This is a genomic window from Teredinibacter sp. KSP-S5-2, from assembly GCF_032773895.1.
Taxonomy (GTDB): domain Bacteria; phylum Pseudomonadota; class Gammaproteobacteria; order Pseudomonadales; family Cellvibrionaceae.
In genome coordinates this window covers 427672-485342 of the sequence record NZ_CP120416.1, presented here as the reverse complement: position 1 = coordinate 485342, position 57671 = coordinate 427672, and the positions used below count along the sequence as shown (strand labels likewise).

At 43.0% G+C, this 57671-nt stretch carries 60 protein-coding genes and 1 tRNA gene (2 of these 61 only partly in view); 24 read left to right on the top strand and 37 right to left on the bottom strand.

The features are described 5' to 3' along the window. A protein-coding gene (locus tag P5V12_RS02290; protein WP_316955614.1) for a family 14 glycosylhydrolase crosses the window boundary here: on the top strand, positions 1-1278 show its 3' portion. Its footprint begins 153 nt before the window's first position; the window shows 1278 of its 1431 coding nt (coding positions 154-1431); its start codon lies off the left edge, out of view; it ends in the stop codon at positions 1276-1278. A 29-nt stretch (positions 1279-1307) separates the two neighbouring features. Beyond that, positions 1308-1937, top strand: a complete 630-nt coding sequence (locus P5V12_RS02285) for a DJ-1/PfpI family protein (protein ID WP_316955613.1) — start codon at positions 1308-1310, stop codon at positions 1935-1937. Positions 1938-2022: 85 nt separating this feature from the next. Here the strand turns inward: P5V12_RS02285 and P5V12_RS02280 are convergent, their stop codons facing one another. From P5V12_RS02280 to P5V12_RS02190, 19 genes are all read right to left on the bottom strand, one after another. Further along, positions 2023-2460: a hypothetical protein gene (locus tag P5V12_RS02280; RefSeq protein WP_316955612.1), complete on the bottom strand. Its 438-nt coding sequence runs from the start codon at positions 2458-2460 to the stop codon at positions 2023-2025. A gap of 41 nt (positions 2461-2501) precedes the next feature. Next, on the bottom strand, positions 2502-2960 hold the full coding sequence (locus P5V12_RS02275; RefSeq protein ID WP_316955611.1) for a hypothetical protein: 459 nt from the start codon (positions 2958-2960) through the stop codon (positions 2502-2504). A gap of 62 nt (positions 2961-3022) precedes the next feature. Beyond that, positions 3023-3421: a hypothetical protein gene (locus P5V12_RS02270; protein ID WP_316955610.1), complete on the bottom strand. Its 399-nt coding sequence runs from the start codon at positions 3419-3421 to the stop codon at positions 3023-3025. Positions 3422-3474: 53 nt separating this feature from the next. Further along, positions 3475-3948, bottom strand: coding sequence for a hypothetical protein (locus P5V12_RS02265; protein WP_316955609.1), 474 nt, complete (start codon positions 3946-3948; stop codon positions 3475-3477). Positions 3949-4340: 392 nt separating this feature from the next. Beyond that, positions 4341-4658 (bottom strand): VOC family protein, encoded by a 318-nt coding sequence (locus P5V12_RS02260; RefSeq protein WP_316955608.1) that lies wholly within the window; start codon positions 4656-4658, stop codon positions 4341-4343. Positions 4659-4754: 96 nt separating this feature from the next. Next, on the bottom strand, positions 4755-5069 hold the full coding sequence (locus P5V12_RS02255; protein ID WP_316955607.1) for a hypothetical protein: 315 nt from the start codon (positions 5067-5069) through the stop codon (positions 4755-4757). Positions 5070-5183: 114 nt separating this feature from the next. Next, a complete protein-coding gene (locus tag P5V12_RS02250; protein ID WP_316955606.1) occupies positions 5184-5660 on the bottom strand; it encodes a GNAT family N-acetyltransferase in 477 nt (158 codons plus the stop codon). Between the two features lie 71 nt (positions 5661-5731). After that, a complete protein-coding gene (locus P5V12_RS02245) occupies positions 5732-6220 on the bottom strand; it encodes a hypothetical protein (protein ID WP_316955605.1) in 489 nt (162 codons plus the stop codon). Between the two features lie 611 nt (positions 6221-6831). Next, positions 6832-7227, bottom strand: coding sequence for a VOC family protein (locus P5V12_RS02240; protein WP_316955604.1), 396 nt, complete (start codon positions 7225-7227; stop codon positions 6832-6834). Between the two features lie 93 nt (positions 7228-7320). Then, a complete protein-coding gene (locus P5V12_RS02235) occupies positions 7321-7701 on the bottom strand; it encodes a hypothetical protein (RefSeq protein ID WP_316955603.1) in 381 nt (126 codons plus the stop codon). A 277-nt stretch (positions 7702-7978) separates the two neighbouring features. Further along, a complete protein-coding gene (locus P5V12_RS02230; RefSeq protein WP_316955602.1) occupies positions 7979-8896 on the bottom strand; it encodes a TIR domain-containing protein in 918 nt (305 codons plus the stop codon). Positions 8897-9231: 335 nt separating this feature from the next. Further along, positions 9232-9657, bottom strand: coding sequence for a hypothetical protein (locus P5V12_RS02225; RefSeq protein ID WP_316955601.1), 426 nt, complete (start codon positions 9655-9657; stop codon positions 9232-9234). 106 nt (positions 9658-9763) lie between these two features. Then, the gene (locus tag P5V12_RS02220; protein ID WP_316955600.1) at positions 9764-10045 is read right to left on the bottom strand and encodes a hypothetical protein; all 282 of its coding nucleotides are present in this window, start codon (positions 10043-10045) and stop codon (positions 9764-9766) included. Positions 10046-10250: 205 nt separating this feature from the next. Then, on the bottom strand, positions 10251-10541 hold the full coding sequence (locus P5V12_RS02215) for a hypothetical protein (protein ID WP_316955599.1): 291 nt from the start codon (positions 10539-10541) through the stop codon (positions 10251-10253). A gap of 58 nt (positions 10542-10599) precedes the next feature. Continuing rightward, positions 10600-11199, bottom strand: a complete 600-nt coding sequence (locus P5V12_RS02210; RefSeq protein ID WP_316955598.1) for a hypothetical protein — start codon at positions 11197-11199, stop codon at positions 10600-10602. Continuing rightward, positions 11172-11522: a hypothetical protein gene (locus P5V12_RS02205; RefSeq protein ID WP_316955597.1), complete on the bottom strand. Its 351-nt coding sequence runs from the start codon at positions 11520-11522 to the stop codon at positions 11172-11174. Before P5V12_RS02205 ends, P5V12_RS02210 begins: the two co-directional genes overlap by 28 nt. Before the next feature lie 283 nt (positions 11523-11805). Further along, on the bottom strand, positions 11806-12183 hold the full coding sequence (locus P5V12_RS02200; RefSeq protein ID WP_316955596.1) for a hypothetical protein: 378 nt from the start codon (positions 12181-12183) through the stop codon (positions 11806-11808). Positions 12184-12312: 129 nt separating this feature from the next. Then, on the bottom strand, positions 12313-12786 hold the full coding sequence (locus P5V12_RS02195) for a hypothetical protein (protein WP_316955595.1): 474 nt from the start codon (positions 12784-12786) through the stop codon (positions 12313-12315). Positions 12787-12872: 86 nt separating this feature from the next. After that, positions 12873-13151, bottom strand: coding sequence for a DUF4242 domain-containing protein (locus tag P5V12_RS02190; RefSeq protein WP_316955594.1), 279 nt, complete (start codon positions 13149-13151; stop codon positions 12873-12875). A 377-nt stretch (positions 13152-13528) separates the two neighbouring features. Between P5V12_RS02190 and P5V12_RS02185 the strand changes: the two genes are divergently transcribed. Further along, complete coding sequence (locus P5V12_RS02185; protein WP_316955593.1) at positions 13529-14002, top strand: Hsp20 family protein; 474 nt, start codon at positions 13529-13531, stop codon at positions 14000-14002. Positions 14003-14120: 118 nt separating this feature from the next. Beyond that, positions 14121-14711 (top strand): Hsp20/alpha crystallin family protein, encoded by a 591-nt coding sequence (locus tag P5V12_RS02180; protein WP_316955592.1) that lies wholly within the window; start codon positions 14121-14123, stop codon positions 14709-14711. Positions 14712-14780: 69 nt separating this feature from the next. Here the strand turns inward: P5V12_RS02180 and P5V12_RS02175 are convergent, their stop codons facing one another. Continuing rightward, on the bottom strand, positions 14781-16229 hold the full coding sequence (locus P5V12_RS02175; protein WP_410483319.1) for a DEAD/DEAH box helicase: 1449 nt from the start codon (positions 16227-16229) through the stop codon (positions 14781-14783). Positions 16230-16459: 230 nt separating this feature from the next. Here P5V12_RS02175 and P5V12_RS02170 point away from each other — a divergent pair, with 230 nt between their 5' ends. Further along, positions 16460-17755, top strand: coding sequence for a hypothetical protein (locus P5V12_RS02170; protein WP_316955590.1), 1296 nt, complete (start codon positions 16460-16462; stop codon positions 17753-17755). A 44-nt stretch (positions 17756-17799) separates the two neighbouring features. Here P5V12_RS02170 and P5V12_RS02165 read toward each other — a convergent pair whose 3' ends face one another. The 4 genes from P5V12_RS02165 to P5V12_RS02150 form a co-directional block, all read right to left on the bottom strand. Then, entirely contained in the window at positions 17800-18042 is a 243-nt protein-coding gene (locus P5V12_RS02165; RefSeq protein ID WP_316955589.1) for a potassium channel family protein, read from the bottom strand. A 371-nt stretch (positions 18043-18413) separates the two neighbouring features. Continuing rightward, complete coding sequence (locus tag P5V12_RS02160) at positions 18414-19142, bottom strand: hypothetical protein (protein WP_316955588.1); 729 nt, start codon at positions 19140-19142, stop codon at positions 18414-18416. Continuing rightward, complete coding sequence (gene nrfD, locus P5V12_RS02155; protein WP_316955587.1) at positions 19139-20341, bottom strand: NrfD/PsrC family molybdoenzyme membrane anchor subunit; 1203 nt, start codon at positions 20339-20341, stop codon at positions 19139-19141. Before nrfD ends, P5V12_RS02160 begins: the two co-directional genes overlap by 4 nt. Before the next feature lie 54 nt (positions 20342-20395). Continuing rightward, positions 20396-21451, bottom strand: coding sequence for a 4Fe-4S dicluster domain-containing protein (locus P5V12_RS02150; protein WP_316955586.1), 1056 nt, complete (start codon positions 21449-21451; stop codon positions 20396-20398). 219 nt (positions 21452-21670) lie between these two features. Between P5V12_RS02150 and P5V12_RS02145 the strand changes: the two genes are divergently transcribed. Next, the gene (locus tag P5V12_RS02145; RefSeq protein ID WP_316955585.1) at positions 21671-22012 is read left to right on the top strand and encodes a hypothetical protein; all 342 of its coding nucleotides are present in this window, start codon (positions 21671-21673) and stop codon (positions 22010-22012) included. Between the two features lie 51 nt (positions 22013-22063). Here the strand turns inward: P5V12_RS02145 and P5V12_RS02140 are convergent, their stop codons facing one another. After that, a complete protein-coding gene (locus tag P5V12_RS02140) occupies positions 22064-22420 on the bottom strand; it encodes a hypothetical protein (RefSeq protein ID WP_316955584.1) in 357 nt (118 codons plus the stop codon). 750 nt (positions 22421-23170) lie between these two features. On the opposite strand from P5V12_RS02140, the gene P5V12_RS02135 reads away from it, so the two are divergent. Next, positions 23171-24415 carry a PAS domain-containing methyl-accepting chemotaxis protein gene (locus tag P5V12_RS02135; RefSeq protein ID WP_316955583.1) on the top strand — a complete coding sequence of 415 codons (1245 nt, stop codon included), beginning with the start codon at positions 23171-23173 and terminating at the stop codon, positions 24413-24415. 352 nt (positions 24416-24767) lie between these two features. On the opposite strand, the gene P5V12_RS02130 is transcribed toward P5V12_RS02135, so the two are convergent. From P5V12_RS02130 to P5V12_RS02115, 4 genes are all read right to left on the bottom strand, one after another. Next, on the bottom strand, positions 24768-25175 hold the full coding sequence (locus tag P5V12_RS02130; protein WP_316955582.1) for a hypothetical protein: 408 nt from the start codon (positions 25173-25175) through the stop codon (positions 24768-24770). 446 nt (positions 25176-25621) lie between these two features. Continuing rightward, entirely contained in the window at positions 25622-26188 is a 567-nt protein-coding gene (locus tag P5V12_RS02125) for a hypothetical protein (protein WP_316955581.1), read from the bottom strand. A 572-nt stretch (positions 26189-26760) separates the two neighbouring features. Beyond that, complete coding sequence (locus P5V12_RS02120) at positions 26761-28038, bottom strand: HD domain-containing phosphohydrolase (RefSeq protein WP_316955580.1); 1278 nt, start codon at positions 28036-28038, stop codon at positions 26761-26763. Between the two features lie 409 nt (positions 28039-28447). After that, positions 28448-28535: transfer RNA gene (locus tag P5V12_RS02115), tRNA-Ser, on the bottom strand. A 315-nt stretch (positions 28536-28850) separates the two neighbouring features. Between P5V12_RS02115 and P5V12_RS02110 the strand changes: the two genes are divergently transcribed. Together P5V12_RS02110 and P5V12_RS02105 are read left to right on the top strand one after the other, a co-directional pair. After that, entirely contained in the window at positions 28851-30137 is a 1287-nt protein-coding gene (locus P5V12_RS02110) for a hypothetical protein (RefSeq protein WP_316955579.1), read from the top strand. A 157-nt stretch (positions 30138-30294) separates the two neighbouring features. Further along, positions 30295-31692 (top strand): adenylate/guanylate cyclase domain-containing protein, encoded by a 1398-nt coding sequence (locus tag P5V12_RS02105; protein ID WP_316955578.1) that lies wholly within the window; start codon positions 30295-30297, stop codon positions 31690-31692. Between the two features lie 86 nt (positions 31693-31778). Here the strand turns inward: P5V12_RS02105 and queF are convergent, their stop codons facing one another. From queF to P5V12_RS02090, 3 genes are read right to left on the bottom strand one after another with little or no spacing between them, the layout of a single operon-like run. Next, positions 31779-32597, bottom strand: coding sequence for an NADPH-dependent 7-cyano-7-deazaguanine reductase QueF (gene queF / locus P5V12_RS02100; protein WP_316955577.1), 819 nt, complete (start codon positions 32595-32597; stop codon positions 31779-31781). Positions 32598-32614: 17 nt separating this feature from the next. Continuing rightward, positions 32615-33388: an ABC transporter permease gene (locus P5V12_RS02095; RefSeq protein WP_316955576.1), complete on the bottom strand. Its 774-nt coding sequence runs from the start codon at positions 33386-33388 to the stop codon at positions 32615-32617. After that, entirely contained in the window at positions 33385-34308 is a 924-nt protein-coding gene (locus tag P5V12_RS02090) for an ABC transporter ATP-binding protein (RefSeq protein WP_316955575.1), read from the bottom strand. The genes P5V12_RS02095 and P5V12_RS02090 overlap by 4 nt, the downstream gene beginning before the upstream one ends. Before the next feature lie 39 nt (positions 34309-34347). Between P5V12_RS02090 and P5V12_RS02085 the strand changes: the two genes are divergently transcribed. From P5V12_RS02085 to P5V12_RS02055, 7 genes are all read left to right on the top strand, one after another. After that, positions 34348-34734 carry a PA2817 family protein gene (locus P5V12_RS02085; protein WP_316955574.1) on the top strand — a complete coding sequence of 129 codons (387 nt, stop codon included), beginning with the start codon at positions 34348-34350 and terminating at the stop codon, positions 34732-34734. A gap of 641 nt (positions 34735-35375) precedes the next feature. Continuing rightward, entirely contained in the window at positions 35376-36704 is a 1329-nt protein-coding gene (locus P5V12_RS02080) for a hypothetical protein (RefSeq protein ID WP_316955573.1), read from the top strand. A gap of 11 nt (positions 36705-36715) precedes the next feature. After that, positions 36716-38776: a LodA/GoxA family CTQ-dependent oxidase gene (locus P5V12_RS02075; protein ID WP_316955572.1), complete on the top strand. Its 2061-nt coding sequence runs from the start codon at positions 36716-36718 to the stop codon at positions 38774-38776. A gap of 104 nt (positions 38777-38880) precedes the next feature. Further along, complete coding sequence (locus tag P5V12_RS02070; protein ID WP_316955571.1) at positions 38881-40065, top strand: NAD(P)/FAD-dependent oxidoreductase; 1185 nt, start codon at positions 38881-38883, stop codon at positions 40063-40065. 24 nt (positions 40066-40089) lie between these two features. Next, entirely contained in the window at positions 40090-41754 is a 1665-nt protein-coding gene (locus P5V12_RS02065; RefSeq protein WP_316955570.1) for an ATP-binding protein, read from the top strand. A 2-nt stretch (positions 41755-41756) separates the two neighbouring features. Continuing rightward, positions 41757-42440: a response regulator transcription factor gene (locus P5V12_RS02060; RefSeq protein ID WP_316955569.1), complete on the top strand. Its 684-nt coding sequence runs from the start codon at positions 41757-41759 to the stop codon at positions 42438-42440. A 180-nt stretch (positions 42441-42620) separates the two neighbouring features. Further along, positions 42621-43571: a hypothetical protein gene (locus P5V12_RS02055; protein ID WP_316955568.1), complete on the top strand. Its 951-nt coding sequence runs from the start codon at positions 42621-42623 to the stop codon at positions 43569-43571. 68 nt (positions 43572-43639) lie between these two features. Here P5V12_RS02055 and P5V12_RS02050 read toward each other — a convergent pair whose 3' ends face one another. Beyond that, a complete protein-coding gene (locus tag P5V12_RS02050; RefSeq protein ID WP_316955567.1) occupies positions 43640-44491 on the bottom strand; it encodes an NAD(P)H-binding protein in 852 nt (283 codons plus the stop codon). Between the two features lie 141 nt (positions 44492-44632). Between P5V12_RS02050 and P5V12_RS02045 the strand changes: the two genes are divergently transcribed. Further along, positions 44633-45583 (top strand): AraC family transcriptional regulator, encoded by a 951-nt coding sequence (locus P5V12_RS02045; protein WP_316955566.1) that lies wholly within the window; start codon positions 44633-44635, stop codon positions 45581-45583. Positions 45584-45594: 11 nt separating this feature from the next. Here P5V12_RS02045 and P5V12_RS02040 read toward each other — a convergent pair whose 3' ends face one another. Together P5V12_RS02040 and P5V12_RS02035 are read right to left on the bottom strand one after the other, a co-directional pair. Continuing rightward, positions 45595-46749, bottom strand: coding sequence for an acyltransferase (locus tag P5V12_RS02040; RefSeq protein ID WP_316955565.1), 1155 nt, complete (start codon positions 46747-46749; stop codon positions 45595-45597). Between the two features lie 176 nt (positions 46750-46925). Beyond that, entirely contained in the window at positions 46926-47447 is a 522-nt protein-coding gene (locus P5V12_RS02035; RefSeq protein ID WP_316955564.1) for a cysteine hydrolase family protein, read from the bottom strand. A gap of 97 nt (positions 47448-47544) precedes the next feature. Here P5V12_RS02035 and P5V12_RS02030 point away from each other — a divergent pair, with 97 nt between their 5' ends. The 4 genes from P5V12_RS02030 to P5V12_RS02015 all read left to right on the top strand — a co-directional run bounded on the left by P5V12_RS02030 (position 47545) and on the right by P5V12_RS02015 (position 54311). After that, positions 47545-48507 (top strand): GlxA family transcriptional regulator, encoded by a 963-nt coding sequence (locus P5V12_RS02030; protein ID WP_316955563.1) that lies wholly within the window; start codon positions 47545-47547, stop codon positions 48505-48507. A 695-nt stretch (positions 48508-49202) separates the two neighbouring features. Continuing rightward, complete coding sequence (locus P5V12_RS02025; protein WP_316955562.1) at positions 49203-51365, top strand: PAS domain S-box protein; 2163 nt, start codon at positions 49203-49205, stop codon at positions 51363-51365. After that, the gene (locus P5V12_RS02020) at positions 51355-51819 is read left to right on the top strand and encodes a response regulator (RefSeq protein ID WP_316955561.1); all 465 of its coding nucleotides are present in this window, start codon (positions 51355-51357) and stop codon (positions 51817-51819) included. The genes P5V12_RS02025 and P5V12_RS02020 overlap by 11 nt, the downstream gene beginning before the upstream one ends. Then, positions 51816-54311, top strand: a complete 2496-nt coding sequence (locus P5V12_RS02015; protein ID WP_316955560.1) for an EAL domain-containing protein — start codon at positions 51816-51818, stop codon at positions 54309-54311. Before P5V12_RS02020 ends, P5V12_RS02015 begins: the two co-directional genes overlap by 4 nt. Positions 54312-54329: 18 nt before the next feature. On the opposite strand, the gene P5V12_RS02010 is transcribed toward P5V12_RS02015, so the two are convergent. Continuing rightward, positions 54330-54872, bottom strand: coding sequence for a hypothetical protein (locus P5V12_RS02010; RefSeq protein ID WP_316955559.1), 543 nt, complete (start codon positions 54870-54872; stop codon positions 54330-54332). A 273-nt stretch (positions 54873-55145) separates the two neighbouring features. Between P5V12_RS02010 and P5V12_RS02005 the strand changes: the two genes are divergently transcribed. Next, the gene (locus P5V12_RS02005; RefSeq protein ID WP_316955558.1) at positions 55146-56315 is read left to right on the top strand and encodes an IPT/TIG domain-containing protein; all 1170 of its coding nucleotides are present in this window, start codon (positions 55146-55148) and stop codon (positions 56313-56315) included. A 58-nt stretch (positions 56316-56373) separates the two neighbouring features. Here the strand turns inward: P5V12_RS02005 and P5V12_RS02000 are convergent, their stop codons facing one another. Continuing rightward, positions 56374-56778: a GFA family protein gene (locus P5V12_RS02000; protein WP_316955557.1), complete on the bottom strand. Its 405-nt coding sequence runs from the start codon at positions 56776-56778 to the stop codon at positions 56374-56376. Positions 56779-57000: 222 nt separating this feature from the next. Between P5V12_RS02000 and P5V12_RS01995 the strand changes: the two genes are divergently transcribed. Both P5V12_RS01995 and P5V12_RS01990 read left to right on the top strand, forming a co-directional pair. Further along, positions 57001-57390 carry a rhodanese-like domain-containing protein gene (locus P5V12_RS01995; RefSeq protein WP_316955556.1) on the top strand — a complete coding sequence of 130 codons (390 nt, stop codon included), beginning with the start codon at positions 57001-57003 and terminating at the stop codon, positions 57388-57390. A 168-nt stretch (positions 57391-57558) separates the two neighbouring features. Beyond that, positions 57559-57671, top strand: partial view of a GNAT family N-acetyltransferase gene (locus P5V12_RS01990; protein ID WP_316955555.1) — the 5' end (the start) only. It continues 382 nt past the right edge of the window; the window shows 113 of its 495 coding nt (coding positions 1-113); it begins with the start codon at positions 57559-57561; the stop codon falls past the right edge of the window.

The following is a 57671-nucleotide window of genomic DNA, read 5'->3' as shown; positions in this document are numbered from 1 at the left end:
TGGGATGCCTTTAAAGCACAATTAACCCAGGCAAAAAATATCGGTGTCACATCCGTCAGCACAGACGTCTGGTGGGGCAAAGTAGAAGGTGCCGCCGATCAGAACTTTGACTGGGGCTATTACGATAGAGTCAGTACCGAAATTATCAACGCGGGATTAAAGTGGGTTCCGATTCTTTCTTTCCATAAATGTGGCGGTAATGTAGGCGACACATGCGACATCCCTATTCCACCCTGGATTTGGCAAAAACTCTCACCCAACAACCCCGACGGCCTAAAATATAAAAGCGAAAAAAATAATTTCTCGGATGAAGTTATTGCCCTTTGGTCCGACGGCAAAGCCCGATCGCAATATTTAGAATTTATCCAGGCCTTTTCTCAACGTTATGCCGATAAAGCATCACACATTACCGAAATCAATATCAGCGCCGGCCCGGCAGGTGAACTACGCTACCCATCGTATAACGCGCATGACAACTGGGTGTATCCCGGTCGCGGCTATTTACAATCCTACAGCAACAATGCAATTGAGGACTTTCAACAATACGCCCGACAAAAATACACAACGCTGGATAATGTGAATCAAGCTTGGGGAAGTGCGCTAACCGATTGGCAACAAATACGACCACCCACTGACGACGGTGGCGCTGACGGCTTTTTTAATCGACAGGATTATTTAACAAGCCAATATGGCCTGGACTTAATCGCCTGGTACAACCAAGCCTTGATCGACCACGGTCAGTTTATGCTGGAACTGGCAAATAGTGCACTAAGCGACGCGTACCGCAACGTTACTCTCGGGATCAAAATTCCCGGAGTACACTGGCTTATTGGTTCACCATCTTTACCACGCGTGGCAGAAGTGACTGCGGGCCTTATTCCCACCAATATCGATATCAATTCCGACAATAGCGCGCATGGTTACGCCAACATCATGGCCATGATAAATAACGTCATCCAAGTCACCCAAAGAAATATTGTGCTGCATTTTACCTGCCTGGAAATGAGTAACGACAACGTTGCACCACAATATTCACTGGCACAAGACCTGGTGTTTTGGGTCGGTAACGGCGCAGGCGCGCGCAATATCGAAATTATGGGAGAAAATGCATTAAGTGGCGGCGTGACCAATGATAGTGGTTGGAACAATATTGATAACGCAATCCGCTGGAGCGCATACAAAGGCTTAACCGTATTACGTATTACCGATTTATCCAACAACAATAATTTGGGTTTTAATCGCTATCAAAAGTTGATTGCCGACCCAAGCCTGAAATAAACACCTATTAATCAGTACGAGGCACACCTATGAACCAGTCACTCGCAGGAAAAAAAGTCGCCCTATTATTGGAAACCGAATACATCTACGATGAACTGGTGTATTACAAACAACAGGTTGAAGCCTTAGGCGGCGAGTTGCATGTAATGTCTTACTTATGGGGCGAGCCCAGCAAAACCTTTGTTAATGATTGCGATCGGGCGGATTTACCCATTACACAAATGTATGCCACAGAAGTGGATCGTTGTGTAACACAACACAATGCTAATGATTACGATATTGTACTGTGCGCAGCAAATTACGTTGCAGTGCGTTTACGGGAAATTCCACCTATGGGGTCAGTAGCATCTCCCGCTCTGGTGAATACCGCGCCTGCCGTTCAGTTCTTTGCCGACGCCATGGCTAACCCGAATATTGTCAAAGGTGCGCTGTGCCATGCGCTTTGGATCTTGACCCCCAATCCGCAGTTGCTTAAAGATCGTAATGTGATTTGTCATACCGTGGTGATGGCAGACATTATTAATGCCGGGGCGAATTACATCGACACCGGAGAGCATGTTGTGGTGGATAAAGATTTGGTCACCGGTCGGTCGTTTGCGGATGTAGAGCAGTATTGGTCAGCCATTGTCGATGTTGCAGGAAAAATTAATAAGACTTAATTAGCCGTTCAATATGCTTTCAAAAAGCGTCAATTCAGGGAAGAATTGGCGGAACAATACAACCTATGTTAAGCGTTCAGCCAATCTATGGAGATGAATTATTGTCGGAATCAGAATTACGTTGCATGTTAGCCTTCTCTAGTACACTATTCAGTTTATTAGAAATGTATCTAGCCTCTTCTGACAACTTGATTAGCGTTTCTCTTTCCAAATGCAGGTAGCGATTTTCAGCCTCTAGGTCAATTTTAGCTTCCTTCGCCAGGGAGTTTTTTTCTTCTAGAGACTCGAATACTTGTCTAGCGACGAAATACTCTAGCCCTATTTCGTTGAGGTTTATCGCAGCAATCACCTCGAGCCTACCCTCTTCCACCAGTTTTTTTATAAGATTTTGCGCCACAGGATCACCATCGAACGCTTCAACATATCTCTTCGCATCATTTCTGAGCTTACCCTCGACGGTATCAATATCGTAAGAAACCGATTCAACAGAAACTAATAAAATTAGAAAAATAATAATTCTCATAATTTAAATAACTCGCAATGAAAAGCCCTATCATTTAGATGCTAAGAGTATTTTTTGTACGCGCGATATCCAATATATTGCATGGGGATATAAGCAAAGATAAGAAGCCAAACCACCATTGTAGGACCAGACATAAAACCCACCCACGTAACAATAGAGAATGGAACAAGCCCGATTGTAGAAAGTATCTTAAGATTCATGGCTTGTGTATTTTCGGATGTGCGGCTTGCGACCCAACCAGAAGCAACGCTTAATATTACGGCAGCAATTGTGCTCAAAGCCTCATAAACAGATAGGAAACTAAAAAACGGAGATACCGCCCACTTTTGAATGAAGCTAATTATAAATAAGACAAGCGCCCAGATCAGCGTAGGTGCAGCAAATGCCCGGCCTAATGCTGCAGGGCTTTGAGGCACTTTCCCTTTAAATGCAAAAAAGTAATAGCTATAAACGATATATACTGCTCCAAGAGCAAATACTAAATTAACTATAAATTCCATTCTTGGATCTCAATTTAAATTGATGCTTAACAACTCAAACACCGACGTGGTGATTTTCTTTACTAAGGCTTTGCCCTTTTTCTATACCCCTGTTTAAAAATTGCAATCCCGCTGGCAATACCCATAATTGCCATATACAGCTCATCACTCTCCTCTAAAGAAATAAACAATATCAATAGACCCATGGACAGCCAGAATAATCCCACTGCCATCATAGCTATAGAAGATGGCTTAGTTGACTTACCAAAAATTGCTCTAACCAGGGACCATAATCCAAGCAAGAAAAGCACATAAAAAAAGGAAAACTGCCAAAAACCACTTTCACCCTTTATAAACAGAGCAATACCAAAATATGAGATAGCACCAGTTAATGCACATATAATCAGGCCAAGAACTATAGTAGCTATACGCTCCCTTTTCGTCGGAAGCCTATCAATGTTCCAATTGAAGCGTAATCTCATAGCAGCCTTAATATCTCAAACTGTGGAGCAAAGTATTCAGCAGCCTTGATTTGTTATGTTCCATCTTCAACAAACTTTTCTGTCATAACTCTCAAAGACGTCATGCTATACTCTCCGTCTTGCACTACCACACCTGCACGCAACTCCACAATAGCATTGCTGTATTTTACTTTATATCCAAAGTAAAATATTTCATCAATTGTATTATAGCCTTCTACAGTCCCACCTTTAATTAGCTGAGCTCCAACAATTTCTGGTTCGCCGATATATCTTTTTTTGTATTTCTCCAAAACGAGAACCATATCTTCCTGAGTGATTTTTTCAAAGGCCTTTTCGTGAAATAATTCTATCAGGGCACTATTTGGCTTTGCATAAAGGCTGCTGATAAAAGTCAGAGCCACAGCATTTGCTTTGTCTTGGTTATTTAGAGCAGCCCCAGATCTAAAAGCAAGAAAGATTAGAACCCCTAATATAACAAGTACACCACCACCCAAAGTTAACATTAAATACTTAATTGCTTTCTTCATACCTGTTCCCGAACATTCTCTTCTCTATCAATGCATTACTGATCTGTGCTTGACGCTGCCCCTCGAAATGAACCTCTGGAGCAAATTGATAGGCGGACGCGCCCACCTATTCCTGCCAACCAATTCATAATTCAAAATTAATTCCTACTCAATTTATAGCGCTGCGTGGACAACTGTCTGCCACAAACATTGAGTACCAACCCGATACATGGTCGGCCCCCGCAACGAGCGAGGTCGTGTATTGCGACAATAGCAGACGAGCGTAACAGGTCGATACCCAGGGGATACAAAACTAATTATTTGTTGTTCTCGTTATTTTACTAAAGAAAATCTTACAAAATAACATGTACCGCACTCAGCTTTCTCATTTTGAACACATCGTTATAGCTTTACTAGCTAAGCTCGACTTTACGCCCGTCTGGATCAGTTATTACATAGATAGCAGAACCAGCATACACATAAGTACTTGCTACTATTACTTGCTCTAATACAGACTCTAAATTATCTACCTTAAAACCTAGACGAATATTTTCCTGCAGAGCTTCCCCTTTGTTTGGATAAAGCTCTAAAATCATACCATCAATTTCACACGAATAATGTCTAGGCCCATCACCATGCTTTTCTTCAATGAAAGATAAGCCAAGCTTTGAGTAGAAGTCTCTACTTAATTCAATATTCGTGCATCGTAAGACTAGCAATGAAATATTCACTTTTTCTCCATTGAACTATAACGGCCAACGCCCAAGTCACCCCGTGGAGGCGAACTTTTGGTGTAATTTTTTCGCTACAGTCGATTCAATGGTTTATCACTTGAGTCGATCCAAATTCTTTGATGTCAACCCCCACCAATATTCACCAGGCTTTTCGTTGTCTGGAAACTGAAGTGCGCCTGCTGCGATGAGATGCTTCTTTAGCTCTTCATCGGTATAAGCATTGCCAAAATATTGCTTAATAGCTCCGAACGACCTTAATTTCCAATCTTCCTTGTATGACAGCAAGTATCTTAGAGTCGTTTCCACATTCTCCTGCTCCTGACGGTTGCTTTCGTTAACATAGATTGTCGCGCCAGAAGCGATAACCCCGATAAATACAGGAACTAAAACGGATTCAACTAACTTCATTATATCAATACTCCATTTTGTTTTGTCGGACCAACGATCAGCGAACCTGTGGTGAGCTGGCAACACTAAAGTGGTACTAGTTCAACGAGTGTTTGGCATCCGGTTTAATGCGAATTATAAGGCTATTGGCATCGACATACGGTGAGAACTATTTATAAACCCGAGCTTTTCGTAGAAAGCGATAGCAGAGCGATTAAATGAAAACACTTCTAAATTGAGATCACTAGCGCCATATTCTTTTGCTATCTTGTACACACTTTCATACATGGCAGTACCTATACCTCTCCTTTGACACTTTCTGGATACCACAATTGTCGCTATTCGGCACCTTTTCATTGGATTTAAAAAAGGAAGATTTGGCATATCAGACATCTCCGCCGCCACAAAACCCGCTATCTCTTCATTTAAAACAGCAACCAAAACGAAACCACCCTCCTTCTCATGGGAGTTTTTCCAAAACTCCCAATCATCACCTTCTTTTCCAGGATTACAAAAATACTTTGGCTCTTTTTCGAAATGCTGTTTATTAATCTGGTGGGACAATTTACACAGACCGGCTTTATCTGAGTCTTTCAAGTATCTAATTTCCATAAAACTTCCAAATCTCAATGTAGAGCCAACGATTTACCCAAAGGACGACACCAGCCATTTGTTATGAATTTTTACCGAAGTGTTTGCCTTATATGGTTCGACCCGTACCAATATATCGGGCCTTTATAAATTGTTGAGTGCCTAACCACTGGGATTCCATACCCGCAATTAAAGCACACGATGAACTTCTTCGATTTTGGAGAATACATAGAATACCCCCCAGCACCAGCGTTACCTATAATTCCCAATTTTGTATCAATCCCGATATCACCTGTCAATACATAATATCGTCCGGGGTTTTCAACTGACTGATAGATCTTACCACTCAGTTTTTTGTTAGCTTCGACTAGAACAATATCTGTAAGCACGAAATGTAATACGTCGCCCTCATACCCAAGTCGATTTACAAGCTTATTCGACCACTCTATGTCTTTCGGAGACATTACATACTTAGAGTAGTTTATTGACAAATCCAACTCGTATCTAATTTCACTATCAGCTCCATCTCCGGATAGAGCAAAGGATGAAACAACAAGTAAAAATAATGATAAATATCTCATGTATACATAACACCCGTCACAATCGGATTTATGAATAATATTCATTTTAGTTAAAAGCTCCCCAAAAGATAAGCGCCAGAATAAATATCATGTTTCCGATGCAGTAGATTCCGGGCAAACCTCATCCCAAACATGTTCATTTACAGATTTTTTCCCTTCATAGCAAATCTTTGGAAGCGGGACACCTTTGCTAAATATACATTTATGAAACTTCCTAATACTTAACGAAAAACAATAACCCAGTCCGTTCATTTTTTCATCTTTGAAAGGTCCAACGAAAACAAATAAATCAAACTCCTTCAACTTACAAACTATATCCTCGCTTTTAGAATATAGAATTTTACATTTTTCCAAATAGAAGTTTGCATCATTTTCAAGAGTTTTAGGAGAATTTGACGGTTTACTACTAGAGCATCCCAAACAAAGAAATACAACTAAAATCAAATAGATTATTCTCATATCATTCCAGAATATAACGGGCCAACACTCAATGTTATCCCGAAGGGGTGACATCTGGATAAGACTAAAGACATACACGATCGTCCATCTCCCCCAACCACCTCATATCTGAAAAAGGAGAAAGCCCTACCAAGTCCGCACAGGTTGATTTGTTAATCTTTAAAGTATTGCTTAAATTCTTCAGAGGGTTCCCGGTCTGAATAAATGTACACAGAATTACCTATAGGGTCTATAACAGAAAAACCTCGATCTCCCCAAGGATGGTCTTCTAGTGGCATAACCTCAGATAAACCGGCTTCCATCAGACGCCTGTGTTCTGCATCAACATCATCGACGGCAAAGTTTAAGGTTACTCCGGCACCAGAATAAGTAGGCATATCACCTTGAGGCGCCATAAACTGAATACTCACACCTTGTGTTCCAATATCCATGTTGAGATACCAACCGCAATCGAATGTAATCTTTGCACCAAGATACTTTTGATAAAAATCCCTGCAAGCGGAAATATTTTTTGTACAAAAACATGAGGATAATTGATTTATATTCATGATCACTCCCTAGAAATAAACGACTAATTAATAGACTATCGAAGTAACGCGTAGACAGTCCATTTTGAACTGTCTTGCTCTGAGTGACAGTGATTAAGACGCCATCACACTTAGAAGCTCTAACATTTTTTGCTTCCCTTTGTCGGTATTTGTGTAACGGTCTAACGCATCTTTAATATATAGGCATCCACCTTCAGTTACTGCAGAGGCATTAGAAAAATTCTCTATAGCATAAGGCCTAAATTTAGAATCTCTAAGTGCGGATTTAAATTTTGGATACATGTTTTCAAACTTAACTACAGAGCTACTATATTCACTCCTTTTTGATTCAGGACATCGGCTAGGCATCATTTCTAATACTTCATAGAAACGAGAAACTACCTTACGTTGCTTTTTCTCTATAGGAGAAAGCTCACTCGCGACTGAAACAGAAGCAAGAATTAGAGCAGAAATAAAAAAAATGTATGATTTCATTCAAATCCCTCTATACACATAACGAATCAATGCTCAATATCGCAGCGCAGGGGTAAGCATTAAGAGCAAATTAATAGACTAATGTGCTCGCTAATTTTTACAAACCACTTCTTAGTTTAAAGTAAATTCCTGCTCAATTTCTGGCACTACGCGGACAACTATCTGCGACAAAAAATTGAGCACCGACCCGATACATGGCCGAGGTCGCGCAGCGAGCGAGACCGTGTATCGCCGCCAGCAGAGGCGCAGCATCGCTGCGTCCTGCTGACTGGCTTTGTTATAGCATATCAATATCTTCAAGCACCTCACGGGGCAGTCTCATTCCCATGTTATTGCATACATATCTTAAAGGGTCATCCATGCGTCTTAGCAGATCAAACATTTCCTCTGTTAAGCGTGGTTCGTCAGACAGTTTATGGCGGTATTTACTTAAGAATTTAAGGAAGTCACGATACCGAACAATAACCTCCTCCATGGCTCTAGGGTCAATGTCAGATTCAAGTAGCCTCTCTTCTCTCATATGACGGCGGCGCATTTCGAGGTCACGGTTACTTCTAGACATCATGTGTTCAAAGTAATCAGGAGGCAGTATGGTAGTTGGATCTCGAAGTAATTTTTGATTAGTTCTACTGATTTCCAGAACTTCCTCTAACACGCGAGATATGTAATCATTATTTTGTTCGGGAGCCTCGGAATCTTGTTGGTCTTGACCTTCTAGAGTTTCGATTGCTCCAAGCTCTTCATCTAATTTTGGCCACCAAACATCAAATGTTTTTTCGAGTCTAATTTCTTCAATGCCGTGCTCACCGCAGGCTTCATTTACAGCCTTTAACAGTTTAAACACGTCTTCTTTGTCATGAATCGTCGACTGGTACTGAAGAATTGGCCCGGTCACATCCGACCGTTTTATTCGAAACAAAAATGGGCAAACTCTACTTTTATCGACACTCTTTCCTAGAGCGCCAGCCTCAAAATTCAACCAAGGAGCATCAATATTATCGGGGGTAACACATAAAACCCCGAATGAAGATTCGTCTAATTCAGAAGCGATATCAGATGACCACCTTGCTCCTTTATCAATATCTTCTGAAGAAACATAAGGAGTAATGCTCTGAATAACTGAAGGCAACCAGTCACGCAGAGCCTTGGCTACTTTGTGGCTAGTCTCTCCAGACCAACTAATAAATACTTTCACATATTCTCCTTAATATAATCATTAGTATGCAAGCTATAACGGGTCGGTGCTCAATGTCACCCCGCAGGGGTGAACTTTTGGAGCAGATTGATAGGCGGACGCGCTCGCCTATTCTCGCCAACCGCTTCTTAGTTTAAAATTAATTTTTACTCAATTTATAGCACTGCGCGGACAACTATCTGCGACAAAAAATTGAGCACCGACCCGATACATGGCCGAGGTCGCGTAGCGAGCGAGGCCTTGTATCGTCGCTATAAGCTGTAATTTTAAGTATGCTAGAGTGAAACGGGAGCATGCTTAAAATTACAGCCTTAATAGCTTTGTTAGATGATCTGCTATTCATTGACAATAAACTCTTTCCCCAGACAATTAATTTCGGCGTTTTGGTGCATTAAACAGAATTTCACCAGCCGCGCCATTAAATCTGAGTCTATAGTTGAGTATAACTCTAAAAGCCGGCGATATATCCACTCATCGTTTGCTTCAAGTAATGTTGCGGCACATTCTTCGACATGTTGGATAACCAAACGTCTCGGCATTTTCTGAATACAATATCTTCCTATAGTTATATTACCGATATTTTGACAAGTACATGCGAGTTCCAAATAATGCCTAAGAATATTCTTAAACTCTCCTAGCGGAAGCTCTTTAGCTTTATGTATCTCTTCAAGCTCATTGATCCCGAATTTGGATAGGTACTCCAGCTCATTTTTGACATATGGTATACACGTATCAACTGAATTCACTATAAATTCACTCATTTCTACTCAGGCATCTAACGCCCGTAGCTGCCGTATTTTAGTAGGGTAGCCGCAGGCGAAACGGATAAAATATCGGCCAGCCTACGCTTGTTATGCGAGTTCGAAATTAACTGCATTTATATGCAATGCCTCGTTGAACACTCTTCTTCTCTTTATTCGTATTTTCTTGCATTGATATTAAGTAAAGCAAGTTTCCTCCAAGAGACTCGACCTTTTTATCCAGTTGCTTTCTCGCACGAATGGAATCTACCTTGTTCGACTCTACCCAACCCAGATTAGAGCAACTATTCAAATCCGGAGGCACATCAACAATACGAATTGGAATGCACCCAGATAAGAGTAAAACTAGAGTTATTAGTGAAAACGCCTTCATTTCTATTTTACGCATAACGGGTCGGTGCTCAATGTCACCCCGCAGGGTGTCGTTTATGTTTGTTTATAGCATACTGCTAATGGCTTTTGCGTGCCAATACCGGACTATATGTCTAATCGAGTATTGGAATATTACGGCTCAAAAGCGGACATCTTACCTGCACCTCCATTTACACCTTACGTGAGAAGGCGTTATACGCTATTACCATTGTCACTTGTTATCAGCTTCTTGCAGCACTCACTAACTCGTTACTAAATTCAGGAACGAACAAGTACATAAAAAGCATCGTAACTGCCGCGAACACAAATACCAAGAAAAATACACGCCAATACCAAATACGATAGCTTTTACCTTTGTCCGTTAGGTACATACCAGTAAGCAGCTCCAAGCCAAAGAACTTAAACAAAGCTGGTGCACCTTGAGACTGATTCTTTGTTTTAAAAAGCAATACTAAACAGGTAATTATACAAAAACTCATTAGTAGACCCGGAATGAAAACTAACTTTTCCATAGAAAGCTACCCGATACATGGCCTAGACCCAGCTCGTGGGCGAAGCTGGCTAAATTTGTTAAATTTCAACTTTGACCTCGTAGTTAAGCCTGCACTCTGATACCACATTTTCGAAATCAAATACGGCTATTAAATTGATAGCCCTCAACTTCTCCCCTGTCGCGTGAAACGCTGCCACCACTTCACTGACTTCACGATTGGTAGCAATAGGAATGATAAGATCAATGTCACTCCGCACTCCTACGGAAATCATGATTTCATCGAAATGTAAATCGCCTACAGCTTTTGGTAAGTATATTTTTAGAACACCCAGTCCGTCTTTTTCTGGTGTATATACAGTACGAACCTTGTCGGCAAGAAATGTTCTATTTGCTTCAGAATGGCATTCCCTAGGCACAACACCTCCGTCAGGAATCTCGTCTAGTGCCAGCACCATACCCGAAAAAAAGGTTGCCAGAAACCCTAATAGTACTTTCATTGTTTTGAAAATTTCAATACCTTGTAGCTGTGAGCAATTTGTAGCGAAGAACGAGTGAAAATTGGTTTGCCAGACTACTCTTGTTATGTTTTTATTCCTCGCATTATTGGATCTTTTAGTTTTCCATGAGAGGTTTTCTAGAAGCGTATTTTTTATTGATTTACGGGAAAACCAACCCAACTAACATCTTCAGAATTAGGATGTAGATTACAAGTATCTGAGCCACCTATCTTTACTTCCTTGTTAGACATTTGCGCTGCTAGCAGTAAAGAATATTGTTGTTTTCCTAACTCGGTATTTAAATCTATAACCCATCGTTTCGAACCGCTAGACAACTGACTATAGGTATTACACACAGGTGGATTAGTGTGATTTGTTGTATAAAAAAATAACTTTGCAGGAGGATAAACATGTTCGATTTGAACATGTCCACTACCAGAACCAGCCAATAAGGAAGGCGAAATCACAAATATTACAACCATGTATATTAACTTTCTATTCATTGATAATCCTCGATTTAAACATAACGGGGTGGTGCTCAATGCCATCCCGCAGGGGTGAACTTTTGGAGCAGATTGATAGGCGGACGCGCTCGCCTATTCTTGCCAACCACTTCTTAGTTTAAAGTAAACTCTAACTCATCTTATAACACTTTGCAGACAGCTATCTGCTTACAAAATAGAGCTCCAACCCGACACATGCCTGAGGTTGTGCAGTCTGCGAATAGCCGCAACTACCCTTTTATTGCTGGCCTTGCCTTATTATAAGACCCACATTACTCTACGCTCAACTCGCCATCAACCCCAACAGCCCAAGCAAAGAAACTGATGCAAAAAGTGAGGTAGAAGGAAAGTAAAACGGATTAATTCCCCCTTTCAGAGCAACCACAATACTAAGCGATGATAGAGCCATATTCAAAATGGTTAAGAATACTACCAATTCTGGACGATCAGGGTGTAACGCCACATAGCCATAAGCAACACTCATAAAAAGTGTGTAAATTGTTGTTATGTGCCAACAGTAATAGTTCAACCATTTGGACGCTATTGGCAAACTTGAATTGGCTAATAAAGGTGCGGCCACACGAGGGCCACCAATAAACGTATGAACAGAGAAAGTAATCAGGCCCATCAACGCCGCCCCCCAGAATAACGTAACCTGCATACTTTACCTCATATAATGCCGCTGTAAGCTTCGGCTTTGGATTTTAGTGCTTTGTAGTAGCGTAGCGTTAAGCCACAACACGAAGCGGAGAAGTTGCCAATTTGACAACTACGGCATGTATTGCCTTAATTAATGCCATTTCTGTTGAATTTGTTGTTGTTGTTGCTGTTGCTGTTGCATTTGGCCATAAATTAATTGCTGCTGCTGTTGCTGCTGCTGAACTGACGCACTAGTCGCCTTCCTGGACTCTACAGATTTTTCGACCTCTACCAGTTTTTCTGATACTGTTTTGTCAACTTTAACTTTTAATTGAGTGGATAGCTTCTGCACTGTAGCATTTAGCGAAACGATTGTTTCTGCCAATTTTTTTAGATCTTCAGATTGCTGATTTGTAATACTCAGCAGTTCTGCATTCACTTCTTTTTGATTCTTATTAAAATCGATCAACTGTTGGTTTCTTTGGACTTGAGAATTTAGTTGACTCTTTGCAATTCTTAAATCTTCTGTCGAAGACTGAAACGCCTTCCAAACTGTAGCAGTAGAGAAACCAATTGCAGCGATCAGTATTCCCTGAACAACCCCTTCTGCGACCTTGTTAAACATGCTTTCTCTCCTTTGATAGATTTTGTAACGCCAAGCGAAGCGAAGCGACGTGCGATAACACGTCCTCGCTTGCGCTTCTTATTAGTTTACTTTGACTCTGCAGTGGTTGGATCGATGACAGCTTTTACTTGATTTACGGCTGAAACAGGAAACTCGCCCATTTCGGCATGCTTTCGAACTATATCTTCATCAGGAGCAATATACACACAATATATTTTGTTATCTGTGATATAACTTTCAACCCACTGGATTTTCGGTCCTAATTCCTCTAGCACATCACAAGACTTCTTAGAAATACTTTGTAAATCAGCACTTGATAATTTCCCGGCATTCTCAAGCTCTCTTTCAATAACATATTTAGGCATTTTGAATCTCCAATCTACCTACGGGATTAAAAGTATAGTAGAGCTTTGACAAACAAGTAAACTAACAAACTGGCGCTCACGACTCCACCAAAGGATGAACTTCTGGGGTAGATTCATGGGTGGAACCGCTCGTCCATTCTTAATAAATTTTTAATATGCTTTTCAGGCGAGTTCAATCTGGAGAAACCCTACCCAAACCGGGTTTTAATAAAAACCAGCAATAACGACACCATTCACTTTAGAATAAATTTTTCTAAAAAACTTCCTTGAAACATACAGCCCAGCCCATACATTCAGCAGTACAGAGGATAGGTCGATACGACTATGCTCTGTCACTCTTGACTTTATTTTATGTTGCTTCTTATGGAGGATGTATTATGAACTCAATTGATTTAACCCCCCTATACCGTAGCAGTATCGGCTTTGACCGTTTAGCTTCACTGCTTGATTCCGCTTTGTCATCCGACACTGTGGCTTCAGGCTACCCTCCCTACAATATCGAAGTGCTTGCGGATAACAAGTACGCAATCGAACTCGCGGTTGCCGGCTTTGACGAAAAAGAACTCGATATTAAAGTAGAGAAAGGCACCCTTATTGTTCGTGGCGAAAAGCAACGTCAGGATGAACACAAGTATTTATATCATGGCATTGCCAATCGTACATTCGAGCGTAAGTTCAATTTAGCAGACTATGTCGAGGTGATAGACGCCAGCCTTAAAAATGGCCTCTTGACCATTAGCCTGGTAAAAGAAATTCCAGAGGCGATGAAACCAAAATCTATTGCCATAAACAATGGCAATAAAGCTCTGGAAAACAACGTTGAACGGGACAACAACAAAGCCGCTGCATAACGTCCTGGCACGTCACACCCGGTTTATACCCGTGTGGCGTGCCACTAAAATGTGGTCCTATTAAACACAGAACCCATTACTTGGTTGTATTAGTGCCTTTATGAATTGGAGGTGAGCTATGAACCTGGAAAAACTTAACCCCTGGAATTGGTTTAAACACGAAAACGCAGCCAACGAAAACCAGAATCACATTCCGGTATCGCGAGACAAAGCAGAAAGTCTGACTATTACCGAAAAGAATCCGTTGGTTCAATTACACAAAGAAATGGAAAGGCTGTTCGATCAGGCATTCAGTGCGTTCGGCATGCCAGCTAGCCGGTCGATTTTTGACGGTTTTTCTCCGGAGAGTTTTACTGGAAAAAGAAATCTACTCGGAGACTACCGCCCCAATATAGATGTGGCGGGCAACAACAAGCAGTATGAAATATCACTGGATGTACCGGGATTAAAAAACGATGATCTTTCGATAGAAGTGACCGGGGATGTATTAACCATCAAAGGTCGTAAAGAAGAAACCAGGGAGAATAAGGATAAACAGTTTTATCGGATAGAAAGAAGTTATGGCTCGTTTCAGCGCACACTCTCGCTTCCCGAGGATGCCTGTGCTGATGATATTCAAGCCAACCTGAAAGATGGTGTACTCACACTTTCTATTCCTCGATTGGAACGAGAAGAGAAGGATGTAAAACGTATACCCATTTCTTCATAAAGCAAATAAAAGGGGCGATGATTTCCGCCCCTTTTTTGGGATACCAATATATCCAAGGATATTGAGCTTCTACTTGTTAACTGTATTGGAATGGGCTTTATTTTTTCCACTGGGCAGAGTTCTATTCCGTTTTGGTCCCGGAGCTGCTTTTCCATTTCCTGAAGCTGAGTGTCTTTTCTTTTTGACTGCGGCTTTCCCCGGCTCTTTTTCATTTCCTGCTGAACCTTTTCCGGGTTGACCACCTCTTACATGATTGCCGTCTTTATGTTCCACCTTCGGCTTTTTCGGACGTTTTATTTTCCTGGGCTTTACGCCAAGCTTGGATTCTGGAACATCGTGCACAGGCTCAAAATCATCCATAATTTTTCGCGGTAAAATTTTATTGATTAAATTTTCAATCGCGGACAGCTGCTCAAACTCATCTGCCGACACCAAGGATACTGCCTGCCCGCTTGCCCCTGCTCGACCTGTTCGGCCAATACGGTGTACATAGTCTTCGGCAACTTGTGGCAGGTCGACGTTCACCACCTGAGGGAGTTGATCGATATCGATGCCTCTTGCCGCGATATCCGTGGCGACCAGCACATTGACACTCCCGCTTTTAAAATCCGCCAGGGCTTTAGTGCGCGCGTTCTGACTTTTACCACCATGAATGGCGACGGCATTCACACCCGCCGTAGTTAACGTTCGAGCCAACTTGTTGGCACCGTGCTTAGTTCGACTAAAAACCAACACCTGCTGCCAGTTGTTTTCTTTAATCAATGAGATGAGTAACTTGGGTTTTTGCTTTTTATCAACAGGACAAATCCATTGTTTTACTGTTTTGGCCGCGGTGTTACGCGGCGTAACTGATACTTCAACCGGATTGTGCACCAAGCTTTTTGCCAACTTACGAATATCATCAGAAAACGTCGCGGAGAACATCAGGTTCTGTCGTTCCTTGGGCAGGATAGCCAGAATTTTTTTGATATCGTGGATAAAGCCCATATCCAGCATACGATCCGCTTCATCCAATACCAGAATTTCCAACTGTTTGAACTTCACCGCATTCTGTTGGTATAAATCCAATAATCGCCCCGGTGTCGCAACCAGAATATCGACGCCTTTACGCAACGTCATCATTTGTGGATTTATTTTTACCCCGCCAAAAACGACAGCAGAACGAAACGGTAAATAGCGGCCATAGGTTTCCACACTCTCGCCGATCTGCGCAGCCAACTCTCGTGTTGGCGTAAGGATCAGCACACGAGCCTGATTGGCTTTGGCACTTTCGCCTTTTAACAATTGCTGCAATATGGGTAACGTAAAGCCGGCGGTTTTTCCTGTACCGGTTTGCGCTGCTGCCATCAAATCCTTGCCCTGTAAAACGACGGGAATGGCTTGCGCCTGAATGGGGGAAGGCGTGGTATAGCCAGACTCGGCGATGGCCTTTAATATTGGCTCGGATAAGCCAAGTTGGTTAAATGCGGGGCCTGATGGTTTCGAGGTACTGGGCTTGGTGTTCGGCTGTGAGGTCACTATTGTCTGGCTACATAAGAAAATGGCTGCGCAGTGTACAGTATATAAGCAAAATCTACTATCTATTCCCATTCCCCTGCGCAGGGTGCAATGCACCACAATGCAAATTTGAGGTATTGTCCTTCATTTCTTGGTTTTCTATCCTGAGAAAGAAACGTAGACTGAAGCCAATTCAAAACTGCGCCAAAGCGGTATTTTCAACGAAAGCGAACCATCAGGAACACACACAGATGAAGCTGGTAGAACAGATACATAATACCCTCACAGCTACCCCAAGATCCTTATCAAAACTCAACCGCGAAAGTTATATCTGGCTGGCGTTATATCTAGTGCTAGCCCTTGCCGTGTTCGGTTTAGTCTCCGCCATATTAATGGAAAACGAGGAGCATATCCGGCAGGCAATTTTTAGTTATATTTTCCCCAACTCCTGGCATGGACTGGCAGGCTGGATTGAGGGTTTCTTTTTCGAGTCTCAAACAAAAATTGTACTGGTTGGCATGATATTAAGTGGCTCGGTTATTGCCGCCTCCGTCTTGCTTTTCCCATTAAAGGAAAAGTGCTCTGCGGTATACGAAGTGGAGTCCGGACTCAGTTCCGGCTCAACCGAAGAATTCCCGCTTTTATTACAAGCCGTGGAAGAAACCAAGCTTATTCTTCTATACCTGACCGCACAACTTAGCATTTTATGGATTGGCTATTACCCTTATGCCTGGGCCAGTTGGCTTTCGTCTACATTAAGTATACTTTTCCTGTTTTACACATTCGGCCTGGACTTAATTGCCCCCACACTTCAACGCCACAGGATTCGCTATAACACCATACTTAAGCTTTTATCGAAAAACACATTACTTACGCTCGGGTTTGGTTGCCTATTTTCACTTCCCATGATTGGCTTAGGTACCATTGTTGTTTCTATTGAAGACTTAAGTTTGGTGCAAATGTCTTCAATATTGTTTTTGCTCAATATTCTCTGTATTACCCTGGCCATTCCGGTAGGTACCTATATTGCAGTGCAACTGTTTCCCGATGTGAAAAATACGACCCCACCAAGTTTAACTACTCGGCGCTGGGGCTACTCTTGCCTGGCCTTATTATTAGTGGTGAATCTCTTTTTTCATGGCCGGTTACTGCAAAGCTTTCACCACAAAAGCCAGTTTTTGAAATGCGAATACCAGGTAGACTGGGATTCGTTTAATTTGGACACGCCGGGGTTGTCCGCCCTATTTGGCGGAAAATCGGAAATTGATTTTTCATTTGTGCTACAAGTCAAAAACCCAACCGATTTCGATTTGGTTGTCGAGAACAGCACCCTGACGCTGGAACAATACGGAAAGGAATTTGCCAAGGTCGACCTGGATGAGTTTTCGGTTCGATCCGGCGAAGTAAAAAACAACACCATACACCTGAAATCCAAACTGGATACAGAAGCGCTGTCAAACTTTATGAATTTATTAAACGGCTGGGATATCAAGCTAGAGTTTGAATTATTTCCCGGTATTCCGTTTGCGGTGTATGTGAGTGAATAATAACTTCAGGCCGCCAAAGTGCGGCCTTAGCAACAGAATGATTATTAATGTTCACGCTGATTCATCCGATCGGCCAATACAACCTTTAACAACTTTGAGTTTACGGCAACAAATAGACCTATACCAAACACAGCAAAGATCGTCGTAAAAATCTTTGATATATCTGTACTTGGAGTAAAGTCTCCATAACCGATGGTAGACACGGTCATCACAGAAAAATAAAAACTATCTACCCAAGACCAGCCTTCTATGGTTTTATAGAAAAACGTACTACCTGCCAATAACATAGACAGTAATCCAACTAGAACTCTAAATTCTTCATCGGACTTTATCGCCAAAATTATGGCCTTTACAAGCCTAATGAAACTAATATAAAAGTTTATCATGCCAATCCCCACCTTATCATAGGCCGTATATCTATTAATCAACAAATAGAGTGGAGAATACCTAACAAAAAATCAATAGCAAACATCACCAATATGAGAGTATAAGCACATTAGAAATACTAATGTGTTAGCTGGATATAGTTGTATTCAGGTCAATGTTTATCACTGTGTTTTTTTTAAACGAGGAAAGAACTGGAACTTATTTCCACTAAGCTAGGTAATAGGGCAATCCAGTGGGAAAAAGCAAACTGTCGATAAAGGAACGTAAAAAATCACTCAGATCGAGTAGATTCAGTAGAATTTATCGGTAAACCGACAGGCTCTGGTTTTAAGGGAGCAAAACCGGATTGATTCGCCCCCTGCTCCACATTATGCGGGTTATGGCATTCCGTACAGGTAAACCAGCGCTTCTTGCCATCGCTTGCCCACTCTCCTGTTCGTTTACCGTGCAGTCCATCACGCCAGTCTGCTAGCGCTTTACCATGACAACTGCCGCATAAAGTAGGCGAGTCATTTATATGAATTATATTTCCGTAATTGTCAGTTAAACTTTTTCGATCTTTTTGGTGGTGACAATCCAGACACCAAATTGCACCTTTGCCATGTTTCATATTTAATGGGTCTGACACAACATCCCGATGCATCATCAATGATCTTGGCGTATTGTCCGCTTTCGGCGGCGGAAAAATACCATTGTGGCAACTTACTCCGCACACTGGGTATAAAACCATTTGGTCTTCTCTGGTTTTAACCAAAGCCTCTCCGCGGGAGTAATCTCCCTCAACTTTACGGGGAGCCATGGGTACCGTTTTATAGTATGGGTCGGCACTCCAAAGAACCGCTCCCGTATCATCTGAACACTTTACACTCGGCTCACCATCTTCTGTTGTAGATGGTGAGATTTTTGACGCACGCTCACGACTTTCAAAACACAAGGCATTCGCATTTAAAGAAAACGGGACAATAAGGAAAATAAAAAATAAGACGAAAAAAGCGTTCACTGAACCTCCTCTTCGCTGAGAGAAAGCTCTTTCACTTCGCGACCTGATATTTCTCCAAGTAATACACCAATGGCTCCCTTTATCAGCAAAGTCATTATTATTAAACCAATCGCCCAATTACCAAGGGAGTTCATAATTTCGATATAACTTGGTGAGTATTCCAAGTATTCACCAATAGGTGTCGGCACAGAACCTGGAATAACCAAACATAGGCCTTTTTCTATCCAGACTCCCACAAAAACTAGCGCGCATATAAATGGCAGTAATTGGTAATTTTTACGTACAGAGGGAAACATAAGCGCGATACAACTTCCCGTTAATACCACTGCCGAGGTCCAAAACCAGAGAACAAGCCCATTCACACCGTGAGCACCGAACATCAAATAACGTAAACCGGATGCATGTTCTGTCGGGTGATAAAACGCCGTAACGACTTCGGAGAATGCCAGAAATATCGCAAGAGCCAAACTAAAGACAAGAATGGTGGATAGTAAATCGATCGCCTTATCCTCTATCCATAGTTTGGTGTTACTTCGAATAACGAGAAATACGACAACAATAGCAGCCGGGCCGGCGGCGAATGCGGTTGCGATAAACCGGATAGGCATAATCCCGTGATGCCACATTGGCCTCGCCGGCAATGTACTCAATAAAAATGCTGTAACAGTATGAATACTCACCGCCCAGAATATAGAAACGAATATTAAAGGAAGATAAAACGAATAGTTTATCTTTTCACCACGGTAACGCTTATATAAAAAATAACATGCCCCAACAGCATTTAGAATAAAATACCCGGTCAAGACTAAAGTATCCCAAGCGAGAATAGAATAAGGGAAATTATAAATTCCAACGCCCGGTATCATATGCCATAAACGATCTGGCCTTCCCATATGAAAGACAATAAAAAGTAGACACACGATCACGGCAGAAATAGCCAGCATTTCGCCAAGAACGGCAATTTTTTTTAAGGGCGCAAAGTTATAGACATACGCAGGAAAAACAATGGTCACTGCACCCGCAGCCACTCCCACAAGAAAAATAAAATTGGCAACATAAATCCCCCAGCTAACCTGGTCAGTTAAACCTGTTACCACCATCCCCTGAGTAAACTGGGTATAGCTGCCATAGAACCAAGGCAGAATAAACAGCGTTAAGCAACCCAGCCAGATATAATATTGCCGGCTCCCTTTTAGCAAATAGGTAACAAAGTCGACAATAAATTCACGTTGTTGTTTTATTTTCGCCTCCCGTCAATCACTGTAGTAAAAAAATTTCGGGTAGGTATTGGCTTCCGCTTTTAAACGAAAAACACGTTTTTTATCAAGCACACGCCGAACTTCACTTTCTGGATCCAACAGGTTGCCAAATTTTCTCGCCCCCACAGGGCAGGCTTCGACACACGCAGGGTACCGCCCCTTTCTAACACGCTGAATACAGAACGTGCATTTTTCCACCACCCCTTTCATTCGTGGCCGGTTACCCAGGTAGTGGGTTTGGGGGTTCATTTTTTCCGCAGGAAGAACTGGTTTACTCCAATTAAATCGTCGCGCCCAATAAGGACAGGCTTGCATACACATGCGGCAGCCAATGCACCAATTGTAATCAACTACCACCGGGCCATCAGCTTCTCTATAGGTGGCCCGAACAGGACAAACCTTCACACACGGGGGCTTTTCACATTGCATACAAGCAACAGGCATGTAATGTGCCCCCGCTTCCGGCACAGAATCGACATCGTAATAATGATTCCCCTCCAGAAGAACCCCTGCGGCGCTATATGCATGTCCACCAACCTGCATGCCGTAATCGCCGGGATAACCATCTTCGAGCTTTTCGCGGGAAAAATTCCCTTTTTCCATCTGCAGAACCCGAATCCACTCGATATTCTGTTTCGCTTTACGAGACGCATTATTTTCTTCTACACACGCTTTAACGCAACGCCGGCAACCAATGCATTTTTGAATATTCAGGGCATAGCCAAAAAGCACACCAGCTTGCGCTTCGGACGTATCAACGGTTACATTTTTGCCATATTCGGCAGAATAACGTTGCTCAAGACGATTGACGGTAACTCGCTTTTCTTCATCCGTCATCAACCTGTAGTTGCTTTGGAAATGCTCTGCCCAGGAAACCTGAGAGGGGGCATCATCACAGCCCGTGACCAATGCCGCGGCACCTAATATAGAGGCAATAGAAACGCCTGAACCGAGAAGAAATTGACGACGTGAAAGGTCATTCGTCTCTGAATGAGAGGCTGCGCAAGAACCGCTGCTATCAAGATCGATTAAGGGAATTTTTTTTGCCACTCGCTACCTTCAATACTCGGAGGTATATCTGATGCTTGATACTAAATGGAAAATCGTTACTTTAATGTAAACTTTTGGCAAAAAATGTTTGTAGGTGAATAGAACTAAACCGGTTATCGCGCAAAATATGATCTCTATCAAATGAAAATAACACCCTATTGCTTGCCGTGCCTTAGCTAGCAATAATGCAAATAAGAATATTTTACGCAGCACAATCCAATGAATAAAAAAACACCAATCTATTTTGGCCCACCGTTAGTAAAACATACGGAAAATGAACCCAATACACTATTAAAGTCAGGTCGAATTAATCGAACAGCAGAACGTTATATGGCGCTGATTGAAAAACACGGGTTGGAGTTAACGGAAGCAGAGCAAACCTGCTTAAAAGAAGTCTGCCAGATCGGCTTTATGTCGCCAGACGATATTCAGAAAATGGCCGTAGATGTACGTATCGGAAATTTTAGTATTCCCAATTTGGATACCGATAAACTAGCTCAAAAATTAGAAAAAGCTCCCTTTGCAGATTTAGTGGCAACCGTTGAAAAATTGGGTTTCTAAAGCGAATATTATCAATGCCGCTATTCTTGGCATTCTGCATCCCCAAATTAGTCAGGCCGATATAGCATGAAAAATTGAGTATCTTCTATATACAAGTATAGGAGAGACAAGCGATATCACGGGAAACAACACAACAAGCCAATATTCTGAGACCACATCAACACCCCGAAGTAGAAACATTATATTGTCGACATATCCATACTCAGCAAGCTGAGGAACCACTTTTATCAATAACAAAAAGATAGGCATTACCGTACCGCCAATAAGCATCGCCGTTAGATTGCCAACACCGATGCATGCTGCAACAAAAAACAGCTTATTCCTACCCTTTTTTAAAAAAATATACGGGACGGGGAAAATCGACATTAAGACTAAAACTAAAGCAATAAAAAAATCAATCAGCCCCACAGATCAAATCCTTATAGAAGACATAAAGCATTCTCCCTGATAAGCAAGAAACTATAGCACTGCCACCTCCAACGAAAGCGAGCGTAAAAATAAGCTTATATGAAACTTCACCTGCAGGCAGATGAGGAGACTCTAACACCAGTGCCAACAATGCAAAACTAATTACACCATATGCACAAAATCTTAAACAAAGGCCTACTTCGCTACGAACCTTACTTTTTTTCATCTCATCGTTTTCTGCTATTAATTGGCAAATTTTAGAATTGGAGAAACAGTATCTGAAGGTAACATATATTGTCAAAACCGAGCGAACAATATCGGCCTCAATATACCCCTTCAGATCAATCCAACCCAAAGAAAAATCAAACCCATCTGACCGTGAGCTGACAGTTTAATCTTACCCAACTCAGGAAGCACACCAAAGATGATGTAAAAGCAGAACAAAGGATACAAAAATCCTATGCTTTGTGATACACATCCATCTGTGTAACACAATAACGACACCGCCCCCCTAAAGCAAAAAAGCCAAGCACGCATCACAATAGTACCGCCGGTAATAACATTCCCATACTGATGTATCATGAAGCTATATAAAAGCTGCCTACCATCCTTTCATATTGGCTACCCTGTGACATAGTCTACTATGTAAATTAAAACGTATTAACAACAGAGCGTCGTATGCTATTCACAAAGAAAACTCCCCCAACTGCAGTTCATACACATTCCGACTATGTTTACAATGCTATAAAGATGAATGTTCCATGGATTGAGTTTGATCCATCGGGAAGAATAATCGACGCCAGCGACCTTTTTCTATCCACAATGGGCTACACTCGCGAGGAAGTAATCAATCAGCATCATAGAATTTTTTGCGATAACGTTTATTCCAACAGCCCTGATTATCGAAAGTTTTGGAATCAACTTATTCAAGGCCACTCCATGAATGGATCTTACGAGCGCATTAATAAAGCCGGAGAGAAAGTTATCCTCCAAGCCACATATTTTCCAATAAAAAACGAAAACAAAGAGATTATAGCAATCGCCAAGATTGCCTCGGATATAACAGAATTGCATTCTAAAGAAGAAAGCAACAAAGCAATCCTGAATGCTTTGGATACCGCTCTTGCCGTAATTGAATTTAATACCGACGGAACGGTTATCAGTGCAAATAGAAACTTTCTTTCGGTTCTTGGTTACACGCTGCCCGAAATCAAAGGCAAACATCATAAATTATTCTGCTACGACGACTTTTACCAGGACAACCCCTATTTTTGGCAGGAACTGGCATCAGGCCAGTTCAAATCGGGTAAATTCCAACGAAAGAGATCCAATGGCGAAGAAGTTTGGATAGAAGCAACTTACAACCCAATTAGAGACAGCCACGGAAAAGTCTACAAGATCATTAAGTTTTCATCGGATATCACAGAAAGAGCCAAACAAGCTCTAGCTGTAAAGGAGGTATCTGAAATCGCCCACGAAACATCAGTCAACACGGTCAAAGTTGCACAAGATGCAACTCAAATACTTAACGAATCGGTTGCAATATCGAAAAACATAGCGGAAAAAATACATGAGGCGGAGGGAAAAATCACTCAGCTAAATGAACGCTCATCGAATATCACCGAAATAGTTTCGACTATTAAAAGTATTGCAGACCAAACCAACTTACTTGCACTTAATGCAGCGATAGAAGCCGCTCGAGCCGGAGACCAGGGAAGAGGTTTTGCCGTTGTCGCCGACGAAGTAAGACAGCTTGCACTACGCACAACAGAATCCACAGCAGAAATTGAATCTGTGGTGAATGAAAACAGTGCCTTAACAACACATGTAACAAACCAAATGAATGAAGTATCCGAAGCCGCCGAAATGGGCAACACCAAAATACAAGAAGTCGCTCAAGTTGTAGATAAAATAAAAGAGGCAGCAGAAGATGTGTCGAATAAGGTTGCCAGTCTTTCGGAAACTCAGATGACATTGTCTGACATCTCTAAATAAACATCTATCCCCAAAATCACCAGAATGAGAGAGTGGTTTTTATCACCAATCACGAAACCAACTCCTTTAAATTACCACAAAATGCTGCCACAACAATAAAGCCGTACGCAATTGAAAAAATTACTGCCACGAGTCGCTCTGTAATATTCTTACTATTGATTATTCGACTTGATGCAGATACGAGCCCCAAGGTTAAGGCCCCCATCACTACAAGATGCTCGATTGGATCTGGCGGATAGTAATGTGGCGTAACCAGTGCAACTACTGGTACATGTAGGATAAAAATCCAATATAGATATCTACGCATTTTTTTCAACAGGAGAACAAAAAGTAATTACAGACGTCACCCCCTTTACTTGCAGCTATTGAAGTCAACAACATTTACGACAACTTCGGACTCATTGAAGGACATACCATCTTCTTCATAGAAGGCTGTCACTGAAAATGTTTTCACACTATCACCACAAGAAAAGAAATGCGCTTCTGCATAGCCCGATTTAAGCCTATGAGCCAACTCCACTACAATGGCGCTGTTGAATACAACCGAAAACGAATCAAATTTAGCCTTTCCTAATTTCCTTTTACTTCTTATGGTATATTTCCACCCACTATCATGATCACCTGGAGTCACAGAAACCAGGATGGGGGTCTCATTATTCCACTGTTTTACTGTTACCGGCTCGGAAAACACCAAGGGTGCAACCGATATCATAACCAAGCTTAAAAAAAGAGCTTTTATTAAATTTATCGCTTTATACATTGGCGGACTATTCTCCCACTGACATAAATCATGCACTACAGGACAGAAACCTTTAACAAAACTCAGCCTGCACGAGCCGGATGCTATATAAACATGTCGCCGTAATGCATGAACAAAAAGCTCACAAAAAGAAGGGAGCCCATTGAAACAAATATTGTAACGGCAACTCTTACAGGGATTTTGGGCTGAGGATAGATATAGTTTTGCCGCTTTCCAAAAACCGTCGTCCCTGAGACAACGCCGTAAGGTTTAAAGAACAAGAAAAACAAATAGCTACCAGAAGCCAATGAAAATGCCAGCCACCCAAACATATTTGACAATGTTATTTTCTCTATATTCAATAGCAACATGCCGTAAATCACGAAAACAATCAATAAATGAGTGACTATTTTTATCATTTGACATAACCCCACACATTCATTTCATACTTATCACTAATCATTTCATTAAATAATCTTTACTGACCGCTCCAACACCTGAGCATTAGGATAATACTCTTTGGTAAAAGCAATTAGTTTTTCATGTTCATTTTGGTCCATAATATATACATTAACTCTCGGTAGACTAGTAGATGTTTGAATCGCATTTGTGTAGGTGTTAACCATTTGTGCAAAGGCCGTACACAGTTCGATACGCCAGCCACCGACCAGTATAGCCGTAGAAACACTTCTAACATGATGGGCCTGGGCAAGCGATAAAACTTGCCTAAAAGCACTTGATTGAACTTTCAGCTTATTCTGGTCAGACAAAACATCTAGATGGTTCAAAGTAGAAGCGATAAAACAGTATTTATATTTACATCCGGTATCAGGCGGAATTTCATATAACTTTGCTGTACCGAGAGGCATTGGATAGCGAATTTCGTATTCAACCTCTTCCCAAGCATCGGGGTTTAAACGAGCAAACCTCCTAGCCAAGTTACCCTCCATTCCTTTCGATGCCCCATCAATCGTAAGAAGAATACCTTCCTCAGAACTTTCAAACAAATCCCCTTGAACAAGTTCAAAATGCATATAATTACCAAAACAGGAACAATCTGTAAATTGTACTAGTAGAATCTTTACCATCAAAAAAGTAAAGTTTTTATTAAAAAAACACGCCCCCGGACATATTATTGGAGATGATAAAGTAAAGTAATGGACTGCATGCAAACTATATTTATTAAAATTCTTCCTTTCCTTCGACGAGAACGAGTTTACCCTCATAAAATACAAATTTAATATGATCTATAGAGATAATACTATCACCATAATAAATCGAGTTACTTTTATACCTTTCAGCCACCATTCTGGAAAAACCTTCTTGATCGTACACGACTGAGACAATCTCTTTCAGCATTAGTATTATTGAGACCTGCCCTTCGACATTATTTTTTAGTTCGTATTTATGGGATGAACAAACCACGTATGCACCGAGCCACGCAAAATTGCTTACAACCCATAGCAAGAGAATCAAATAGAATGGCAGCCCGAGTTTTTTCATATTTAAGAAACCTTATCCCGAGCCAGAGTTCGATGTAGGTCTGCTTTTCTGAGAAGATTAATAAGTGGACACGCAATCTCATAATCATCCTCAAGAGAAAACCTCACATATCAGAAAACAAATTCAAGTATTCTTGATTATGAACAGGATCATCTCCCTTCGCGATATCAAAACACTTAGCTGAATTTTCCACGACTAAGTTCACAATGTCTTTATCTAGCTTTCCGGATTCAACAAACCCTATCAAAATATTCGTTACTTTCTCAATATCCATACCTTTTCTGTACGGCCTATCTTGAACAAGCGCCTGAAACACATCCGCCACAGCGACGATTCTTGCCTCTATACTTAAATCACGTTCACTTGGATGAAATGGATAGCCAGCACCTTCGATCCCTTCATGATGATATGCCGCCCAAAGGGCAATTTCCCCCAGGCCTTCAATATGACGTAATATTTCATAAGTTTCATAGCTATGCTGATCCATAATGGATCGTTCGGTATTATTTAATGGGCCGGGCTTCTCTAAAACATTATCAGGCGTATGTAACTTACCCAAATCATGTAACAAACCTGCGATTTCTATTTTTTTACACTGAGAATCTGATAAACCGAAAATTGTTGCTATATATTTCGCTAGATCTGCAACCCTGACAGAGTGTTGAGCAGTAAAGGGGCTTTTCTGGTCCACTATGTACGACATAATTAGGGATAGTTGCTTTATTTGTTCGAGTGTTAACGAGTAATTACTAGACAACCTTCCCATATCCCAGGTGTAACGTGTTATATGCCTGTTTTCTAAGGCGATCCAAAATGCTTCTGATCGTTCTATTTTTTCAAAGGCGCTGACCAGTTCCGGAGAAAAATACGCTTCAGAATAGTCTTTAATAGAGCGAACCACCCCTTCTCTGGCTAATAGAATATCGGTTTCATAATGTGACGCCGCGAGAATATCGATACGATCGGAAATAAAGATGAGATTGGCCATCATTGCATCATGAGCACTAATGTCCTCTTTCGATAACTCAGGCCAGGGGGTATGGTGATAAAGAATGGGTTTTGAGAATTTCGCTAAAGGTTCGAACGATTTCAGAAGCCTATACCCGATATTGCAATGTATGTAGGCATCATCCCAATCAAAATGGTTAACTAAGCTGGAATGCATTTGCTCTGTTGAGACGCCACAATCATGGAGCAAACCCAGCTCAAATACATATTGTATATCTGAATCACTAAATCCGATTTCACGACCAATCTGACTCGCAATATACCCTACCCTTTTGCCATGATTGGTATCGTTCATTCCCACCAACGACACAGCCGTTTCTATGGCGATCACCATTTGACGCAGGTCTATATTAAAATCTGTTGATTGGCCCATTTCCAAGCCTTTATCTAAAAAACGATGAGTGTTTATAGATAACTAAAGAATAGACTATTCGCCCCAGCGAAGCTGAAAGCACCGAGCATCACATCATTCGATAAACGCCAGTCATATAAACAACCAATAAAAATTGGCACAATTGAATTATGCGGCTCTTTCAAATATGGGAGTGACGGTATACGGGATAGGACTCCGTCGCAAACTCGCGCGCCCATATTTGTTCCGGACAAATTTGGCGAGCCAATTTAGAACGAACAGCTCAAGGAGGATGGTCGACCCTGGCGAGGGGGGTACGCTCAGGATGAGCTTGTGCCGATAAGCACAGTGATGTGCGAGAACAGCCTCATCCCATCCCCAAAAAACGGGCATAAAAAAACCGCGTAACGGGGTTACACGGTTTTTTATATGGCGGTGAGGGAGGGAGTCGAACCCTCGAAGACTTGCGCCTTACACACTTTCCAGGCGTGCTCCTTCGGCCACTCGGACACCTCACCATTGAAATCGAATTGTTGCCGCCTTCCGGGCGGGCTCTTAGGTAAACCTTCAAGTTGGCCACTCTGTTGTCTACCGTACGCTTCCAATTGGGTTTCTTTTGCAGCCTTTGAGGCTCTGTTTAGCGACCAGATTGGAAGGCGGGCTACTCTACACAAAGCCGCGGTTAAACGCAATATTCTCTCGCTCTGCATGATTATTTATTGATCGATTATTCAAATCTGCGTGTTGAAATTGTTCTTTTATGCGTTTTTGTCGCAAACACCTTTTTTCTCGACCATACTTTTACGAGGTAAAGGCGAAAAGATGCCCACAACATGTTTGATAATTTAGAAGCGCCGGACTTGTTTATAGTCGCTGCGGTGGAAGTGGCCGCAGTGCTTTTTGTTATCTGCGTATTTCTGGTTTACCAAAACCGTAACCTGCGTGAGTTGGTATCACGTCTGAAAACGCGTATGGAAGAGCTGGTATCAGACTTGCGCCATGCTCGCCGACTCGTAAGCTCCAATAAGCCTGCGGAACAGGAATCCACCTCGCCCCCAACTTCTGGCAAGGCTTACCTGGCGCTTATTGCCGAGCAGATTGAGCAAACACGAAACTACCATGAAAGTTTAAACTCCACTCAGGATATTATTCTGGATCTGTCCCCCGAAACGCCTTTGCCCCGCAGGGCAGCGGCCTTGCGATACGCTATGTTGCTGGCCGAGAAGGAGGCCGTGTCCGGCGGGGAGGATGCAAAAACAAATTGGGAGCCAATAAAGAAAAAGTACGAGCAGATTTTCAGCTTTTACGAAGATTATTCAACGGATGCAGAAACCCCATCTGGCCCAAGTGAAGAAGTGGATCTGCTGAATCAGGAACTCACCAACGCCAAGAAACGTATTAATAATCTGGAGAAGTTTAAAGCCCTGTATTTTGACCTGGAAGAAAAATGGCAGGAGGCCAAGGATAACGCTGATGCGCACTACAGCGATCTCACCGAGATGGTATCTCAGGTGGAGAACTCCGGAGAATTTGAACAAAAGCTAAACGATTATCACGCCTCTTACCAAACTGTCAGCAAGCTTATCGAGGGCGGCGTTGAACCGACCCAAACAGAAGTCATTCGACTGGATGAGGCCGCCGCCGGCGAAATACGCCATTTGCGAGCAGTGGCCGCGGATCAGCACAAAATTATTGAAGATCTACAACGCCGCCTTCAGGAAGCCCAATCGGAGGAAGAACGCACCGCCGTTGTGACCGGCCTGCAACAAGAACTACATAAACAAACTCGCTTTATTCAGGAAGCGGAAACCTGTATCCAACTTATGGAAGATGAGTTGCACAACGCCAACCGGGAGATTGAACAACTCAAATCCAAGGCTAATACGCTCCCGCAGTTAAAAGCTGAGCTGAAAGAAACTCGTGACTTAAAAGACGAATACGAGTTGAAGATGTATGCATTAAAAACCGAGAACACCAAGCTCAATAAACGCCTGAAAGAATCCAACAATACATCCATAGATATGGCCCAGCTGAACGAAATGAAAAAGCAGCTGGCGGATATGGAAACCCAATACGCCTCTCTCGAAGAAAAATATCTGGATCTAAAACTTCAACAATAGTGGCCAATTATCTGATTTCTTACGAAAATTTGATTATTTTCGTGATACTGACGCCAAATTCATCCAAACTAAATTCAAATTGTTGACAAGCTGGTGGCGTGTAGGTGAAATTCCCGTCCCGGCATTTTTTTGACATGATTCACAAATAGGTACCTCAATGGGGGATAAACGCAGAACCCAGCCAAAAGCCAAGCAGCCCCATCAAACGGATCTGCTACCACGGCAAAACGATGTACGCGCACTCATGTGCTTTGCCGCTGCGGCGACTTTGCTAACCAATATTAACTGGACCTCTGCCAGTGTCGCAGAGTGGGCGGTTATTGCGGGCGTACTTACGTATACATTGGCAGGTTACTTTTGGCTCAGACGACATTATTTCGCCGATGACCGACAACGCCTATTTGATTACATGTCCACAGCCGATGCGGTAGTAATTGGTGTCGCCCTGAGCTTTGTCAGCGTCGACCTGCTTGCTGTTGGGCTGTTCTTCACCATGATTCAGTTCAACAGCCTGGTTCATGGCGGTATTAAAAAATGGTTGGTGGATAACCTTGCATTCATCGCTTCAGTTGCGGTGACTCAGCTCGCTCAAGCCAGCGAATGGGTACTTACTTCCAGCCTGCAAAACAACATTATTCCGCTTATCGGAGTGTTCACTTACTTCAGCTCCTACGCTCTGTTCCTGAACAATCAGATCACCAAGCTGATGTTGCTCAATAAAAAAATTGCGCACGAGCAAACCGTATATAAGCTGCGCACTTATAAGTTATCCCGCTACCTCACCCCCACGGTGTGGAAGGCGGTGAATGAAGGTAACGATAAAATTCTTTCTGCCGAACGTAAGCGTATTACGGTGTTTTTCTCGGACATCAAAGGTTTCAGCTCGCTGTCGGAAGAATTGGAAGCAGAGACTCTTACAGACCTGCTGAACACCTATTTCACCGAAATGGTAAAAATTGCCAGTAAACATAAAGGCACCATCGATAAGTTTATGGGCGATGGTATTATGATTATTTTCGGTGATAACCACAGCGATGGTTTAAAAGGGGATTGTTTACGCTGCCTGTCAATGGCGATCGAAATGCGCAAGAAGATGAAAGAGCTTCAGGCGCAGTGGTTCAACCAGGGCATTAAAAAACCCTTGAGCATCCGTATGGGTATAAATACCGGCTTTTGTACCGTGGGCTCATTCGGCACCAGTCACTACATGGATTACACCGTTCTCGGCACTCACGTAAACCTGGCCAGCCGTTTGGAATCTGCCGCCCAACCTGGAGAAATTCTGGTTTCCCATGAGACGTGGTCGCTGATTAAAGATGTAATTATCTGCCGGGACAAAGGCGAAATTAACGCAAAAGGCTTTAGCCATCCGATCAAGGTCTATCAGGTGGTGGATTTCCGTAAGGACCTCGGTAAAAACCAAAGCTATTTTGAGGAAGTATCTGAAGGCTTTTCCATGTATATGGATTTAGAAAAAATTCGAAATTACGATAAAGATAAAATTATCGTCAATATGGAAAAAGCCATAGAACGCTTGAAAGATAAAATTATTTAACCTCTCGAACAGAATACGAAATCAAACACAACTTCCTGTAACCACCTTATTGGGGGCTCAAAAAGCAAGGCCCCCTATTTCAATCATTATTGTCTGGCAATGCGACACATCGGCGGCGCTTCGTCGGTGTTGGTTCGATAAGGATTAATATCCAACCCACCTCTACGGGTGTACCGTGCATACACGGCCAAACTGCTAGGCCGACACACCTCCATGATGTCTTTGAACATTTTTTCGACACAGTTTTCGTGAAAATCCTGATGCTGCCGGTAGGAAATCACGTAGCGCAAAAATGACTCCGATTTAATTTTTGCCCCGGAGTATTTTATCCAGACCGTCGCCCAGTCCGGCTGCCCGGTGACCGGACAATTACTCTTCAGCAGATGGCTGTACAAAGCCTGGTCAGTAACCAAGTCCTTTTCTGTTTGCAATAACGCTGCGTCCGGTGAATAGCAGTCCACACCCGTTATCGGCAGCTCATCCACACATTCACCTTCCAGTTCTGTAATGGGGTATTGATGCTGCGAACTCAACAACTCAATAAAGACCGACACTTCACCACCGGCCGCCAGAGAAAGATCCTCAGCCAGTTTTTTGGCAACAATATCGCCCGACTCAAAACGTGTCTGATTAAATGAATTGAGATAATACTTAAACGATTTCGACTCAATAATCGATTCACTGTCATGGGGAAAACGGAATTCTGCAATCGCAGAAAAAGGCTTCCCCTCCGAATCCAACCAAGATAGCTCGTAAGCAGTCCAGACATCTTCCCCCTGAAACGGTAGCGTATCGCTCGAAAACAACTCGCTACGCGATTGACTGCGGGATATGGGCGCCAACAAAGCTGGATCATATTGATCTGGATATAAAGCGTCTTTACCTAACTCAATATTACTCGCCATAGAACGTTTACCCTACGTTAACTTCTTAATCGTGCACTTTTTTCCAACAAATACAGGCAGAAAATAAAAAGCACCACAATAAATATCATAATACCTGCAAACGCTGTGGTCACGTTTACATCGGACACTCCGAGGATACCGTAGCGAAATGCGTTAACCATGTACAAAATCGGGTTCAGTTTGGACACCCCCTGCCAGAACTCCGGCAGTAAACTGATGGAATAAAACACACCACCCAGGTAGGTCATGGGGGTTAGAACAAAGGTAGGGATAATCGAAATATCGTCAAATGAGTTGGCAAAAATTGCGTTCACCATACCTGCCAGGGAAAACAAAAATGCCGTGAGAAAGATAATCGATATGGTAATGGCTAAGTTGTGAATATGCAGCTTGGTGAAGAATAACGACAGTACCGTCACTATGGCTCCCACCATCAAACCACGTAAGCATCCCCCCAACACATAGCCACATAAAATAATGTAGTTCGGCGTCGGGCTTACCTGAATTTCTTCAATGCACTTGGTAAATTTTGCGCTGTAAAAAGAAGACACCACATTGGAGTAGGAGTTACTAATCACCGACATCATAATCAGGCCCGGTACGACAAAGGCCATATAATCGAAGCCGCCCATCGGCCCAATGCGGGAACCAATCAGGTTACCAAAAATAACAAAGTACAAGGCCATGGTAATCGCGGGTGGGATAAGCGTCTGCACCCAAATACGGGTAAAACGAGTGACTTCTTTCCGAACAATGGTTGAAAAAGCGACAAATTGTGCACGAGCATTCATTTGCTTTCCTCCCCATTGATGCGTGAGACAAATAGCTCCTCAAGCCGGTTTACTTTATTGCGCATACTGACAATCTTTACCCCTTGCTGGCTCAGCTGATCAAAAATCTCATTTAAAGACTGACCTTTTTCAACCGTTACCTCCAGGCAGAGTTCATCCATCAGGGTGACGGAGTAACCGTCCAACTGTGGCACTTGCGAGATGGGTGATTGTAAATCTAACACAAACACCTCCCGGTTTAATTGCTTGAGCAAAGCACGAATGCTGGTGTTTTCGACGATTCTGCCGTGATCAATTATCGCAATGTTTTTACACAGGCTTTCCGCTTCCTCCAGATAATGCGTGGTGAGAATGATGGTGGTGCCCTGAGCATTAATTTCCTCAAGAAACGTCCACATTGAACGTCGGAGTTCAATATCCACCCCGGCGGTCGGTTCATCCAGAATCAGCAGTTTGGGTTCGTGTACGAGGGCTCGGGCAATCATCAACCGACGTTTCATCCCGCCAGAAAGGCTTCTAGCCTGCACGTCGCGTTTTTCCCAAAGGCCCAATTTCTTCAAATAGTGTTCCGTTTTCTCTCTGGCCTGGGCCGCTGGAATACCGTAATAGCCAGCCTGATTGATCACGATATTCTTTACTTTCTCAAACGTATTGAAGTTAAACTCCTGCGGTACAACCCCGATACACTGCTTTGCAGCAGAAAAGTCTTTGTCTATATCGTGACCGAAGATACTGACCGCGCCTTCGGTTTTCTTTACCAATGAGCAGATCACGCCAATAGTGGTGGATTTACCTGCGCCATTGGGGCCAAGTAATGCGAAGAAGTCGCCTTTTTCGACGTCCAGATCCACCCCGCTTAAGGCATGGACCTTGTTATCGTAGATTTTTGATAAGTTACGGATTTGCAATGCTGCCGTCATAATTTAAACTCGTGCCCCCAAGCAAGAGAAGCGGTACTCATGAATTACACCCAATTCCATCATCATTTGATTCAAGCCCTGCAGACACACATCGTGCAACAGCCGCCCTTTACCGATGATACGCTGGACGAACTCCATGAGACGTTTCTCGCCAAACTGGAGCAAGTGGCGCAAGACCCGTATGCAGAAGAGGATGGTATGTTACTGGGAGGTTGGGTCATAACGACAATAATCAACCGTTACCCCCATATTACCCCGTCGGTTCCCAGAGACCTGCTATGGTTCTTCGGCAGTGATTGTATGCATTTCCTCGGTGATGAGGAGGTCGAACAATTTCAGAGACTGCAGGACCAGCTATACGAAGCCGGCGACCCTGACACAGCAAACTACGAAACCCTGCGTAATAACGCGCTCAAACTTCACTAGTAGTCCGCTTGGCACATACTCTGTGCCAACCTCTTTTAAGTAATAAGAAGTCTGCGAATTGGAGGAATTCCGTTAACGACGCCAGTTCGACTCCCCTCCCCAGGCACATCCAGCATAGTCAAACACAGCAAATTCTTTTCTTAGTTATGTTCCACTTGGATTTGATACTAAGATGACACTTTTCTTCAGCACACCTTTCAACTAAATATTAAAACCGTACTCGGAAAAATATTCTGCTCTAAAAAAAACTCACAAGAGCGGTGACTTCCCTACTCGAACAATCTATTTAATTTTCTTTTTATAAAGAAGCATGAGCGGAGAACTTAACCGACATCAAAAATAGATTTTTATATTTATCAATTTAATAAACAAACATATTGCATAAGACAAAAAATACTTAAACACCAAAGGCAGCCAAAACACATAGATATTCGCGCCATTTTTCTAAAACGAGATACTTTGAAGAAAAAACAGCCGTCCAAATCACAAACCTTGAACTACTATAAAAAAACACATTTTTTTGACTCACAAAAAACCAAAACAATAACAAGATAAATTCAACACCAGACCATAAAACAAATAACCATTTAATAAATTAAAACCCAGACTTACACGAATCTTCTATCAGGAATAACCGACCTATGAACAATCAAAAGCTCGATAGATACACCCACTCAAAGAAACACCTGAAACACATAGCCTTGCCTTTTGTTTTCTTAATGGCGATTTCAGGTGATGCTTTTTCTGACACCAGTTGCGACGCAGAAACGGACTGGTTTCCCCACAGTAAAACACCAAGGCCCAATGACGCCACATTTGAAAGCAACAGCAACTGCGTATTTCATCAATGGTCATGGCAAATGTTTTTATGGCTAACCCAGGAAGAGAACGGTCAACCAAGGTTTTTAAATTTTAACAGTCCACAATCTCTTATTGGCATGGAACAACGCGGTTTATTACCACGAATGACAAAAAGCAATACCGCCGAATCATTCGATGAATATTTACAAGCCGGGACAGATGGCATCTTAATCGACCACAACAACCGGGCGGTCTACTACTCACAATATGTCAATCCAACGTTTGAAAGCTTTATTAAATCCAATGATTTAACAGATCCGGCAAAAGTACGGGCAATGGACCCGACAACGGAATTCCCCATCATCGGCACCAAAGGCACATTGGAATTAAAAGCCTCGTGGAAAATCGTTGAAGAGGGTGAAGACACCAGCGACATGTTCACCATGAAAACCGAAATTTCCAAACTGGAAAATAAAAATGGTGAGATTGTTATTAACCCGGACAAAACACAACAGGTTACCGTTGCACTTGTGGGGTTTCATATTGGTGGCGTAGTAAACGGCCATCCGGAGATGATTTGGGCAACCTTCGAGCATGAACGTAATGCACCAAACATTCCACCGAATACACCACTGGACAAACCGGTCTCTGATAAAGATTATATTTTTTACTCCGCTGGCACAACGGTAGCTGATTGTAACGTCAACCCGGCCAACAGCAATCAGTTAAAGTTAAATGAACGCAAGCAAACCCTAACACCCATAACACAGGTTTGTCGGCAGTATGAGTTTGGTAATGCCCCAGGTGTAAAACCCGGCAATAGCGACAATATACAAAACCTGAACACTCAAGTGCAGGCAAAATTGGGTGATAGTATCTGGAGCAATTACCGGGAAGTTGGCGCCATCTGGTTTTTAAATGGAGGCGACCTAAAACCAGGGCTTAGCCTGGCTGACGACAAACTGCTAACCGGTTCACTCAAGCTTTCCAACAGCACGATAGAAACCTTTACCCAACGACAATCCACAATGGACAACTGTTTCCGTTGCCATAATACGATGCAGGAGTTTCCGCCAAAAATGTCGCTGGACCCACTGCCTGCAACCAACTTGAACATCAGCCATGCATTTCAAAACATTTATTTCTGGTCACAAAGCGTAAATAAATAAAGGATACCAACATGACCCAGTATTTTAGAGTACACCCAAATATTAATTTCACTCGCGTTGGTTCCAGTGATGAATACTACATCGCACCAGAAACCGCTGCCGGCGAAATCGTTAATGAGGCAACCGGTTTATTCGGTGGCTTACCAATTAAACCCGGCACTGAAGACACACCTATACAGGCGGGAGATTTACGCGATGCAAAAGAAAACCCCAAGCGCCAGGCCGCACGATTTCGAATTTTTGCCTATGATCAGCCACAAGCCCATTACCCTGGCGAAGACCCCGGTAGAGAAATCACCATTGGCTCCAAAGTGGGTAACAAGGTCGTAAAAGATATTCTTTGGACTGTCCATGTGGCCAACAAGAAAAATAATAACTATTCCATTACCGACTCAGAAGGTCAGGAAATTGGTATTCTTGCATACGAGAATGGACAGCTTCCCCCCGTGAGAAATAAAGAATTTGGCACAGATTTAAACAGCACCAATCGATTATCAAAACTCGTTATTGACCCAGGCCCACGAGCTATCGCGTCTTCCACCATGGGTAAAGAAACTCTGGCGTTTGACGACAAACAAACTCCCAGTTATTACACTCCAGACGGAAAACCAAACAACCTAGATTATTATCCCGTGAGTTTTCCCGATCAGCATTTTGATATGTTTAACCCTCTCGGAAAAATTGACAGCCTCGGCGAAGTTACCATTGAAGCCAACACTGGCCGTTTAATTGTGACCGGTGGTTACGGTAAAGCCAGTGCGATTATGCGTAACAATACTCCGCCGCCACTCACCGACGCGATTGATAACGACGACTGGTTCGATGATGTCTCCGACGGCCCGGTGCAAGCCACGATTTTATTTGAAGACGGCTCAACCGAAGAGGCGATTCACGGCTGGGTGGTGTGCACCGACCCGGGCTATGCACCACAAACCCGTAACGTTGTATCAACCTGGGACGATATATATAACACCTGGGTAGAAAATCTGAATCTGGTTCCACAAATGTTTCAAGGTGGGCAGTACCAGCAAAATTATCAGGCATCGTTTAATGGTGATGTGTTACCGGTTTTTCACGCCGCCTTTTTACAACGCTGGAACACCAACCTGCCGAAAAAGGGTGTGCAGGGACATGAGTATATGGCAAGCATCACGCCAAGCGATGACCCCAAGGCCAAGCTTCCCAGCTTTGAACAATTAATACGTGACCCCAATAACACCGACGAAGACGGTGAAGGGGTAAAAATGCCACTGTCATTGGGCGATGCCACCAAGAGTTTTTTATCGGTCAGCCCAACACAATATTTTTTACTTAACCAGTGGTATCAAGGCAAATACGACACTTCGGCACCCGCCATTGGAGCGGGTGAGAAGCTCGATAAAGTGGTATTGGAGAACTGCCTCGGCGGACGATACTCACCGGGAATTGAATTAACTTTTATTGTTCGCGATACCAATTTGTATATCAAAGACTGGCAAGGTGCCACAGGGCCATTCCGCATTAACTTGCAACCTTTGGACTACAACCAGGCCAATAAAAATGCACCATTCCTGCAGCAGGGTTATATTCCTCTGCGAACCGAAAAGGTTGAACCCGGCGATTTATCCAAATTTATGTCACAACCCTGGCATACGGATTACAACAGTTGCGCAACTCATACGCCAGACCCCAACCCGGCAGGTAATAACACGCTGTACTGGTCCTGGCCAGCGCAACGCCCGGTCAATGTTCACCCTGCTTCGGAGTGTACATTCGATAAAGCAAGCGGCACATGGAACTTGGGTGGACAGTTATACAGCGTGCGTGGCGACGAAGGCGAAGGCACGAGTACGCCCTACCCTCAACAACAAGGCCGCTATCAATGCTATTTCGATTTTGTTGAAAACTGGCATAAGGTTGGCTTTATTATTCAGGGGCTACAAATTCCTGCATCGGAAGGTGAGAATTATGGCGCAAATAAATTTCTGGAAACGGCAAGCTTATATAAAGTTGATGGCGATTTAGTCCAGCCCTGGCCAACGGCAACAGAGCCAGGATATAAATCACCAACAAACTGCGGGCCAAAATCCTAAAGCATTCAAAATGACCAAACCGTCAACTCTTTTCCGGGTTGACGGTTTTTTTGTTTTAAACCAGAAATAAAATGCTAGAACCATCTGCTCTTGGAGCGTCGATTATGGGTATAACACAAGTAAACACGCCGGAAAAACATATTGTCATTATTGGCAAAGGTCCAGCCGCCTGCGCAACCGCGTTGTCATTATTACGAGAACAAAAAAATCCCAATGACTACCGTATAAGTCTGGTTTCCTCACCCGAATCGGGCAAGCCTGCCATAGGGGAAACCCTGCCACCAGCGGCAACACCATTAATGCGAGAATTGGGTGTCGATCAATTATTAGAGACCAATAAACACATTCTCTGCCCTGGTAGCATTTCCCGTTGGGGAAGCGATGAAACCGGTCACAATGATTTTTCCTTTACTCCAATCGGCCCAGGTTACCATCTTGACCGGGAAAAGTTCGACCAATCTCTGCTGCGACACTTACGACAACAAAAAGTAAGCCATATACCTGCTTCATTAAAAAAAGTCACACCATGTGAAAATGGTTTTTTACTGGGGCTACAGTCGTATCACGGTGCTATCGAACTACAAGCGGATTTTGTGGTAGACGCAACGGGAATTCGTGCCGCGTTTGCCCGACGTATCGGCGTGCGACACAATGTATTTGATTCGGTAATATCTCTTTGTGCGTTTTTTCAACTTGAACAACCGACAGAGCAACCCGCATACACGCTCGTGTCTACAGTGGCGGAAGGTTGGTGGTACGCAACACAATTACCCGGCCAAAAAGTTTTAGTCAGTCTCTGTTCTGACAGTTCCACTATTCGCACAGAAAAACTGGACTCCCCACAGCACTGGTTTGACGCATTAAACAAAGCCACCTGGTTTTGCCAACAATGTGAACAGCAATTTGGTCAACGCTTAACACCACCGAAGCAAATTCATTCTCGCGTTGCACCTTCGTCCATTTTGTCCAATGTTGTTGGTCAACAATGGCTTGCTGTTGGCGATGCGGCATCCAGCTACGATTCCATGACCTCGGCCGGCATTAGCAAAGCCCTGAGCAACGGGCTCGCTGCAGGCAAGGCAATTGCCGAGTATTATCAATCTCATAGCCAATATCCACTTAAACGATATCAACAACAAATATTTGACGACTTTAATCACTATTTACAACTGCACCAACAGCATTATCAAAGCGAGCAACGCTTTCCCGAAAGCCACTTTTGGCGAACAAGACAATTGCAGGGATTGCAGTCAGAACAAAACACTTATAGCAAGGAAACATACGCTTAACATATAGCACTGGACAGCGGGAAGATGAAAAAGATTCACGCCTACTTAATTTGCATATTTATCGCGCTACTATCACCCAGTAGTTTTTCACAAAGCAATAGTGAACAAACACCACTTACATTTAACTCAATTATTCTTGCCACCCAAAAACGCTCTCACAACGATGCGGTTGAACTTACCAAACAAGAACAACGCTACTTAAATGCGCTCGGTAAAATACGCCTGTGCGTTGACCCTAATTGGCTTCCCCATGAAAAAATTACTGACGACGGTCAACACATTGGCATATTTGCCGATGTGATCGCGCTGATCAGTCAACGTATTCGCACCCCCATTGAGCTTTACCCAACCAATAGCTGGCAACATTCTCTTACCGCCGTTGAAAATGGAGAATGCCATTTAATCTCAGGCTTAAACCGAACCAAGGAACGAGAGAAGTACCTGGACTTTTCTATTATTTTTTTATCCGTCCCCATGATTGTTGCAGGCCTATCCGACAAACCATTTATTGAAAACCTTAGCCGTTTAAACGGAAAGAAAGTTGCGAGTGTAAAGGGCTATAGAATCGCTACGGTACTCGCTCAGGACTATCCAGAAATACACATAGAGTATTACCCCAGTGTTGCCCAGGCAATAGAAGCGGTTGCCCATAATAAAGTGTATGCTGCCATCGGTTCCATGCTGGGCATAAGCTATCAGGTTACGCAACAGGGGTTAAGCAATGTAAAAATACTGGCGCATTCGGATTACGATGGCCAATACAGAATCGGCATAGGCAAATCCTATTCAGAACTCACTCCGATTATTAACCGGGCAATTGCCTCCATATCCACTGCCGAGCGTAACTCCATTATTCAACACTGGGTTCCGTTACTTCCTTCGGCTAAAGCAGATTATTCCGCATATATAAAAGGCATAATCGTGCTAGTCACTCTCTTTGCCATTCTATTTTTTCGATATAAAGAAACCCTTAAAACCAAGCAACGCCTGGAGAAAGCCAACCAACAATTGCATACCGCACATTGCGAACAGGAACAACTCATAAAAATGCTGGCTCATGAATACCGAACCCCACTCTCAATTATTCAAAGCAGCCTGAGGTTACTGAGGCACGAACAGATACAACCTAATATACAAACCCGGCTGAATGTTATGAGTAACGCTGCACAACGCATGCAGTTTATCGTCGATAACAGCTTGAACATACATACCCATCCGCACACATCGGGCCCACACGAAGCATCATCCGATTTATCCAGATGCATACAGCAGACCATCGATTTCTTTCAATCAACTTACCCGGAATATCAACTGGATGTTCGCGGAGTTAAACAGATAAAACTCGCAGCTTCGGATTTCTGTATAAGAAGCTGCCTGGACAATGTAATCACTAACGCGATTAAATACGGTCACCCGCAACAGGAAGCAATAGGTATACATATTCGCAGCAACCAGGAACGCTGCTTTATCCGTATCAGCGATAAAGGTTTTGGTATACACAATCAAGAGAAGGAAAAAATATTCGATCGTTTTTTTCGCGGTAGTAATGCGCAAAAAATTCCAGGAACCGGACTCGGCTTAAACCTGAGCCGGGAGCTAGTACACAAATTCGGTGGCACACTGGCACTTATTCAAACATCACCTAATGGCAGTATTTTTGAACTCACCCTTCCACACCACAGGGGGTAACTATGCGCGCACTTTTAGTTGAAGATGATAATGACTTACGTAAACTCATGGCGGACGAACTCGCGCTTTTTGGTATTCAATGCACAGAAGCAGGCAACGCGATTGAGTTTTATCAGCAACTTGCTTTACAGGACTATTCTTCCGCGATTGTTGATATTGGACTGCCCGATCAAAACGGATTGGAAATCACCGCATACCTGCGGCAACACACATCGTTAGGGATTGTAATTCTCTCCGCCCTTGGCACAGAGGACGACCGCATTCGCGGTTATCAAGCCGGAGCTGACATCTATTTTGTTAAACCTGTTACCGGTGCAGAACTTGCCTGTGCCATCCATAATTTGGCCGCGCGCGTCGCCCTACGAACCGCCCCCCCAAAAGATCACTGGATTCTGGATTGTCGTCGCTGGAGCCTTAACGCCCCAAACGGCAACAGTTACGGATTAAATGTTAAAGAACGTCGCTTTCTAAAAACGCTATTGGAAAACCCCGGCCAACCAACCGAAAAAAGTGAACTACTGAAAAAACTTGGCTATTTAGAAGACCGGCACGGTCAACACGCATTGGAATCCATGGTTATGCGTTTAAGAAAAAAAATACGGTGCCATATGAATGGTGCCCCCATTAAAACCATTCGCGGCTTAGGTTATCAGTTTATACCCCCGTTTAAAGCGGTGGATTCATAACCATCATCCCACACCAAATACGCCACAGGAAAAACTATTGCGCCATAAATAATTCTTTGTGAGATTTGGTGATTTTTCGTGTTGCACTGTGCGTGGTACACGCCAGTGACCTTTCCTAAATTTACTGCACCGACAACGTAATAATGTCGGGAAAACTAAAATTTATACGAGGTCAAGCTCATGTCACTTCAAACCAATTCCGGAAATTCGATTACGCCAAGCTCCGCCGCCATAATGCCGTACACCAGTTCCGACGCGCCGGTTAAAAGCCTAACCCCCTATTTAAAAACCTTTAACATATATAATTTTTCTGTTACCGGGCCCAGACATTTCAGTGATCAAAGTCAGAATTTTGCCACACAACTGAACGTGATTATCAATACTTCCCTCGCCGCTGATGAGCAGAATGTTTTTATCAATCTAGCCACTACCACAAACATTAACCCTGGCCCACTTATTCACAATACAGTCGATGCCAGAGGGTTCGGCGTACAGCAATATATGTTAAGTGCCGCTCTGCGTAATGGCTCGGGCAACAGTTTTTCCAGCAGTCAATTAAGTCAGATGTTTACCTTTGGTATTGCACCACAAAATCTCAACCAAACTATTGGTAAAACGACCACCAGCAGCTATTCAACCGAAAGTGGCATAGTGGTGGGTGAAAGCGGCGGTTCACCGGTTTTCGAAAGCTCCGTGAGTGTGAGCGAAGGCCATAGCGTTTCCAGTACTGTGGACATCACCGAATGGGCGGTGGTAAACCAGTTCAATTTAGAACAACAAAGCGGCCAGTGGACATGGTATCAAAATGCACCATTTAGTCCGTTTGCAAAAGGCGGTGTGAACACGTTTCCCAAATGGTGGGGGGACGCCTACAACAACGGCAATGATGACGTGATTAGTTTCCCTAACCTGACATACCAGGATCAAACATTGGTCGGCACACTCACCTGGCAGGTTCCCGTTAGCTTATTAAGTCAGGACAGCAAATTTCAAGTGCATCTGGATTCTGAAATGATTTTATTTATGTTGCTCGGCACAAAATATGGTGGAGGTCATCATCAAATATATACCGATGACTACAGCGAGCATTACGATACCGATTATATTGATACCAGTAGCCTATTCGATTAATTCGATTCGCTATTATTACCAAAAAATAGAGAAACCACCTATGGTGGTGGTTTCTTTTTTTAATAACATTACACAACCATTTTGTGCTCAGGCTGCCCAAGCCATGCACCCGATGCGGCCGCTTTATAGGCATAGGCAAAAAAATCTGTCGCCGGCCGGCCTAAAACCTGCTGTACACCATCAACAGGTAAACTGTTTCGACCATCAAATACCACCGTAAATAATTCCCGCATTAACCACTGCACGTCGTTATCTGCTCCCAAGGCATCAAGTTCGGAAATAAACGCATCGATGGGGATATCAACATATTGAACTGACTTGCCCGTCACATCGGAAATTATTTGCATACACAGGGCGAAGGTTAATGCTTCCGGCCCACTAACTTCGAACAATTGATTTCGTTTGTCTGAAGTGGTCAGCAAGGCCACAACCACATCCGCAATATCATCCACATCAATAAATGGCTCCGGGGTATTCCCGGCTGGCAACGCCAAAGTACCCGCTGCAATTCCCTGCTGCATAAACCCTTCACTGAAGTTTTGAGCAAACCACCCGGAACGAACAATATTCCAATCCAGACCACTTTGTTTAAGCACACCCTCCGCACGTTGCGCACCATCTTCTCCCCGACCGGAAAGCAGAACCAAATGTTCAACGCCCACTTCCCTCGCGACATCGGCAAGTTGCGCAATTGCCTGATCCGCACCGGGTACAGCCAGGTCTGGCTGAAAAGTGATATAGGCAGACCGGCAACCCTGTAACGCTCTGGTCCAAGTGGCCGTGTTTTGCCAATCAAAAGGCGTTGGGGTAGAACGGGATAGGCCTCGTACCGTTAGGCCTTGACTACGTAACTTACTGCATACGCGTCGGCCGGTTTTTCCATTTGCACCGATTATGGCAATGGGTTTGGTGTTCATCATCGCTCTCCTGTTTATTGAACCAATACGATGTGAACACTATCCTCGTCTTATACCAGATGAACAATTGCCATAACGCCACGCTTTATTGCTGTTCGTCCAAACAGCTGGATTTTCAACGAGGCCAAGGGTAATAATAAACACATGACGCGCGAACACATGGACATCCCTTCATTCTCCGACCCTTTAGGCGAAGCTCTTCATCAACTTCGCTTAACTGGTTGCCTGTACTGTCGATCCGATTTAACGGCGCCTTGGGGCGTTGAGTTCCCCGAATTTGAGCACTGCATGATGTTTCATATTGTCACTGCGGGCTCATGCCTACTGGAGATTCCAGGAGAAAGCACTCACCAACTTCGGTCCGGCTCGATGGCTTTGGTGCCCCACGGCAAAGGCCACAAAATTCTAAGCCCTGACTGCGAAAACGCCACACCACTGTTTGATATTCCTGCCACAAAAATGAGTGACCGCTACGAAATAATGCAGTTCGGTGGCGATGGCGAGTTGACCCAGTTAACCTGTGGCGTAGTGCGTTTTGACCATGTAACCGGGCAGAAACTGGTTTCGTTGTTGCCCAATAGTCTGTTTTTGGATTCCTGGCAGGAAGGCCAGAATGAATGGTTGCACAGTACACTGCGTTTTATCGCTAACGAAGCGAAAGCGCTCCGCCCTGGTGGAGAAACAATTCTGACTCACTTGGCAGACATTCTCGTCATCCAGGCATTGCGAACATGGCTGGATCAAACAAACCATCACCAAAAAGGTTGGTTGGCAGCACTTAAAGACAAACAGCTAGGCAAAGCCATTGCCGCGATTCACCGTGCACCAGAACAAAACTGGAGCGTAGCGCTTCTGGCTCAGCAGGCAGGCATGTCGCGCTCGGGCTTTTCCGCCCGCTTCAGTGATATGGTCGGCCAATCCCCCGCGCAGTACCTCACTCACTGGCGAATGCAGCTGGCCTACAATGAACTGGCTAGCGGGCAAACCCCGTTAGCCAGGTTGGCGGAGAAACATGGTTACCAATCAGAGGCCGCATTTTCCCGTGCTTTTAAACGAATATTTGCAGTTTCACCCGGCAGTGTTAAACCGATTTAACTTTATTTTTTTCACGTTTTGACTGGCGCCAAGCCAATGAATATTCGTAAGAAGCTAATCTGCCCTAATAACCAAATGCTGGCCGCGGAAATCAGCAGAGTCACAATGGTTAAAGAAGGCACGGCCAACAAACCATTAAAACTCATGGAGGTGAACACAAAACCAAAAGCGCCAACGGAAAATGCATATAGAAATACGGGATGAATTAAATACACACCAAAACTTAATTCGCCAAAGTGTGACAACCAACGCTCAATGCGCTCACTGATATCGCCCAGTAATTCTTCAAAAACGTAGCGCATTAAATAGAACGCTGCGACGGTTCCGCCAAAAATGTTAATGGAAGAATCCACCAGAGACATATTGTATTTACCGTCTTCCAAACTCAAATACGCCGTCCCCCAAACCGTATAAATTAACAACCCGATACCCAAAGCCAACATGCCCCATGCAATAGAGGCCTTCAACGGAATGCGGCCGACCAGGCTTCCGGCTAGTACATAGGTTGCGCTGCCAAAAATAATCTGGACAAATAAATTAAAACCCGCCATTTCAGAGTTATAGTAATAACCTGAAAACTGTACCCCCAACACTAATACAACGAGAACATACCAAAGCTTTGTGGGTGAGGATGAGTGATAAACGTTGCGCCATAGAGGAATCAACAAATACTGTGCAGAAAGGGAATACAAAAACCACAGGTGATAATAGAGCGGAAAAACAAACATCAATGCCAATGCACCCCAGCCTTTATCAATAATATCCTGCATGTACTCTGGCGTAACCGACGAGGTGCCCGAAGGGTATTTGACTTCCACCCAATGAATCATAGCCAGATAAATAAGCGACCAGGCGAAAAGCGGAGTCAGGATCCGTTTAAAGCGTCGGTTAAAGAACTTCAACACGGGCTCCTGGCGAGACAACAACAAATAGCCTGACACCATAAAAAACAGCGGCACGCAAACACGCGACATACTGTTCAACACCACCAGCAACCAACCGTCCAAACTATCGATTGGTGCACCGAGAAAGTAAGTTTGTGCGGTTACGTGAATCACAATAACCTGAATAATGGCAATCAGCCGAATCGCTTCAAGCCAAAGCAACTTGGATGAGCGAGAAAAAGAAGCGGACGAAGACTCACTAACGCTTGTATCTGCAGACATATATACCCCACTCCACGCGTTTTTATCTTAAAAATATAGACCCCATAACGACAAATTGACGTCAAAAGCCTGTAAACGCGGCCATGAGCGATAGAAAACGTTCAGTTCTGCGGAATATGTACATCCCGATCATAAGGCCAATGCAATCATCAGCCTTTACCAAGCAACCTCTCTCCTCATACCCAGGCACTATCAACCTGGATCAGATCAATACGCGTACTTAATGCTCTAAGTGCTAGGTTATGAATCATTTCGTCCACCGTGGTGCAGCAATCTGTCAGTAGCTTAACGTTATACTTTTCCGCGGTTTTCGAAATGGCGGTATGGGTAACACAATTCTGCGTCATCATCCCACCAATAATGATTGTTTTAATATCTGACTGTTGCAGTAAAGTATCCAGGTTGGTTTGTTCAAAAGAATCCGCAAATTCCTTAACTACCACTAGCGCATCGGGTGCGTGAGAAAGAATATCTGGCGGGATATTTACACCTTCCGTTCCTTCATTAAAAAATGGCGCTCCTCCACTATCAGAATGAACAACATGTTTAACCAAAATTATCGGCATAGCATTGTTATTAGCCTTCTCAATAGCAGACAAACAGCTTTCCAATGTTTGCTCAACATTCCACAATGGAAACTTACCGGATGAAAAATAATCATTTTGTAAATCAATCAAAACTAACGCTGTATGCTTCATAAGCAGGCCCCATTAAAAATGAGCATCAAGTATTCCCTCTTCTCGCCATGAACGTTAGGGGCTAAAATGACATTTTCCAGGCAAAAGACGACATTCCATGAACTCGCCAAACCCAATTCAAATTGGCATAGTTGAATTTCCGGAAAGCATTAAATCTGCTATCTATGGGCTAAGTGAAATGCTGGAAATTGCCGATAACCTTTGTCTTGAGCTGGATGTGGATTGCCGCTTTTCAACAGCCATTCTGTCATGCCATCAATTACCAGAAAAACGATTCTCGGCCATATTAATTCCGCCGTTTCGAGCGGGGTGCTCTTTTGAACATATCGATAGTCGTATTATTAACTGGCTACAGCAGCAACATAAACAAGGTGCCATTCTCACCTCCGCCTGCGCAGGCGCTTTTATCCTTGCCGCAACAGGAATAATTGGAAACCGCTCTGTAACCACTCACTGGAGACTAAATACTTTTTTTGAAAAACAGTTTCCCAACATTCAACTTGACACTAACGCGTTGTTAATTCATCACGGCGATATTATTACCGCTGGCGGCATGATGTCCTGGGTGGATTTGGGGCTGGAATTAGTCCTGCAATTTTCCAACTCGGAAGTAATGCGGCAATTAGGAAAAGCGCTCGTAGTCGATACCGCACCAAGGGAACAACAATACTATCAACAGTTTCGACCAAGCTACTCACATGGCGACCAAACAATAATTACAGTCCAGCAAAGTATTCAGCAAGATTTTATGAATTCTTTAACGATTACAGCTTTAGCCGAAAACGCAAACTTAACACCCAGAACGATTCAACGCCGCTTTGTTAAAGCAACAGGATTGACACCCAAGGAATATATTCAACGAGTACGAATACAAAAGGTCTGTGACTTACTGGAGACAACTAACGACAGTTTCGAATACATTGCCAACCAGGTTGGTTACGACGACGTCGGAACCTGCCGTCGGGCATTTTGTAAAATAATGGGGCTCCAGCCAAGCCAGTTTCGCGCTCGTTTTTTCCGCGACCCAAAACATCTCCGGTATAAACCAGCAATAACTTAATCAGAAGATATTGACAATCGACTGCCACCATAACGGCAGAACACAACTGGATAAAACCTATAAAGACCAACAGCATCCGCTGTCTATTATTATACCCCCTTAAATACCCGCACAAAGTAGACACATACTGCAAATGCCCCACAAAAAATATCACTATACAACTATCCCCTTTTACCTTTACCACAAAAAAACACAGCAAATGCCACATAACTTTATGCACTAAGTCCATCCCTGATAAATCATGAATGATTTAAAAAACGGAAATCCACACACTCATATATAACGTAGCTAATACATACTATTAACCTGAAAAATTAAATGGAAAATGGTCAAATCTATTACTTCATATTCAACCCATTGACCAAGTTGCTATACAAAAAAAACGTTAAAGCATTGGAAACGGAGTTTTATGGAAAAATAGGTTTTGAATTTTTGAACGATGGCTAAAAAACACATTTAAACACAGAATGTTTTTATTTGACTTGATCAGTTCGCTGCCATATACGCCATGTAAATGCCAATAATTTGCCACTTAACACAGGAAAACCAAAAGAATTTTTATGTGATCTACACTATTACAGATAGGGTTAAACTTTTTTAGACCATCCAGTAATTAAGGATTTTTTTGTGAGGATTTATATTGATTTTCAACCAAAACAGGAACAAATTACTGTAGCGTAGAAAGGTTAAACTCAATGGAAAAGACATTTCTTTCACATTTTTCAAGGATATTCCTTCCTCTAATCCCCCTTATCGCGGTCGTATTTTATGCCCTATATAAAAACGAGATCGCGGCTATAGAGAGAATTATTGAAGCGCAGGATAAAAACAAAACCCAACTGTCGCTAAATATCATAGAAAGTCACCTATATTCGCTGGAAGCGGATGCCCTGTTTCTGTCCGGGTTAAAAAACTTATCAGAATGGCTAAAAACGGATTCGGATAGAGCAAGAGAGGATTTACAGGCGGACATGATGTCGTACATGACTCATTACCCCCATTATGATCAAATCCGATTACTCAACAATAGTGGACACGAAATTGTCAGGATCAATAACAATGCTGGCAAAGCCATACTAGTCCCACAGAATGAATTGCAAGACAAATCCTCTCGTTACTATGTAAAAGAAATCAAGCCACTAAAGAACAGAGAAATATATATCTCTGTTTTTGATTTAAATATTGAACACGGCAAAATCGAACAACCACTAAAGCCAATTCTCCGTGTGGGCACACCGATCTACATCAACGGAGATTTACAGGGTAGCCTGTTCCTAAACTATCTTGGTGCTCAACTACTTGATGAATTACGCAAACACAACAGTCCCGACCGAGACAGGGAAATATGGCTATTGAACGAGGACGGCTATTTCTTCCTCGGGCCGTCAGCAAACCAGGAATGGGGATTTATGTTCGTTGAGGGAACCAACAAACGCTTTTCAACGCTTTACCCAGATTTATGGGCTCATCGGACATCTTCGGGCACAGTGCGCTATAAAAGCAAGGACAACATCCTCCAGATAACCCCTATTCAGGTTAATCGGTTTCTTCACAATGCGAAGAAAAAGCATTGGTACGTTGTTACCAAAACATCAAAAGCATATCTTGACCTACAAGCAAAACAAGTCGCGATACAGCTTTCCAGAGTCGCGGCCTTTATCCTGGCTATCTTGGCGATTAGCTGCTGGATGATTTCCAAAAAGGAAATGGCTAGAAAGCAGAGCGAAATACAACTGAGAGAAAGCGAAAAACAGTTTCGACATCTTCTGCAAGGAGCTCCAGACGCAATTATCGTCGTCAATCAGCATGGAATTATTCAAATTGTTAATGATGCTGCGACGCATGTATTTCATTACTCGCGTGAAGATATGCTAAACCAAAGCGTGGAGCAACTACTGCCAGATCGACACAGGGAAAAACATGTTTATCACCGGGAAAACTATTTAAAAAACCTGGCTATACGGCCAATGGGAGAAGGCAACGAGTTACGGGCACGCAGAAAAGACGGCAGCGAATTTCCAGTAGAGATTAGCCTAAGCCCACTTAAGCACGGTCATGAAATTTGGGTAACAGCAATTATTCGGGATGTTTCCATACGCCACGAACACAGTAAACAAGTTGAAAAACTCAACAACCAATTGCTATCACGCTCAGCTGAACTGGAGACAATCAACAAGGAACTGGAAGCCTTCAGTTATTCTGTATCCCATGATTTAAGAGCACCGCTGCGGGCCATAGACGGATTCAGTAAAACCGTATTACGGGACTATATGGAAAAGCTGGATGATCGAGGCCAAGACAGATTGGAACGTATACGCGCAGCAGCACAGAAAATGGGAAACCTTATTGACGACATGTTAGTTCTTTCTCGAATAAGTCGGGCCGAGCTTCATAAAGAAGAGGTCGATGTTGCACTGCTAAGCGGCAATATTATCGAGGAGTTGAGGCAATCTGCACCTGATCGAAATATCGACTTTTCGGCACAATCTCCCATGACAGCCAAAGCAGACTCAAGGCTCCTTTCTGTTGCGCTAACGAACTTATTGTCAAACGCATGGAAATTTACCTCTCGAACTCAAGACGCATATATTCGGATATATACGGAAACACAAAAAAATAAAACGGTGTACTGTATTCAAGACAACGGGGCCGGCTTCAATATGGACTACGCCGAAAAACTCTTCGGTGCATTTCAGCGACTACACGACACCTCGGAATTTCCTGGCACAGGAATAGGTCTCGCCATCACTCAACGAGTAATACATAAACACGGAGGACGTCTTTGGGCACAAGCGGAAGAAGGCAAAGGCGCTACATTTTATTTTACATTGGGCGAGGATGAGTACTATGAAGCATAAAGTGATTTTATTAGTCGAGGATAACCCCGACGATGAACTTCTGACAATCGACGCCCTGGAACAAAATAATATTGGTAACGATGTTGTTGTTGCCAGGAACGGTATTGAAGCACTCGACTATATGTTTGGCAGAGGGCAGTACGAAGGTAGAGACGTAACAGATATGCCAGCGATTATTTTGTTGGATTTAAAACTGCCAAAAATTGACGGCCTGGAAGTACTGCGACAAATTCGGGAGGACCCACGAACCTGCATGCAACCAATTGCAATATTAACCTCCTCCAACGAGGAAGAGGATCGAATTAAAGGGTACAAACTCGGTGCAAACAGCTACGTGCGCAAACCAGTGGACTTTGATGAGTTCATACGCGCCGCAGGTCAACTGGGGTTGTATTGGCTATTGCTCAATCAACCCCCACCTGTCCCGAAACAAAAGGCGACGGATACAATATGACCCCTTTCAGTCTTAGTGATATACCCAAGCTAAAAGCGCTGGTGGTAGAAGACAGCGAGGATGATTACATATTGCTTGTTGATCACCTCGAAAGCTACGGTGTGAGTGTTTTCTCCCGTAGAGTCGATACAGAATCCGAACTCCTGTCTGCTATAAGGCAGCATTGGGATGTCGTATTTTCTGATTTTTCCATGCCGCAAATGAATGGCCTTCGTGCACTGGAAATAGTACGCTCAATCGACAAAGATATTCCCTTTATTTATGTTTCAGGCACCATTGGCGAAGCTGCCGCAGTCAATGCCATTAAAGCTGGTGCACAAAACTATGTAATGAAAACAGATTTTGCCCGGCTGATTCCAACCCTTGAACGGGAATTGGAAGATGCCCATCGCAGAAGGGAGCAACGAACAAATGAGGAGAGATTACGCAAATTATCGCTTGCAATCACACAGAGTACGGACAGCGTATTTATCACGGATGCAAATGGCCAGATTGAATATGCCAACCCAGCTTTTGAACAACTCTCTGGTTACAAACAGGCTGAGATTTTAGGAAAAACACCCAGTTTTCTTCGTTCCCGACACCACAACCAAGAAACCTATAACTCACTCTGGAAATCGATACTTGAAGGAAACCCATTTTCCGGCACATTGATAAACCGCCGTAAAGACGGTACAGAATTCCATGAAGAGAAAGTCATTACGCCTCTTTATGATGAGGACGGAAATATATCTCATTTCGTATCCACCGGACGGGACATCACTGCGCGTATTGAATCAGAAAAAGCAAGAGAAAGAATGCACAATGTTCTCGACTCCACTTCTGACATTGTCATGATAGTGGAGGAAGACGGCACGATTCTTTATATTAACAAGGCATGTATTGAAGCTCTCGATATAGACGGAAATCAAAACCTCAGTGCCTTGACCTTATGGCAAATTCTCTCTCCAGATATTTGCGAACGATTACGATCGCGCATCTTTCCAATATCAAAAAAACAACGGCACTGGAGTGGTGAGATAAGCCTTCAACCATCGGCGACAACAGCATCGGAAATTCCCGTATCACTGGTGGTAGTTAGTCATATCAACCAACATTCAAGCTCTGATTATTTTTCACTTGTTGCCAGAGATATCACCGAACGTAAAGGTTTTGAGGCAGAGCTGCGCCACCAAGCCACCCATGATGCCCTCACCGGCTTACACAATCGAAATTATCTGATCAGCCGCCTGCAATCTTCAATTGAAAATGCCCGCGCACAAAACAAAGAAATTGCCCTGTTTTTAATAGATATTGACAAATTTAAAAGAATAAACGACAACCTGGGACATATCGCGGGTGACCAACTATTGAAAAAAGTTGCCTCCCGTTTGGAAAACTACATAAAACACACGGAAGTTGTTGCCCGTTTAGGCAGTGATGAGTTTGTTATTCTTATCGACGACATTAAGAAGCAAGAGGATACGATATCAAAACTCAGCACTTTGACGCATATATTCAAGATCCCCATAAAAATTGAAGAACAGGAAGTATTTATCAGCTTTAGTATCGGTGTCTCAGTATTTCCAAAAGACGGCGATAACGCAACCGATCTTCTACGACATGCCAATGTCGCTATGTATCGAGCAAAATCCCTTGGCTCCAGCCAATACCAGTTTTACTCACCGCAAATGAACCTCCGTGGTCAAGAATTATTGAAAATCGATACCGAACTGCGTTATGCAATTGCCAACCACGAGTTTAGTTTGTATTACCAACCACAAATCGACATTGCCACTGGTAAAGTAATAGGGCTGGAAGCCTTACTACGCTGGCATAGCAAGACGAGGGGAACGGTATCTCCCGGTGAATTTATTCCCTTGTTAGAATCATCAAGGCTGATTATCCAGGTCGGGGAGTGGGTAGTCGAGCAAACATGCAGACAGTATAACGCGTGCAAAGAAGCAGGACTCGAAGACCTGCGCATAAGTGCCAATGTTTCCGCTGTTCAACTACAAGACCCGATGTTTCAGGATAAGATAAAACGCCTGATCACACTTTACGAAATTCCAAAATCCAAACTGGAACTGGAAATAACAGAAAATATCGTAATGCAGGACCCTGTTCGGGCTTCGCAGGTTATGGTATCGCTAAACAAATATGGAGTACGCACAGCGATTGATGATTTTGGCACTGGCTATTCGTCATTGGCATATTTAAAACGCTTCTCCGTTACCACCCTTAAAATCGACCAAAGCTTCATATTTGATGTAACAGATAATGCAAGCGACGCAGCAATCGTGGAAGCGAGCATAATATTGGCGCACAAACTTGGACTTGAAGTTATCGCCGAAGGTGTTGAAAATCAACAACAGTATGAATTTCTCAAAAAACTGGGATGCGATGTGGCACAGGGTTTTTTATATGGCCGCCCTGTACCAGGAGAAGAAATATTATCGCTAATACATCAAATAAATACTTATCAAGTAAATACCATCAACACACAATCATAGAGCGACAGGTATTGTATCCTATTTTACTGCCACACAAGAAAATGGCTTATAGACAGAGAATGGAGAATTATCATAACCATAAGGAGGAAGTGATGCCTGCCATTTCTGGGGATGGTTGTCGGGGTCCGAAATAGAAGGAAACTTATCCTTTCGCTTGGTTATTCGCCAGCACCTACCTGCCAATTCAGTATATCGATTCAAAATAGGGTCATACCCTCTAATCAATCTCCAGTGTGTAATTAAGAAGACCGGAACGCTATGTATAGTAGAGGCACTTATATCCTCAGCAGAAAACATTCCCGGAGCAGTGATCCAGTCTGGATGACTGTGTACTATAGCTTTTAGACCATTTGGCGCTTTCATATGCCCCAATTTTACAAAGCCGTTTGAGTCATGGACGGTATCTACTGGATGAGTATGATTCCAAGATGCATCATTTCTGTATATAAAAACACAATACTCCCAGTGTTTTGGATGCAGATTTGTGTACCCTAAACAATGGTTTGCTCCATAGTATATGGCATCACTAAAAGTGGAAAATTTAAAAGCTGATGTCGCCATGTTTCCTCTCCTTGTTCAGAACACTGTTTAACCCATCTTGATCGATACTATCGATAAACCTTATATCTAAATTCAAAAACAATGTATCTATCAGCAATAAAATTCAGAGGCTTTATCCGACATCCAACGGAATCCCCCTTATTTTTATACTACATTATTCAAACACACCTATAAGAAAGAGTGATACCAGCCCGACGAAAGGAACGGAATTTGTCACATCAGACGACATAACCCAGATAATAAAGATTAAAACATCAGCAACGGAGCATTGGGATGAAAAACAATTTCACTTTTCAAAATCACATGCACACTATCGTGATATTAATATTTCAAATATGTCTTTTCGGATGCACTCCAGTAATTACCAATGTGGAACCCAGTATCGGACTGCCTGGAGAGAAAATAAGTATTTCAGGCGACAGATTAACGGAAGGAAGTAATCCCCAAAAAGTCGACTTCAATGGCACGCCTGCCAGCTTTAGTAAAAAGGGAAATACGATCCTGGCAACGGTTCCTGAAGGCGCAACCACTGGCCCAATTCATGTTCAAACATTCTCCACCAGCTTTCTATCTAAAGGAGGAATAGCAACGAGCCCTTTCAACTTCAACATCCCGACCAATGCTTACACAGAACACGAAAACAACAACTCTTTTGAAACCGCAAATGACGCTGGATTATCGAATCTCATAATCGGCACGATTTCTGATGACGAAGACTACTATAAAGTAAAAAGCGGCCTATCAGGCCCATGGGGATATGGAATAGAGTTCCATGTAGTCCCGACAGTTCACCCCACAGAAGGCGTCACTCTATCTGTCGACATATATCGATACGACAAACACAAAAAGGAAAGCAGTTATATTGAAAGTTATACAGATAAAAACAAATTCACGCTATGGGAAACAGTCGCACCAGATACTGATATATATCTAAAAGCCTATTGGAGCGGGTCAACCTCTGAAAATGTATCCATAGATTACAAAATCCGAGTATCCAGAATACAAATCAACGACACGAACGAAGATGATGATTCGTTTAATACTGCGAAAAACATTGTCATTTCAGACGGGGTAGGCACACATGATACATCTTACTTATGCAATATAGATAAGAATGGCAACGCAATTGGCATGGACGACTACTACTCGTTTTACCCTAACGAAGCGGCAACAATAAGCTTGCTTGCTCTTACTCAACTCGATAAAAGTGATGGCGTCACTTTAGTTCTCTTTGACAATACATCACAACAGATTATGCAATCAAATGGCGATTATCTATCTTCAAACCTACACTACCAAATGCCCAACGGAGAAAAAGCATCCGGAAAATGGTCTATACGGGTAACAAATAGTTGGTACAGCTATACAACCCACGGAGCGGGAAATGAAACCATGCCAATAAGCTGTAAAAAACCCTATTCCCTCAAAGTAATAACAAAATAATGCTAAACACTAATGCCAGATGATAAACTTCCATATTTATTATCTGGCATTAGTTCATTTAATTTCCTGGCATTCCCTCTAGCTTGGGAATTAAATCCAACTCCTCATCCCAATTAGCCTTACTAGCCACACAGATATGTGCATCAGGCCGAATTGAGACATCATCATCCAAACTACCTGCAGGCACCACAGTTAGGCGTCCTTCCATTTGCACATTCGGAACAGCAGAACCACAGTGAGAACAGAAGCTTTTTACATGGCGTGAGCCAGGAACCTGGTAAGTATTGACCTCATCCTCACCGGACAACCACGTTAGCATTGCTGAAGTGGAAAACAGGTTGGCCGCATGAGCGGATCCGGTATCTTTACGACAGCGTTGACAGTGACACAGAAAGAAATGCTCAAAATCACCTTCAACAACAAAACGAACTTTACCGCAGAGACAGGAACCGTTAGTTTTCATAGATCCTCATACTTGTTAATGACGGAACACGTTTTCCGACTAACTTTATATATGCGCCGATTATACGCTTTTCGTTTTCAACAACTGAACTCAAAAAACAATAGTATATCAAAAACATACATTAGCACGTTACCCGCCTAAAACCCTTTTTAGGTGGCTTTACATTTTTTAAAGATCACTTAAAAAGATGATAACATCCAACTCAGTTATTGGAGATGAACTATGAATCAAATTGATTTCTACCAAGCAAAACTCAACTACGAAATTGATTCCTGGGATTTATCGGAAACACTCGGATCTGATGGCGATATTCTCGTGATAGACACAAGATCACCTGAAGCCTTTGCCCAAGAACATATTCCCGGCGCCATCAATGTTCCTCACAGAACCATGAACGAAGAAACAACACAGAACTTGGACAAAGCAAAGCTCTATGTTACGTATTGCGACGGAATAGGATGCAACGCATCCACAAAAGGAGCACTCAACATGTCAAAACTTGGCTTTAAGGTGAAAGAACTACTCGGCGGACTGGATTGGTGGAAACGAGACGGCTACTCTACAGAGGGGGAAAATGACACCAAAAAGGGTAACGTGTCGTGCGATTGCTAGAAACTAACTGGTAGAGACACATTCCCCAACGGAGCTTTACTGTATTGTAATCGTCCCTAAATATGACCAGGGGTAAACAAATAAATATACTCACCCCAAGCAAACACGAAACATTTTTGCATAGGTTAAGATTGACCACAGAAAAACCGGAAGCAAAAGGCACATCTAATGTCAGTACAATTAATCCGCGTAGAAGATACTTCCGACATTGATCACGTAGCCAAGCTAGCCAAGGAAATATGGACTGAGCACTTCACTCGAATTATTGGGCTCCCGCAAGT

Bases quoted from the DNA above. Each gene is read 5' to 3' on its own strand.
- P5V12_RS02120 (WP_316955580.1), bottom strand. From the start codon at position 28,038: ATGGGCCAATCAACAGATTTTAATATAGACCTGCGTCAAATGGTGATC.
- P5V12_RS02280 (WP_316955612.1), bottom strand. From the start codon at position 2,460: ATGAGAATTATTATTTTTCTAATTTTATTAGTTTCTGTTGAATCGGTT.
- P5V12_RS02130 (WP_316955582.1), bottom strand. From the start codon at position 25,175: ATGTATAAAGCGATAAATTTAATAAAAGCTCTTTTTTTAAGCTTGGTT.
- P5V12_RS02165 (WP_316955589.1), bottom strand. From the start codon at position 18,042: ATGTTATTGGCAGGTAGTACGTTTTTCTATAAAACCATAGAAGGCTGG.
- P5V12_RS02000 (WP_316955557.1), bottom strand. From the start codon at position 56,778: ATGAAAACTAACGGTTCCTGTCTCTGCGGTAAAGTTCGTTTTGTTGTT.
- P5V12_RS02190 (WP_316955594.1), bottom strand. From the start codon at position 13,151: ATGCCTAAATATGTTATTGAAAGAGAGCTTGAGAATGCCGGGAAATTA.
- P5V12_RS01995 (WP_316955556.1), top strand. From the start codon at position 57,001: ATGAATCAAATTGATTTCTACCAAGCAAAACTCAACTACGAAATTGAT.
- P5V12_RS02095 (WP_316955576.1), bottom strand. From the start codon at position 33,388: ATGAATGCTCGTGCACAATTTGTCGCTTTTTCAACCATTGTTCGGAAA.
- P5V12_RS02185 (WP_316955593.1), top strand. From the start codon at position 13,529: ATGAACTCAATTGATTTAACCCCCCTATACCGTAGCAGTATCGGCTTT.
- P5V12_RS02225 (WP_316955601.1), bottom strand. From the start codon at position 9,657: ATGAGTGAATTTATAGTGAATTCAGTTGATACGTGTATACCATATGTC.
- P5V12_RS02125 (WP_316955581.1), bottom strand. From the start codon at position 26,188: ATGCATTTTGAACTTGTTCAAGGGGATTTGTTTGAAAGTTCTGAGGAA.
- P5V12_RS02200 (WP_316955596.1), bottom strand. From the start codon at position 12,183: ATGCAGGTTACGTTATTCTGGGGGGCGGCGTTGATGGGCCTGATTACT.
- P5V12_RS02085 (WP_316955574.1), top strand. From the start codon at position 34,348: ATGAATTACACCCAATTCCATCATCATTTGATTCAAGCCCTGCAGACA.
- P5V12_RS02220 (WP_316955600.1), bottom strand. From the start codon at position 10,045: ATGCGTAAAATAGAAATGAAGGCGTTTTCACTAATAACTCTAGTTTTA.
- P5V12_RS02245 (WP_316955605.1), bottom strand. From the start codon at position 6,220: ATGAGATATTTATCATTATTTTTACTTGTTGTTTCATCCTTTGCTCTA.
- P5V12_RS02070 (WP_316955571.1), top strand. From the start codon at position 38,881: ATGGGTATAACACAAGTAAACACGCCGGAAAAACATATTGTCATTATT.
- P5V12_RS02005 (WP_316955558.1), top strand. From the start codon at position 55,146: ATGAAAAACAATTTCACTTTTCAAAATCACATGCACACTATCGTGATA.
- P5V12_RS02275 (WP_316955611.1), bottom strand. From the start codon at position 2,960: ATGGAATTTATAGTTAATTTAGTATTTGCTCTTGGAGCAGTATATATC.
- P5V12_RS02055 (WP_316955568.1), top strand. From the start codon at position 42,621: ATGTCACTTCAAACCAATTCCGGAAATTCGATTACGCCAAGCTCCGCC.
- P5V12_RS02080 (WP_316955573.1), top strand. From the start codon at position 35,376: ATGAACAATCAAAAGCTCGATAGATACACCCACTCAAAGAAACACCTG.
- P5V12_RS02195 (WP_316955595.1), bottom strand. From the start codon at position 12,786: ATGTTTAACAAGGTCGCAGAAGGGGTTGTTCAGGGAATACTGATCGCT.
- P5V12_RS02075 (WP_316955572.1), top strand. From the start codon at position 36,716: ATGACCCAGTATTTTAGAGTACACCCAAATATTAATTTCACTCGCGTT.
- P5V12_RS02215 (WP_316955599.1), bottom strand. From the start codon at position 10,541: ATGGAAAAGTTAGTTTTCATTCCGGGTCTACTAATGAGTTTTTGTATA.
- P5V12_RS02010 (WP_316955559.1), bottom strand. From the start codon at position 54,872: ATGGCGACATCAGCTTTTAAATTTTCCACTTTTAGTGATGCCATATAC.
- P5V12_RS02240 (WP_316955604.1), bottom strand. From the start codon at position 7,227: ATGAATATAAATCAATTATCCTCATGTTTTTGTACAAAAAATATTTCC.
- P5V12_RS02045 (WP_316955566.1), top strand. From the start codon at position 44,633: ATGACGCGCGAACACATGGACATCCCTTCATTCTCCGACCCTTTAGGC.
- P5V12_RS02285 (WP_316955613.1), top strand. From the start codon at position 1,308: ATGAACCAGTCACTCGCAGGAAAAAAAGTCGCCCTATTATTGGAAACC.
- P5V12_RS02110 (WP_316955579.1), top strand. From the start codon at position 28,851: ATGTTTGATAATTTAGAAGCGCCGGACTTGTTTATAGTCGCTGCGGTG.
- P5V12_RS02065 (WP_316955570.1), top strand. From the start codon at position 40,090: ATGAAAAAGATTCACGCCTACTTAATTTGCATATTTATCGCGCTACTA.
- P5V12_RS02090 (WP_316955575.1), bottom strand. From the start codon at position 34,308: ATGACGGCAGCATTGCAAATCCGTAACTTATCAAAAATCTACGATAAC.
- P5V12_RS02250 (WP_316955606.1), bottom strand. From the start codon at position 5,660: ATGGAAATTAGATACTTGAAAGACTCAGATAAAGCCGGTCTGTGTAAA.
- P5V12_RS02025 (WP_316955562.1), top strand. From the start codon at position 49,203: ATGGAAAAGACATTTCTTTCACATTTTTCAAGGATATTCCTTCCTCTA.
- queF (WP_316955577.1), bottom strand. From the start codon at position 32,597: ATGGCGAGTAATATTGAGTTAGGTAAAGACGCTTTATATCCAGATCAA.
- P5V12_RS02235 (WP_316955603.1), bottom strand. From the start codon at position 7,701: ATGAAATCATACATTTTTTTTATTTCTGCTCTAATTCTTGCTTCTGTT.
- P5V12_RS02035 (WP_316955564.1), bottom strand. From the start codon at position 47,447: ATGAAGCATACAGCGTTAGTTTTGATTGATTTACAAAATGATTATTTT.
- P5V12_RS02180 (WP_316955592.1), top strand. From the start codon at position 14,121: ATGAACCTGGAAAAACTTAACCCCTGGAATTGGTTTAAACACGAAAAC.
- P5V12_RS02145 (WP_316955585.1), top strand. From the start codon at position 21,671: ATGAATAAAAAAACACCAATCTATTTTGGCCCACCGTTAGTAAAACAT.
- P5V12_RS02040 (WP_316955565.1), bottom strand. From the start codon at position 46,749: ATGTCTGCAGATACAAGCGTTAGTGAGTCTTCGTCCGCTTCTTTTTCT.
- P5V12_RS02015 (WP_316955560.1), top strand. From the start codon at position 51,816: ATGACCCCTTTCAGTCTTAGTGATATACCCAAGCTAAAAGCGCTGGTG.
- P5V12_RS02060 (WP_316955569.1), top strand. From the start codon at position 41,757: ATGCGCGCACTTTTAGTTGAAGATGATAATGACTTACGTAAACTCATG.
- P5V12_RS02020 (WP_316955561.1), top strand. From the start codon at position 51,355: ATGAAGCATAAAGTGATTTTATTAGTCGAGGATAACCCCGACGATGAA.
- P5V12_RS02255 (WP_316955607.1), bottom strand. From the start codon at position 5,069: ATGAAGTTAGTTGAATCCGTTTTAGTTCCTGTATTTATCGGGGTTATC.
- P5V12_RS02030 (WP_316955563.1), top strand. From the start codon at position 47,545: ATGAACTCGCCAAACCCAATTCAAATTGGCATAGTTGAATTTCCGGAA.
- P5V12_RS02105 (WP_316955578.1), top strand. From the start codon at position 30,295: ATGGGGGATAAACGCAGAACCCAGCCAAAAGCCAAGCAGCCCCATCAA.
- P5V12_RS02270 (WP_316955610.1), bottom strand. From the start codon at position 3,421: ATGAGATTACGCTTCAATTGGAACATTGATAGGCTTCCGACGAAAAGG.
- P5V12_RS02050 (WP_316955567.1), bottom strand. From the start codon at position 44,491: ATGATGAACACCAAACCCATTGCCATAATCGGTGCAAATGGAAAAACC.
- P5V12_RS02265 (WP_316955609.1), bottom strand. From the start codon at position 3,948: ATGAAGAAAGCAATTAAGTATTTAATGTTAACTTTGGGTGGTGGTGTA.
- P5V12_RS02170 (WP_316955590.1), top strand. From the start codon at position 16,460: ATGAAGCTGGTAGAACAGATACATAATACCCTCACAGCTACCCCAAGA.
- P5V12_RS02205 (WP_316955597.1), bottom strand. From the start codon at position 11,522: ATGAATAGAAAGTTAATATACATGGTTGTAATATTTGTGATTTCGCCT.
- P5V12_RS02135 (WP_316955583.1), top strand. From the start codon at position 23,171: ATGAATGTTCCATGGATTGAGTTTGATCCATCGGGAAGAATAATCGAC.